This window comes from Pseudoalteromonas sp. APAL1 (genome assembly GCF_021532475.1).
In the GTDB taxonomy this organism is placed as follows: Bacteria; Pseudomonadota; Gammaproteobacteria; order Enterobacterales; family Alteromonadaceae; genus Pseudoalteromonas; species Pseudoalteromonas lipolytica_C.
The window spans coordinates 57672-115342 of sequence record NZ_JAKGAW010000011.1 but is presented as its reverse complement, the minus strand read 5'-3'; the positions used below and the strand labels follow the sequence as shown (position 1 = coordinate 115342).

At 41.5% G+C, this 57671-nt stretch carries 51 protein-coding genes (2 of these 51 cut by a window edge); 17 read left to right on the top strand and 34 right to left on the bottom strand.

The features are described 5' to 3' along the window. Positions 1 to 1643, top strand: partial view of an EAL domain-containing protein gene (locus L1264_RS07880; RefSeq protein WP_199527370.1) — the 3' portion only. It extends 859 nt beyond the left edge of the window; only the last 1643 of its 2502 coding nucleotides appear in the window; its start codon lies beyond the left edge, outside the window; the stop codon is at positions 1641 to 1643. Between the two features lie 47 nt (positions 1644 to 1690). Continuing rightward, on the top strand, positions 1691 to 2500 hold the full coding sequence (locus tag L1264_RS07875; protein ID WP_135926110.1) for a DUF2797 domain-containing protein: 810 nt from the start codon (positions 1691 to 1693) through the stop codon (positions 2498 to 2500). On the opposite strand, the gene L1264_RS07870 is transcribed toward L1264_RS07875, so the two are convergent. Beyond that, positions 2497 to 5001, bottom strand: coding sequence for an EAL domain-containing protein (locus L1264_RS07870; RefSeq protein ID WP_199527369.1), 2505 nt, complete (start codon positions 4999 to 5001; stop codon positions 2497 to 2499). The genes L1264_RS07875 and L1264_RS07870 overlap by 4 nt on opposite strands. Positions 5002 to 5079: 78 nt before the next feature. Here L1264_RS07870 and L1264_RS07865 point away from each other — a divergent pair, with 78 nt between their 5' ends. Continuing rightward, entirely contained in the window at positions 5080 to 5373 is a 294-nt protein-coding gene (locus L1264_RS07865; RefSeq protein WP_199527368.1) for a hypothetical protein, read from the top strand. Here L1264_RS07865 and L1264_RS07860 read toward each other — a convergent pair. From L1264_RS07860 to L1264_RS07835, 6 genes are all read right to left on the bottom strand, one after another. After that, on the bottom strand, positions 5370 to 6290 hold the full coding sequence (locus L1264_RS07860) for a histone deacetylase family protein (RefSeq protein ID WP_135926113.1): 921 nt from the start codon (positions 6288 to 6290) through the stop codon (positions 5370 to 5372). The genes L1264_RS07865 and L1264_RS07860 overlap by 4 nt on opposite strands. 68 nt (positions 6291 to 6358) lie before the next feature. After that, entirely contained in the window at positions 6359 to 7906 is a 1548-nt protein-coding gene (locus tag L1264_RS07855) for a serine hydrolase (protein WP_199527367.1), read from the bottom strand. Beyond that, on the bottom strand, positions 7903 to 8418 hold the full coding sequence (locus tag L1264_RS07850; RefSeq protein ID WP_135926115.1) for a gamma-glutamylcyclotransferase family protein: 516 nt from the start codon (positions 8416 to 8418) through the stop codon (positions 7903 to 7905). The genes L1264_RS07855 and L1264_RS07850 overlap by 4 nt, the downstream gene beginning before the upstream one ends. A 7-nt stretch (positions 8419 to 8425) precedes the next feature. After that, positions 8426 to 9046, bottom strand: coding sequence for a LysE family translocator (locus tag L1264_RS07845; protein ID WP_199527366.1), 621 nt, complete (start codon positions 9044 to 9046; stop codon positions 8426 to 8428). A gap of 6 nt (positions 9047 to 9052) precedes the next feature. Continuing rightward, on the bottom strand, positions 9053 to 9835 hold the full coding sequence (locus tag L1264_RS07840; protein ID WP_135926117.1) for a hypothetical protein: 783 nt from the start codon (positions 9833 to 9835) through the stop codon (positions 9053 to 9055). Positions 9836 to 9838: 3 nt separating this feature from the next. Then, a complete protein-coding gene (locus tag L1264_RS07835) occupies positions 9839 to 10309 on the bottom strand; it encodes a CreA family protein (RefSeq protein WP_135926118.1) in 471 nt (156 codons plus the stop codon). Between the two features lie 103 nt (positions 10310 to 10412). Here L1264_RS07835 and L1264_RS07830 point away from each other — a divergent pair, with 103 nt between their 5' ends. Both L1264_RS07830 and L1264_RS07825 read left to right on the top strand, forming a co-directional pair. Next, on the top strand, positions 10413 to 11000 hold the full coding sequence (locus L1264_RS07830) for an outer membrane beta-barrel protein (protein ID WP_135926119.1): 588 nt from the start codon (positions 10413 to 10415) through the stop codon (positions 10998 to 11000). Positions 11001 to 11010: 10 nt separating this feature from the next. Continuing rightward, entirely contained in the window at positions 11011 to 11340 is a 330-nt protein-coding gene (locus tag L1264_RS07825) for a 5-carboxymethyl-2-hydroxymuconate Delta-isomerase (RefSeq protein WP_054560998.1), read from the top strand. On the opposite strand, the gene L1264_RS07820 is transcribed toward L1264_RS07825, so the two are convergent. Next, a complete protein-coding gene (locus L1264_RS07820) occupies positions 11341 to 13470 on the bottom strand; it encodes a winged helix-turn-helix domain-containing protein (protein ID WP_235403857.1) in 2130 nt (709 codons plus the stop codon). 330 nt (positions 13471 to 13800) lie between these two features. On the opposite strand from L1264_RS07820, the gene L1264_RS07815 reads away from it, so the two are divergent. Next, positions 13801 to 16821 carry a TonB-dependent receptor domain-containing protein gene (locus L1264_RS07815; protein WP_199527363.1) on the top strand — a complete coding sequence of 1007 codons (3021 nt, stop codon included), beginning with the start codon at positions 13801 to 13803 and terminating at the stop codon, positions 16819 to 16821. 60 nt (positions 16822 to 16881) lie between these two features. On the opposite strand, the gene zapE is transcribed toward L1264_RS07815, so the two are convergent. After that, positions 16882 to 17994, bottom strand: a complete 1113-nt coding sequence (gene zapE / locus L1264_RS07810; protein ID WP_199527362.1) for a cell division protein ZapE — start codon at positions 17992 to 17994, stop codon at positions 16882 to 16884. 58 nt (positions 17995 to 18052) lie between these two features. Here zapE and rsuA point away from each other — a divergent pair, with 58 nt between their 5' ends. Continuing rightward, positions 18053 to 18751 (top strand): 16S rRNA pseudouridine(516) synthase RsuA, encoded by a 699-nt coding sequence (rsuA, locus tag L1264_RS07805; RefSeq protein ID WP_199527361.1) that lies wholly within the window; start codon positions 18053 to 18055, stop codon positions 18749 to 18751. 154 nt (positions 18752 to 18905) lie between these two features. Next, entirely contained in the window at positions 18906 to 20480 is a 1575-nt protein-coding gene (locus tag L1264_RS07800) for a methyl-accepting chemotaxis protein (protein ID WP_199527379.1), read from the top strand. A gap of 155 nt (positions 20481 to 20635) precedes the next feature. Here L1264_RS07800 and L1264_RS07795 read toward each other — a convergent pair whose 3' ends face one another. The 5 genes from L1264_RS07795 to rplU all read right to left on the bottom strand — a co-directional run bounded on the left by L1264_RS07795 (position 20636) and on the right by rplU (position 23546). Beyond that, the gene (locus tag L1264_RS07795; protein ID WP_135926124.1) at positions 20636 to 21013 is read right to left on the bottom strand and encodes a DUF3718 domain-containing protein; all 378 of its coding nucleotides are present in this window, start codon (positions 21011 to 21013) and stop codon (positions 20636 to 20638) included. Positions 21014 to 21092: 79 nt separating this feature from the next. Continuing rightward, positions 21093 to 21572, bottom strand: a complete 480-nt coding sequence (gene folA / locus L1264_RS07790) for a type 3 dihydrofolate reductase (RefSeq protein ID WP_135926317.1) — start codon at positions 21570 to 21572, stop codon at positions 21093 to 21095. Positions 21573 to 21651: 79 nt separating this feature from the next. After that, positions 21652 to 22806 (bottom strand): Obg family GTPase CgtA, encoded by a 1155-nt coding sequence (cgtA, locus tag L1264_RS07785; RefSeq protein ID WP_135926125.1) that lies wholly within the window; start codon positions 22804 to 22806, stop codon positions 21652 to 21654. Positions 22807 to 22960: 154 nt separating this feature from the next. Continuing rightward, positions 22961 to 23218, bottom strand: a complete 258-nt coding sequence (gene rpmA / locus L1264_RS07780) for a 50S ribosomal protein L27 (protein ID WP_054551015.1) — start codon at positions 23216 to 23218, stop codon at positions 22961 to 22963. A 16-nt stretch (positions 23219 to 23234) separates the two neighbouring features. Beyond that, entirely contained in the window at positions 23235 to 23546 is a 312-nt protein-coding gene (gene rplU, locus L1264_RS07775; protein ID WP_036965957.1) for a 50S ribosomal protein L21, read from the bottom strand. Positions 23547 to 23956: 410 nt separating this feature from the next. On the opposite strand from rplU, the gene ispB reads away from it, so the two are divergent. Then, positions 23957 to 24928, top strand: a complete 972-nt coding sequence (ispB, locus tag L1264_RS07770) for an octaprenyl diphosphate synthase (RefSeq protein ID WP_235403856.1) — start codon at positions 23957 to 23959, stop codon at positions 24926 to 24928. Positions 24929 to 25033: 105 nt separating this feature from the next. Here ispB and mdh read toward each other — a convergent pair whose 3' ends face one another. Beyond that, on the bottom strand, positions 25034 to 25969 hold the full coding sequence (mdh, locus tag L1264_RS07765; protein WP_138557013.1) for a malate dehydrogenase: 936 nt from the start codon (positions 25967 to 25969) through the stop codon (positions 25034 to 25036). Positions 25970 to 26195: 226 nt separating this feature from the next. Between mdh and argR the strand changes: the two genes are divergently transcribed. Beyond that, positions 26196 to 26663 (top strand): transcriptional regulator ArgR, encoded by a 468-nt coding sequence (gene argR / locus L1264_RS07760; protein WP_138557014.1) that lies wholly within the window; start codon positions 26196 to 26198, stop codon positions 26661 to 26663. On the opposite strand, the gene L1264_RS07755 is transcribed toward argR, so the two are convergent. The 6 genes from L1264_RS07755 to L1264_RS07730 form a co-directional block, all read right to left on the bottom strand. After that, positions 26660 to 27559 carry a Dyp-type peroxidase gene (locus L1264_RS07755; protein ID WP_135926128.1) on the bottom strand — a complete coding sequence of 300 codons (900 nt, stop codon included), beginning with the start codon at positions 27557 to 27559 and terminating at the stop codon, positions 26660 to 26662. The two genes, argR and L1264_RS07755, sit on opposite strands and share 4 nt — an antisense overlap. 61 nt (positions 27560 to 27620) lie before the next feature. Beyond that, positions 27621 to 28664: an ABC transporter ATP-binding protein gene (locus L1264_RS07750; RefSeq protein WP_199527360.1), complete on the bottom strand. Its 1044-nt coding sequence runs from the start codon at positions 28662 to 28664 to the stop codon at positions 27621 to 27623. Further along, positions 28661 to 30295 carry an ABC transporter permease gene (locus tag L1264_RS07745; protein ID WP_199527359.1) on the bottom strand — a complete coding sequence of 545 codons (1635 nt, stop codon included), beginning with the start codon at positions 30293 to 30295 and terminating at the stop codon, positions 28661 to 28663. Before L1264_RS07745 ends, L1264_RS07750 begins: the two co-directional genes overlap by 4 nt. Positions 30296 to 30366: 71 nt before the next feature. Continuing rightward, positions 30367 to 31371: a Fe(3+) ABC transporter substrate-binding protein gene (locus L1264_RS07740; protein WP_138557017.1), complete on the bottom strand. Its 1005-nt coding sequence runs from the start codon at positions 31369 to 31371 to the stop codon at positions 30367 to 30369. Positions 31372 to 32209: 838 nt separating this feature from the next. Continuing rightward, entirely contained in the window at positions 32210 to 32851 is a 642-nt protein-coding gene (locus L1264_RS07735; RefSeq protein ID WP_135926318.1) for a tRNA-uridine aminocarboxypropyltransferase, read from the bottom strand. A gap of 131 nt (positions 32852 to 32982) precedes the next feature. After that, positions 32983 to 33300, bottom strand: a complete 318-nt coding sequence (locus tag L1264_RS07730; protein ID WP_135926132.1) for a hypothetical protein — start codon at positions 33298 to 33300, stop codon at positions 32983 to 32985. 44 nt (positions 33301 to 33344) lie between these two features. Here L1264_RS07730 and L1264_RS07725 point away from each other — a divergent pair, with 44 nt between their 5' ends. The 3 genes from L1264_RS07725 to L1264_RS07715 all read left to right on the top strand — a co-directional run bounded on the left by L1264_RS07725 (position 33345) and on the right by L1264_RS07715 (position 37959). After that, positions 33345 to 33695, top strand: a complete 351-nt coding sequence (locus tag L1264_RS07725) for a DUF5522 domain-containing protein (protein ID WP_135926133.1) — start codon at positions 33345 to 33347, stop codon at positions 33693 to 33695. A 184-nt stretch (positions 33696 to 33879) separates the two neighbouring features. After that, positions 33880 to 36312: a TonB-dependent receptor gene (locus L1264_RS07720; protein ID WP_199527358.1), complete on the top strand. Its 2433-nt coding sequence runs from the start codon at positions 33880 to 33882 to the stop codon at positions 36310 to 36312. 108 nt (positions 36313 to 36420) lie between these two features. After that, positions 36421 to 37959 carry a tetratricopeptide repeat-containing sulfotransferase family protein gene (locus L1264_RS07715; RefSeq protein ID WP_199527357.1) on the top strand — a complete coding sequence of 513 codons (1539 nt, stop codon included), beginning with the start codon at positions 36421 to 36423 and terminating at the stop codon, positions 37957 to 37959. On the opposite strand, the gene L1264_RS07710 is transcribed toward L1264_RS07715, so the two are convergent. From L1264_RS07710 to L1264_RS07670, 9 genes are all read right to left on the bottom strand, one after another. Further along, entirely contained in the window at positions 37934 to 38773 is an 840-nt protein-coding gene (locus L1264_RS07710; protein WP_138557021.1) for a sulfurtransferase, read from the bottom strand. The two genes, L1264_RS07715 and L1264_RS07710, sit on opposite strands and share 26 nt — an antisense overlap. Then, on the bottom strand, positions 38773 to 39936 hold the full coding sequence (locus L1264_RS07705; protein ID WP_199527356.1) for a capsular polysaccharide export protein, LipB/KpsS family: 1164 nt from the start codon (positions 39934 to 39936) through the stop codon (positions 38773 to 38775). Before L1264_RS07705 ends, L1264_RS07710 begins: the two co-directional genes overlap by 1 nt. 77 nt (positions 39937 to 40013) lie before the next feature. After that, entirely contained in the window at positions 40014 to 40406 is a 393-nt protein-coding gene (locus tag L1264_RS07700) for an adenylyltransferase/cytidyltransferase family protein (RefSeq protein ID WP_135926138.1), read from the bottom strand. Continuing rightward, positions 40403 to 41470, bottom strand: coding sequence for a CDP-glycerol glycerophosphotransferase family protein (locus L1264_RS07695; RefSeq protein ID WP_135926139.1), 1068 nt, complete (start codon positions 41468 to 41470; stop codon positions 40403 to 40405). Before L1264_RS07695 ends, L1264_RS07700 begins: the two co-directional genes overlap by 4 nt. Before the next feature lie 86 nt (positions 41471 to 41556). After that, positions 41557 to 41973 (bottom strand): group I truncated hemoglobin, encoded by a 417-nt coding sequence (locus tag L1264_RS07690; protein WP_135926319.1) that lies wholly within the window; start codon positions 41971 to 41973, stop codon positions 41557 to 41559. Positions 41974 to 41975: 2 nt separating this feature from the next. Next, on the bottom strand, positions 41976 to 42809 hold the full coding sequence (locus L1264_RS07685; RefSeq protein WP_138557024.1) for a DUF3034 family protein: 834 nt from the start codon (positions 42807 to 42809) through the stop codon (positions 41976 to 41978). Next, positions 42796 to 45111 (bottom strand): bifunctional diguanylate cyclase/phosphodiesterase, encoded by a 2316-nt coding sequence (locus tag L1264_RS07680; protein WP_135926141.1) that lies wholly within the window; start codon positions 45109 to 45111, stop codon positions 42796 to 42798. Before L1264_RS07680 ends, L1264_RS07685 begins: the two co-directional genes overlap by 14 nt. After that, a complete protein-coding gene (locus L1264_RS07675) occupies positions 45104 to 45751 on the bottom strand; it encodes a methylamine utilization protein (protein WP_135926142.1) in 648 nt (215 codons plus the stop codon). The genes L1264_RS07680 and L1264_RS07675 overlap by 8 nt, the downstream gene beginning before the upstream one ends. Positions 45752 to 45917: 166 nt before the next feature. Further along, complete coding sequence (locus tag L1264_RS07670) at positions 45918 to 47024, bottom strand: phosphoribosylaminoimidazolesuccinocarboxamide synthase (RefSeq protein WP_199527355.1); 1107 nt, start codon at positions 47022 to 47024, stop codon at positions 45918 to 45920. 217 nt (positions 47025 to 47241) lie between these two features. Here L1264_RS07670 and L1264_RS07665 point away from each other — a divergent pair, with 217 nt between their 5' ends. Genes L1264_RS07665 through L1264_RS07650 form a run of 4 tightly spaced genes read left to right on the top strand, consistent with a single transcriptional unit; the run spans position 47242 to position 50836 of the window. Further along, on the top strand, positions 47242 to 48315 hold the full coding sequence (locus tag L1264_RS07665; RefSeq protein WP_235403855.1) for a CDP-glycerol glycerophosphotransferase family protein: 1074 nt from the start codon (positions 47242 to 47244) through the stop codon (positions 48313 to 48315). Positions 48316 to 48331: 16 nt separating this feature from the next. After that, a complete protein-coding gene (locus tag L1264_RS07660; protein WP_199527354.1) occupies positions 48332 to 49030 on the top strand; it encodes an ABC transporter ATP-binding protein in 699 nt (232 codons plus the stop codon). After that, positions 49017 to 50339, top strand: a complete 1323-nt coding sequence (locus L1264_RS07655; RefSeq protein ID WP_235403854.1) for an ABC transporter permease — start codon at positions 49017 to 49019, stop codon at positions 50337 to 50339. The genes L1264_RS07660 and L1264_RS07655 overlap by 14 nt, the downstream gene beginning before the upstream one ends. An 8-nt stretch (positions 50340 to 50347) precedes the next feature. After that, positions 50348 to 50836, top strand: coding sequence for a DUF3299 domain-containing protein (locus L1264_RS07650; RefSeq protein WP_135926146.1), 489 nt, complete (start codon positions 50348 to 50350; stop codon positions 50834 to 50836). A 225-nt stretch (positions 50837 to 51061) separates the two neighbouring features. On the opposite strand, the gene L1264_RS07645 is transcribed toward L1264_RS07650, so the two are convergent. From L1264_RS07645 to mutM, 4 genes are all read right to left on the bottom strand, one after another. Then, complete coding sequence (locus L1264_RS07645) at positions 51062 to 52432, bottom strand: efflux transporter outer membrane subunit (RefSeq protein ID WP_199527352.1); 1371 nt, start codon at positions 52430 to 52432, stop codon at positions 51062 to 51064. Next, positions 52425 to 55562, bottom strand: coding sequence for an efflux RND transporter permease subunit (locus L1264_RS07640; RefSeq protein WP_199527351.1), 3138 nt, complete (start codon positions 55560 to 55562; stop codon positions 52425 to 52427). Before L1264_RS07640 ends, L1264_RS07645 begins: the two co-directional genes overlap by 8 nt. A 2-nt stretch (positions 55563 to 55564) precedes the next feature. Then, positions 55565 to 56791, bottom strand: coding sequence for an efflux RND transporter periplasmic adaptor subunit (locus L1264_RS07635; protein WP_199527350.1), 1227 nt, complete (start codon positions 56789 to 56791; stop codon positions 55565 to 55567). 74 nt (positions 56792 to 56865) lie between these two features. After that, positions 56866 to 57671, bottom strand: the 3' portion of a protein-coding gene (gene mutM / locus L1264_RS07630; RefSeq protein ID WP_199527349.1) for a bifunctional DNA-formamidopyrimidine glycosylase/DNA-(apurinic or apyrimidinic site) lyase. The gene runs 4 nt beyond the window's last position; only the last 806 of its 810 coding nucleotides appear in the window; the start codon falls outside the window, past its right edge — the gene reads right to left on this strand; it ends in the stop codon at positions 56866 to 56868.

Sequence of the window (57671 nt, the reverse complement as noted above, 5' to 3'; positions counted from 1 at the left end):
AACTTAGTCTCAGCTTTTTAGCCCTACTGTTCAGCTTAAGCTTAATTAGCTTTTTTATGCTCGAATACCACTCATCAAAAATTTTCTTTGCCATTATGGTGCCGCTGTACATTTTATGTATTTGCATGATTTATAAAAAATTAGTGAGTGGCTTTCGGTGGGCAAAATTTTATGTGATGTCATGGGTCCCTCTGATTGTTGGCGCAGCAATTCAACCGTTAGAACTTACCGGCTTTATCCCTTATAGCTTTACCGTTAGGCATATATTTTTAGTCGCTATTTTATGCGAGATTGTATTAATGGCTATGGCTCTAGCAGATAGAGTGCGCTATCAAAGAGAGAAAGCTCTCTATCACGCAACTCATACTCAACAAACACAACTTCTAAATCAGGCCATGCTCAAACAAGCTTATATGGTTCTGAAAAAACAACAAAGATCAGCTAATCTGTGCCTTATAAAGATAGAGCAATTCACTGCACTGATGAATATTCTAAATTCAACACAAAGCAGTCATATCATCATCACAGTTGCTGATTCTCTAGAACGTCAAGTAAGTAAACGTAGGCAATTCATTAACCTTGAGTCAGCCCTCGATAACAGCCCTAAAATAGCAGACTTAGGAAACGGAATACTGGCATTTATCTCTACAAAGATTCAGCCACCAGAGGAGCTCTATGCAGAGCTTAACGACTTATTGAAACAGTTGCCAAAACAATACAGCATTTTGGGTCTTGACCTACAACTTAACTATCGCTGCAGTGTCGCAGAACCGATTGCTGACGACGGATTTGATGCCTGGTTACAGCGTGGTTACTTAAGCTTGTCTCAACGACCTCAATATAATATTGAACATGCAAAACCTCATGTAGATATGAATCTAAGTTTAGCTGCTGCACTGCAACACGCTATTCGAAACAATAATTTAGCTATCTACCTGCAACCAATTATCAACTTAAATACAGGCAAAGTGGCAGGCGCAGAAGCTTTATTACGCTGGCCTTGCGCCGATAAAGAGATCCATATTGAGCAGCTGATCCTATTAGCTGAGCGCACAGGGCTAATAAACGAGCTTACCTTATGGGTAATTGATCAAGCCTGTCAAAGTGTTGCAAGCCTTAATCAGCATGGTTATCGTGACCATACAATCAGTGTTAATTTAAGTGCCAAAAATCTCACCATTCCAAAGCTTATTGAAAAAGTTGAAAATACCATCATGAAGCATGGCATTATGGCCAGCCAATTAAAGTTTGAGCTTACCGAGTTCGCGCTAATTAAAAACCATAATGAAATGGTATCTTTCATCAATGAGCTCAATAAACTAGGTAGCCAAGTGGTTTTAGATGACTTTGGTACAGGTTACTCATCGCTCAATTATCTGGTTAATTATTCATTTAGCACTATCAAGGTAGATAAATCATTTACCCTTGATTTAACAACTAACGACAACAACCAAGTTATCGTGAAAACAGCCATTGATATGGCCCATAACCTCGATATGAATATCACCATTGAAGGCATAGAAGATCAAGAAACAGAACAGATGCTTATAAAAATGGGCGCAGATCAAGGCCAAGGCTATTATTACAGCAAAGCGATACCATTAAGTGAGTATCTAACGTTTATTGCCACACAATTTAAATAGACCATGTTACACTTGCCTCTTTTAACATCTTTAGGGGCCAAGTGAAGATGCAAGGTACGCTCAGAAAATTAAAGTCGACCCTCACCTCTCCAGTCGAATATCAATTACCTATTGGTGATGAGCTAGTTTCATTAAATGACTATATTGGTAAGCCACTAACACTTACGTTTACGGGCAATATTTTTTGTTGTAACTGTGGGAAAAAAACCAAAAAGAGTTACTCACAAGGACACTGCTTTGTATGTATGCGCAAATTAGCTAGCTGTGATATGTGTATTATGAAGCCTGAAACCTGCCACTTCGATAAAGGTACCTGCCGCGAGCCACAATGGGGCGAAGAAAACTGTATGATCCCACACTATGTATACTTAGCGAATACATCAGGGTTAAAGGTAGGGATTACTCGCCATACACAAATTCCAACGCGTTGGATTGACCAAGGTGCAACGCAAGCACTGCCTATTTTTAAAGTACAAACTCGCTTGCAATCAGGATTAGTTGAAGTTGCACTAGCCAAGTTTATTGCTGATAAAACGAATTGGCGAAACATGCTAAAAGGCCCATCAGAAGCAATTGATTTGAAAGCCGCTGCCAAAGAGCTTATCCCACAAATTGATGAAAAACTCAGTGAACTCGCTGAGCTATTTGGGGCCACAGCCATTGAAAAACTAGATGAAGATGTTGTTGAGCTAGAGTATCCAGTGAGTGAATACCCTAGCAAAATCAGCTCTTTCAATTTTGATAAAGCGCCAGAAGTATCGGGCATTTTAAAAGGTATTAAAGGCCAGTACTTAATTTTTGATACTGGCGTCATTAATATTCGTAAGTTTACTTCTTACGAAATTAGCCTAGCTTAGGCACTTTTTTCGGTATTGAGGTAAAAGGCATACCATTGCTGCTTCGTAATTGGGCGGCAATAGTAATAACCTTGAATAGTATCGCAGTTAAGTGAACGTAAGTAATTTAACTGCTCTATTTTCTCAACCCCTTCTGCAACCACATGCATATTAAGGCTTTTAGCTAATGTGACGATTGCCGTTACAATTTCACTATTGCCGTATTCATCAGGCACTTTAGCGATAAAACTGGCATCAATTTTTAGTGTGTCGATTGGCAATTTAGTCAAATAGCTAAGCGCAGAGTAACCCGTACCAAAGTCATCAAGAGTTATATGCACACCGAGTTTTTTCAGTGCCATGAGTTCTTGTTTCGCTTCACTAAAGTGACTAATAAAACAGCTTTCGGTGAGCTCTATCTCTAACTGGTAGGGGTTAACCTCATAGTGCTCAAGTAACCGCTCTACATTCGACGCAAGTTGCCCCTGACGTAAATGATTCGCCGAAATATTAATGGCTAAGCGCCCTGCTTCAATGCCTTGTTGCTGCCAATTAACTAACTCTTTGCAAGCCTCTTCTATCACCCACAAGTCTAGCTTTACAATAAGGCCTAACTCTTCAGCCAAGGGAATAAACTTTGCTGGAGAAATCACCCCTAAACTTGGTTCGTGCCAACGTAGGAGTGCTTCTGCCCCTAAAATTTTCCCTGAAGTTAACTGCTGCTTAGGTTGGAAATACAGCTCAAACTCATCACTCTCAATCGCATTTTGTAACCGGCTCATCATTGCAAGTCTCTCTAAAGAGCGCGCATTCATCGCAGGTTTAAATAATTGAAATGAATTACGACCAACTTCTTTAGCACGGTACATCGCAATATCGGCGTGCTTAAGTAAGGTAGCGCTATCTACACCATCATCAGGGTAAACCGCTGCGCCAATCGATGCCGTAATGGCCACAACATGCTCGTTAATAGCCAAAGGCATACTAACTTGTTGAAGTACTTGCTCAGCAAAGTTTAGCAAGTCTTCAATACGATTTACTTCACATAGTAAAACAAACTCATCACCACCTAACCGCGCCAAGGTATCTCCATCCGGAAGGATCGATAAAATTCGCTCAGCAACTTGCTCAAGCAAGTTATCACCAGCATCGTGCCCTAAACTATCATTCACTTCTTTAAAGCGATCTAAGTCAATAAACATCACCGCCAGTAGGTCATGATTTCGTTTTGCAGCACTCAATGCAATTGATAACCTATCATGAAACAAACGCCGATTAGGCAGACCAGTCAGCTCATCGTAATAGGCAAGTTGGGCAATCTTTTCTTCGGCACGTTTGCGCTCTGTAATATCACTAAAAATAGCGGCATAGAGCACTTCGTCAAAATTGGGATCTTTGATCTGAATGATCGTTAGCCACTCAACATACTCTTCGCCATCTTTTCTACGATTACAGATCTCTCCTTGCCAAACCCCTTCGTATTCAATGGCATGCCACATTTTTTGATAAAAGGAACGGCTATGTTTTGCTGAACTTAAAATGTTGGGCCGCTTGCCAATAACTTCATGCTCAGCAAAGCCAGTCAGTTTAGTAAAAGCAGGGTTAACTTGAATAATAGTGCCGTCTTTACGGGTTAACATAATGCCATCGAGTGAGGCATCAATAATTTTATTTGCAAGAAAAAGGTTTCGCTGTGATTTTTGCAAAGCAATGTCACGCTGTTCAATCGCTCGCTCAAGCTCGCAGCAATAAGCCGACTCAATCTCTGTTATTAAATCAGCAAATGAAATCACTCCACAAATAGCGGTGTCTCTGACCACCAAATGACGCACATTGCGTTCTGTCATGACTCGATAAGCATCAAAAAGACTACTTTTATTATCAATTTCAATAAGTGGATAACTCGCGTATTCCCAGCATGGGTTTAACCACTCAGTTTGTAAAATCAACTCAACAATGTCACGCTGGGTAATGATGCCATAAATTTCAAGTGATTGATTATAAACCAATACACTTTCAAGATGTTTCATGCGCATCAGTTCAACCACTTTCTCAATAGGCGTATCGGCATCAACCACTTCTAATTCTGTACAATACTGTTCATGAATGGGCCTAAACTGCAGATAGTGGTCTAAACCTTGGTTGTGAACGATATCAGAAAGGTTCAACATCCCTAAAGGCTGGCTATTATCGTCAATTACCAATAAATGACGAATACCGTGTTGTTGAAAACGTAATGTTGCATCACTTACTGGATACTGACTTGGCACTGAGATAACCGGTGCCGACATCACTTCGTGAATTGCAAGATTCTTGTAAGTGGGATTAGTTATATCTACCTTTAAACAATCAGCTTCAGTCCAGATACCAACAATCGACTTTTCATGTTTAATAAAAATGGCGGTTACACCATGCACATGCATCAACCTTACGGCATCAACCAAAGGCGTATGCGCAGGACATGAAACGAGCTTTTGCGAAAATACATCGCACACCTTTTGATGTCGTCTTGGTTGATTCATAGGTAAATAATCCTAGTTCTTGCATGGACTGACAATTATAATCATTTCATCCTTGGCAACTTTGACGCAGGACAATAAATGCACACATCTTTTCCTAAGATAATTTTTTCATCTAATGAATTAGCATTAGTTGAAGATGAAGCCGATATAGAAAGCTTTATTTATGGTTTAAGTGAAGAGCAGCAACAAGAAGCGAGGATACTTTTAGCAACAGGGCACTATGTCAACTTGCAGGGAGAAAGTGTTAAAGCGTTAACTGACGTGGAGCTTGCTAATAAAGTGACTGAGCATCTAGCACAAGAAGGTGTGTGCTGTTTAAGTAAAATAACTAGGCTTACTGCAACGCAAGCCTTTGCGATGCTGGAAGATTAAGGTGCATCCACCAGCGCTTTAATATGCGCCACGGCACTTCGACCAAGGGCTGATAAGGCATAGCCCCCCTCTAAAAACGAGACAATCCCCTTGCATTCTTGCTGCTGACAAAACTCAGCAAGTTGCGTAGTTAGCCATGCGTAATCGTCTTCAACAAATTTGAGGCTTGCCATGTCATCTTCTAAGTGAGCATCAAAACCGGCGCTAATAAACAACAGTTCAGGTTTAAAATCATTAAGTTTTGGTAGCCACTGCTCAAGGTAAACAGCTTTAAGATCATTACCATCACTGGCTATCGGCAGCGGCGAATTAACTAAAGTCGCGTTATTTTCAACGGCAGTATTAGGATAAAACGGATGTTGAAACAAAGAGCAAAACAACACATTGTCGTCATCTAAAAAGATATCTTGGGTACCATTACCGTGGTGTACATCAAAATCCAAAATAGCAATGCGCTTAACGCCTTTGCTTTGCGCGTATTTCACCGCAATGGCTAGATTATTAAAAACGCAAAACCCTGCAGAGGTGCTGCGGTTTGCATGATGGCCTGGCGGTCTAACGGAGCAAAAAGCCGCGTCGAGATTATCAGCAAGAATTTCGTCAACCGCTAATAATCCAGCGCCTACAGCGCGTTCAATTGCTTTCATTGAATCTGGGCATAACCAAGTATCGCCGTCTAATTCAGCGAGCCCTTCATCAGGAATAGTCTGCTCGACGTGGTTAACGAGAGATTCGTCATGAGCACGTAAAAAATCGTCTCGGGTAGCTTTAGGAGCTTGTAAGTGAGTAATTGCAACATCAACACCACTGGCGAGTAAACGGTCTGTGATCACATCTAAGCGTGCTGGACATTCAGGGTGATCGTCAATCATTTTATGCTTACGGCAAAATGGGTGAGTTATTACAGCCGTTCTCATAATACACTCCTTGGATTATTTTCCCCCAGTATAACAAAGCCACCTGATGGTGGCTTTGCGACTTTTGTTTACTTTTTAGCGTGTAAATCTAGATTTCTAAAATCAAAACTAAAGTCAGTTACTTCAGTAGAGACAGCCCGCATTTTCGCACTACTCACACGGTTATCTGGGCTCATTTGAAACTCAATAAAGGCATCGGCCTCAAGTAACTTTTCATCCCACTTAACAATAAAGGTATTGCCGGTGTAATGCTCAAGCTGGCCTTTCAAACGCTTTGTATGAGTAAAATCAATACGTAACTGACCATTTAATTCTTCAATGACCACATCACCGTACCAGTTGTCATGTAGTGTGCCTGTGTAGTTGATGTTTGGCAGTTTTGGTTGATAATCTGCTGGCGTTTCTGGTTTTGCATTTGCGTACGCTTTTTCTTTGTTTTCGAAATGCTTTTTAGCCAACTCTTCGACCCAATCTTTGTCTTCAAGATCTAACGCATCTTCAAGCACTTCATAGGTCACCGCAGATAGCGCACTAAATGCTTGCTGGTTACTTAGAATAACAATACCAAGGTTTTTCTCTGGTAGTAGCGTCACTTGAGACACCATGCCTAAGATGCCGCCACCGTGACCCAGTTTTTTAATACCGTGAAAGTCTTCAATGCTCCAGCCTAAACCATAACCTCTAAATTGTTGATGATAAGCTTCGTAAGCGCTTTTTGATGCCAGTGAGGTAATGTGCGGGTGCCACATTTGTTGTTGCTGCTTTTCAGTGAATAACTGCTGACCATTTGGCATTTTACCATGCGCAAGCTGCGTGCGTAGCCATTGGCTCATATCGCTCACACTAGAAGCGATTGCACCTGCACCACGGAAATCTTCAAGGTAGTTCACAAAAAATGGATGTAATTGACCATCCATTGGAATATGGCCCGTCGCCCAGTTTTTATTACTACTAGGAATGCGTGAAAACCCTGCACGTGAGTTTTTCATATCGAGTGGCTCGAGAATATTTTTCTCAATGTAATCATTCCAGCTCATACCAGACACACGCGCAACCACTTCACCTGCGGTTACAAACATCAGGTTGTTATACGCGTATTTACTACGAAAACTACTCGCCGGTTTTAAATACTTAAGGCCCGCAATAATTTCATCAATTGATTTGTCAGTATCAGGCCAAATCATTAAATCGCCTTGCCCTAAACCTAATCCGCTGCGATGGCTTAATAAATCGCGAATGGTCATTTCACGGGTTACATAAGGGTCATATAAACGAAACTCAGGTAAGTGATCGATTACTTTGTCATCCCAACTGAGCTTACCTTCATCAATCAATTTAGCTAACGCTGCGGCAGTAAATGCTTTGGTGTTTGACGCGATACCAAATAAAGTGTCTTTATTCACTTTTTTACCAGTATCAAGGTTTGCGATACCAAAGCCTTTTGCTAACACGACTTTATCATTTTCAACAATCGCCACTGCCATACCCGGCACATCAAAACGCGCCATTGAGGTTTCGATAACGTCTTCTATTTTTTTAGTATCAATGTCGGCATAACTGTAAAATGAACAGCTTGATAACAATGCCGCTGCAACGGCTAATTTACGGAATATCATAATGTCCCTTGGTGATTTTTATTGTTGTGAATAGCGAATTCTCTCGCTGCCCGGGTTTTATCTGGATCATCGCAACTTTGTCTTGCGAGTATTGCTTCACTGTAATGATTTGGTACGCCCGCTTCAAGCGCTCCGCGATGAACGTGCTGAAGATACCAGTCGAATGGTAAAAGTGAGTCATCAACGGTATTGGCAATGTAGCAATGAGCTGATACACGCTCGCCATCAATAAGCTCAACGGTGATATCTACACAGTCATAACGCGGGCCTTCAATTTCATCAAGAATCGACTTTTCCATCTCATTGAGCTGATATACCACGCCATACACCAAGGCATCAGTATTATCTGTTTCGCGAATACTACACTTTGCAGAGCCGTCGGTACTGACCATATCAAACGTAAGCTCATAGCCTTTTAAAATAGCTGTGCCAATACGCTTTGCTTCTGGAAGCCTTGCAAGCAAACGGCTCGAAGACATATTTGACCCAAATGAAAAGTTATAAATAGTCATAGTCACCTCACACAACAACGCGAATAGCTAACGCAATAAGCACAATACCTATGCCTCTATCAAACCAGTACCCGCTTTTTAAGAAAAATGAACGAACCGATGCTTTTGATAGCACCAAAGATAAAAATGAAAACCATAGCCAAGTTGCAATAGCCATATATAAGCCATAACCAGCTTGAACTAAAACGGGTGTCTCAGGGCTAATTACGAGGGTAAATAACGACATAAAAAACAGGGTTGCTTTAGGGTTAAGTGCATTGGTAAAAAACCCGCGTCGAAATGCTTTATACACCGATTCTGGCTCAGCCTGAGCAAGGGGTTGCTGTTTACTATCGCTCGGCTTGGCACTGCGTAAAGCTTGCACGCCTAAGTAAGCCAGATAAGCCCCCGCTATGTATTTTAAAGCCATAAATAAGCTAGGCGACTGCGATAAAATTAACGCTACACCTAATACACAATAGGCAATATGCAACAAAATAGCTGCGCCAACACCAGCGCTAGTCCAAAGTGCATTTTTACGTCCTTGCTGAATACTTTGCTTAAGCACTATCGCAAAGTCAGGTCCAGGACTGGCTACCGCAAAAAAATGGGCAATGGCAATCAATAAAAACTCATCTAGATACTGCACAACTACTTACCCTATCGCTTTTTGATCTAATGCCAATAACATAGGATTAGCACTGTCATGCATGAGAGCTTTAATTTGTTTTTGCGCTTTTTTATATTGGCTGCGAAGATGTGGCTTTAAAAACGTCTTCGACTGACTGTCCCCTTTAAAGTGTGTAACCAGCGCATGCATAAACAGCGTTTGTGGCTCAGTCAGCGCCGCTTGACGATTAGCATATGGGTTATAACCGCAGCCACAACCTCCTTTAAATTGATACACCGTATTGCTCATCATCACCCCAAAGCCTAAATAACATGCCAACGCATCACTTGCCTGCGGTAAATACTCTTTACCGCCAGGTGGTAACACACCCACATGGTGAATCAAAATCGTCGCTAATGTCCCTGCAAAACTGGCGACTAAATCTTGTGGCTGATTTATTTGGTTCGGGTTATATGAAATATTCACGTGATGATTTGCAGGAACGATTAACTGTACATTTTCGCCGCGTATTGCGTCTAAAAATTCGAAGTGTGGAAACACCTGAGGTGTCAGCCCAGAAGGTGCAACCAAGTTAATTGGCCACGCCTGCATACCCGCATAATCAACCACCCGACTAAATACCTTTTCAGCCATTTCGGCTACACTCGATACCCTATCAGGAAAGAACTGTCCATTAGGTAAAATGATTTTCGTATGCTTTAAAAAATAATCACTATCAAAGTGCTCAACAGCCCACAAAAAGGTATCAATTAGCCACTGCTGCTCTTGCTCATCAATAAGGGGACTTGATTTAAATAACGCTAACATAAATTACTCTTGTGATTGTGCCCATTGCCATGCATCAGTGTTATACAAAGGCACTGTTGATAAAGCGTGATGATGACTGCCACTTGATTCTTTTGTTGAATACGACAAATATAAAAGTGTACGTGTTGGCGCATCATAAATACGGCGCACTTTTAACGACTTAAATAAAATACTTTTTGATGATTTAAAAACCACCTCACCCGATTTACTACGATCTATTTTTTGTAATTGTTCCGCTGTAATAGGCCCTGTTTGACGACAGGCAATAGACATATCAGAAGGATCAGCAAAGTCTAGGTTGGCTTCAATGTGGCTGATGTGACAGGTTACACCGCTAATAATTGGGTCTTGTTGTGATACTACTTTAATGTCTTTTGTAGTAAATAACCCTAAACTTACCGAAGCAGCATCATCCGAGCAGCCACTCAACAAAATAAGTGACGCAGTAAGTCCAGCTAATTTTAGTAACTTCATCCTAGTGTTCCTTATTAAAAAGCGATAGTTGTCCGTTTACAACGATTTGCTTGCTATGTTTCAATACTATCTCAAAATATCTTCAACAACGAGCACCTAAACAATGAAAAAATCGCTTGGTTTACTGTGTTTCATGTTCTTAAGTAGTACAGCTCAAGCTGGCTACTCAATTAGCGCCGGTTTCGGCAAAAACTTTACTAACTCGGTGCAAACCGAAGAAAATCTAAAGATTGAGCTTGAGGATGACAGCCATTTTACTGTCAGCTTCGATAGAACCATTGATAATGCTCGCTATGGCTTCTTCTATTCGGCAACCGAGCTTGATATGAAAGACCAAACCAACAAGCAAGTCGAGATGCAATACCTGCTATTTCAAAGTGCCATAGAAGTGCCACTGGCTAATCGTGTGGTTAGCTTTGTTGGCGCCCAAATTGGCGCAAACCACGTCAGCACTGACTTTGCCGACTCAGATACGTATTTTACCTCGGGCCTTTATGCAGGCGTCGATTATTTATTTACTGAACAAGCACGGGTTTATGTTGAAACTCGCTGGCTGGCAACTATTGTAAATAATGCAAGTAACGTATCGTGCACTTTACCAACATCAGAAGACAATCAATGTCTATGGCACTTTGATGGTGATGTGTTAAACCAATTTCAGACAAACATCGGTTTTAGTTACCGCTTTTAAGGAAGACCCCATGCCGCACATTGTTATAGAACACTCAGAAGATTTGCCAATTCTGCCACAAGTGTTAGTTGAAAAAGTTCACCAAGCCGTTTTTGACTCTGGCTTATTTGAGCTTTCGACCATAAAGACTCGTGCAATTGCTTATCAGCATTACGAATTAGGTGAAGGCAAAGATGGCTTTATTCACATCGGCGCATCAATCATGGCAGGAAGAACCATAGAGCAAAAGCAAATGCTCAGTGAGCAATTACTAAGTTGCTTAAGAACATACTGTCGCCGCTCGTATAGCCTAAGCGTTAATATTTACGATATGGATGCTGATATCTACCGAAAGTGTTAATTACTTTGGTAAATAGGCTGCGGGTAAGCGTTTGATTTCTATCTCAGGCGATAAATACGCAGTGTAAACCAGCCAACGCTCATTGGGTATGTAGGTCAGGCCCGATGAGCGACTATAAGCACGCTCTGGTAAAGCAATTAAATCATGATGCTGCTTACTTGCTAAGTCATAGTAGCTAATACGGTAATCACCTAAGCGTTCTTTATAGTAATAAATACGTCCCTCATGATAAGCATTCTTTGCCACTAGCAACCATGCATAGCTGCGCGCTAATTTAATATCATTCACCAGCATTTCTTCTACACCCGTATCATGATGTTTAATCCAAATAGCATGGCGCGAGTTAGTAAATAAAATATCACCTGTTTGTGTTTCAACACCATACTGCGCTGGCACTTCAACTGCTTTACCGAAGCTTTTTGCTGTTAAGTCATAACGGTAAAGATAGTCTCCATCAGAGACTAAAATATGCTGGCTATCAGCACTAAACTTGGGTTTAACAGCATGGCTAAATGGCAGTTTGATTTGTTGGCTTTGCTCTACTTTGAAATCATAAAAATATAAGCGGGTACTGCCATTGTCATACAATGAAAACAAAATATAGCGTCCATCGGCTGACCAAGTTGGGTCACGAATTTCCCCGGTGTTATGTGCAAAGTCAGTAAGCTGCTTTCGCGAGCTGCTATCGGGGTTAACAATCCAAAGCTGTGAACTGCCCGATTCATTCGACACATACAGCAGTTTGTTTTGCTGCTGATTATATTCTGGGAATAGCGAGCTAAAATTGGTCGATAACATAGAAAACGGTGAACTGGCCACTTGTTCGTCTATTTTCAGACGCGTGATCACCTTATCTAAATCCCACTGATGATAATAAACACTGCCATCGCTACTGTAGTTAGGAGAGCTCATGCCAGCGATTTGCGTGTTGATTAGGGTTTGATTATCAATATCGTAGAAGTAGCCATAACGTTTGCCACCCTCAACTGCACTAAACGCCAATTGCGCTTTAGATGGATGCCAATCTACACCATGAATATCAACAAAATCATGAGTTAGGCGTTGGCTTTGCCCTGTTTTTACATCAATTAAAAACAGCGCTTTTTGGTTGTTTTTAACATTACGCGTAACCACAACTCGCTGTGCATCTGGTGAAAACGACACAGACTCATACACAGTTTCGCAGTCATCATTACAAGGAATAAACGTTTCATTTGTTTGTTTTGCCTGTAAATCGAGCAGTTTGATACGAGTGACATAGTCACCTGATTGCGTGGTGTGATCAGCAATATAGACTAAGGTTTTACCATCACTACTAATATCGAGATCAGTCGGATATTTATTACTACACTCCCCTAATACGACACTGGTGGCATTAATCAAAGACAACTTAACAATTTCACAGACATCAGACCCCATGCGGTAATAGTACAAAGTATTTGCATCTGGGCTGAACACAGAGCGCCCTTCTGTATAAGGAGAGTCAGTTAGTTGCTTGGCTGGATGCTCAGGAAAATGTAAATCGCGTAAATATAAGTTATTTGGTTTACCGAGCTGTCGCCATGAATACACCAAATAGTGCTGATCATTAGAAATTGAAGGGTAAATCTCGCGACCTGGGCTTGCAGTAACACTTTCGATGCTATTAAGCGGTAACACAAAGCTTGACTTTATTTGTTCCGAAGGCGAAGAGAACAGCCAATACATTACCACAAGACTAATTACACACATTGCCACAAACAGCTGACGAATTTGCGCAGTAGTGATGCTAATACCCACTGACTTTTCTTTATCAGCTGTATCTATTGGCTCAGGCTTTAACAAAACACGATAGCCCGTTTTACGTAGTGTCTCTATGTAAGTTTTTTCTGGGTCGAGTTCTTTAAATGCTTTTCGTAGATGCCAAATAGCATTTGTTAAGGCTTTTTCACCAACATAAAAGTTACCATCCCACACATGATTAATGAGCTCTTCGCGTGTGATGGGCTCAGGATACCGTGCGACTAAACACCCTAATAGTTCAACAAACTTAGGCTGTAGTATCTGTTCAGTACCATTACAGTTAAGTTTGTTTTCGAGTGGGTTAATAACACAAGAACCCAGCCGATACGCGCGATTAGATGTTTCCATTAACTCTAAATAAAACCCCATTTTAGAAGTACAGCAGTATAAAGCCCTATCAATTTATCTTAAAAGCGTTTCTTTCACCAGCTTTAACGTTGCAAAACAGTTAACAATGAACATTTCTTAACTCGCTGATTTTAAATAAATAGATATTCAGTAGATATAAAATAGAGACATAAACGAGCCACCTAAGATTGTAGTTAAGTTCACATTTCTATAAATATTTTTACGTCAATACCGACCAGCCAGAGTGTTGCTCACTGTAAATTTTAACTGCCCTTAAAAAGAGCATCACTCTGGTTCTAAAAATTAAAAATAAAACAACTAGGAACACCTGTGAGAAATCTACTAACCAAACCCTGTGCTATTGCACTTGCTGTTGCCAGTGGTTTTAGCCAACATGCATTTGCCAATGAAGCTGAGATTGCCCGCACCGCCAACACCACCCCAACAGCTAATGAACAAACTGAAGAGCCTGAAAAAATTGTTGTAACGGGTTCGCGTATTAAGCGTGATAGCTTTTCAATTCCTACACCGCTGGTCACAATGGACCGTGAAGCCATTGCCGATACCGGTTTAACCAATTTATCAGATATTCTTGTTGATAACATGCCAGCTCTAAGTGAGAGCATAGGTAACACCACCAGCCAATCAAGTGTTTCAGCAACGGGGTTATCTACCGTCCAACTACGAGATTTAGGTGCTAACCGCACTCTAACACTGATTGATGGCCGTCGTGTTGTATCAAATAGCTACAGCGGCAACTATGTTAGTTTAAATACCATTCCAAGCGGCATGGTAGAGCGCGTGGAGATAATCAGTGGCGGTGCATCGGCGACCTATGGCGCTGATGCCGTAGCAGGTGTGGTGAATATTATCACCCAATCAAAAAAAGAAGGCTTTGATTTTAAAGCGAACACAGGTGAAACCACTGATGGCGGCGGTAAAGAATTTACCCTTGATTTAAACTACGGTACCTCGTTTGCTAATGAGCGTGGCTACGCTTATTTCAGTGCCAACTGGGACCGTGATTTTGGTATGACTTTTTACGATCGTAAACGCGCACAAATTGAAGATAGTTACGATTACGATCCAGATCGCATGTGTAATGTAATGCAAACAGCAGATGGCGATCAATGTATGCGTGACATCACGCAAGCTGACTGGGTTAGCAAAAGTGATGGTATTCCGGGCGGTGTATTTTTAGAAAACAGCCGCAACGACACGCAGTTTTGGTATGACGGTCAAACTCTACGTGATGACTGGAAAGGCAATGAAGAAATTTACGGTATTAACTCAAATCAATACGTAATGCTTGATGTTCCAAGCGATAACGTGTCTGCGGCAGTTAAAATTGATTATGACTTAACTGACGATGTGATGTTTTACGCACAAGTTCAATACAGCGAAAGTGGCTCGTTTAACAATAAGTCGCCTGAAGATGAATACGAAGGTGCGTATGTACCACGTTACGACCCTACTACTGGCGAGCCCCTTGCAGATGTAGCACCGGGTTATATCCCAATCGACAACCCGTATGTGCCGCAAGAAATCCTCGATGCCAACCCATACAAAGATCGCATTTATTGGGATCGCCGCTTCAGCGAAGTCGGTAATATCAGCACAGATAATACCCGTAAAACGATTCGTAGCTGGGCAGGTCTTCAAGGCACGTTATTTAACGATGAGTGGGACTGGGATCTATCTGCAAGTTATGGTCGTTTTACCCAGCACCAAATTCGCAGCAATGAATTAAATACCGTAAAACTTAATCAAGCTTTGCAAGCTGAACAGTTAGCGGATGGCACCATTCAATGTATTGATGAAGCAGCTCGCGCTGAAGGCTGTGTACCAATTAACTTATTTGGTGAAGGCTCTATCACCGAAGAGATGGCGGCTTGGATCCGCACTAACCCAATTATTGATACCGAAATAAAGCAATACGGTGTGGTTGGCTACATAACGGGTGATTTATTTGAATTACCAGCAGGCTCAGTATCCGCAGTATTTGGTGGTGAATACCGTAAAGACAGCCAAGACCTATCAACCAGCGACGACATGAAAGCTGGCGGTATTACCTTTAACTATGTACCAAATTTTTATGGTGAAGCTGAAGTCTACGAAGCCTTTGCAGAGCTTGCGATCCCGCTGTTAAAAGATGCTCCTTTAGCAAAAAGCTTAAGCGCAGAAACTTCATTACGTTTAGCTAACTACAGCATGGAAAACGTCAACACCGTTGCCAGCTACAAGCTAGGTGTATTTTGGGAGCCAATCGAGGGCTATGCATTTAGAGCAAACTACGCCCGAGCTCAACGTGCGCCAACGATCACCGAGCTTATGTCACCACCACGTGGCGATTACGACAGCTATGACGATATTTGTGACGGTTTAACGGCAACATCGACTAAACCAGGTCACGATAACTGCCGTAAGGAGCCTACATTAGCAGCACAACTTGCTGCTGATCCTAACTTTGAGTTTAGCGATGAGAACAACAGCTATTCACCGGGTACTGGTAACGAAAACCTAAAAGAAGAAACCGCTGATACCTATACCTTTGGGGTTACAGTGGCTCCAACCTTTTTAGAAAACTTTAATCTTGCCGTTGATTACTATGATATCGCCATTGTTGATGCGATTTCGCAGATCAGTAATGAAAACATCATGCGTGAGTGCTACAACTCAGAAGCAGCATGGGGCGAAGACAACGTATTTTGTAATGACATTACCCGTAACAGCGAAGGTAATATTATTAAAATCTTGCAACGTCAATATAACCTCGATGAGCTAACAGCGCGCGGTTATGACGTGGTTGCACAGTACAAATTAGACTTAGATAACCTGGGTCAGTTGTCGTTTAAACTAGATTACAACCATGTAATCGAAAACTCGCAAACTTATGAAGGCCTTGATGGCAGCTTGGTAACCAGTCACTACGCAGGTTATGGCAGCAGCAAAGATAAAGCATCAATGTCAGTTACATGGCGTAACGATAACTTACGTATTCGCTGGCGCACAAATTACTTAGGCTCGTTTAAAGCAAGCCAGAGTCTTGAAGAAGACTATCAAGAGTATATTGCCGAAAACGATGCCCGCTGTGAGGCTGGTGAAGATACCTGTATCAGTAACCCAGAAAAACTTGCCTACCAAGATTATGGCTCGTTCTTAAAGCACAGCCTTTCAGCGTCTTACACCATGTCACTTGGTGAACAGAGCCAACTGCGCGTATTCGGTGGTGTAAATAACGTGTTTGATAATAAAGGTGACTTCTATCCATATGGCCGTGGTAACTACTATAGCGCATACGGCGGTGGTGCTGGTCGCTACGTATATGTAGGTGCTCAATATAGCTTTTAACCGTTTCATATGAAGATCCCCAGCTAGGCTGACAACAAAGGCGCATTTAAAATGCGCCTTTTATCTTTTCCAGCTTTGCATCTCAACTAGTCGAGACTCGGTACGCGCATACTCAAATGCCAGCTTTTGCCCTTGATATAAATCGCTTATACCGACCTCGGCCGAGATCACCAGTAATCGGTTGCGATCATAAAACTCATCAACCAAAGCAATAAAGCGCCGTGCTTCATCATCTAAAAAGTGTTCTTGTAAATCCTGTTTTTCTCGCTGATAACTATCTTCAATGCCATGCACAATTTGTTTTCCCGTTGCTCCACGCCCCATTACTGGCACATTGAGTAAATAAACACGCTGAAAACACTCTGCCAAATAAATATAATCCGCGGTGCTTCTGGGTCCTGAGCAAAGTGTCATAAAATCAAACATAATGGCGTCTTGAGCTTGCATTACACAGCTAAGCTCGCGGTGGCAAACCTCTATCGTTGTTTGCTTTTGTATAGCTTGCTCGTGCTCTAAAAAGCGCTCTGTTAGCGCCTCTTTGTTATTAATAAAATAATATGCGGTTTGTTTGCCAAAGCGAAAGCGATGATCTGTGTCGCCTTCAACACTTAAAACATGGCAATGCTCATTTAATAAATCGATAGTGGGTATAAATCGTGCTCGCTGTAAACCGTTGCGATATAACTGCTCCGGTTGGCAGTTTGAGGTCGCGACTAACACTACTTGCTGCTCAAACAAGGCTTTAAATAAGCCTCCTAAGATCATGGCATCGCCAATATCAGACACAAAAAACTCATCAAAACAAATCAAGCGAATGTGCTCTGCCCATTCTTTAGCAATCACATTTAGCGGATTTTTCTGCCCTTGCAGCTGAGTTAAGCGCTCATGCACTTGCTTCATAAAATGGTGAAAATGCAAACGGATTTTACCCTCAATGCTAACTCGTTGATAAAATATATCCATTAGCATTGATTTACCGCGACCAACAGGGCCATACAAATACACACCTTTAATCGGCTTTGCTCTTTGCCACCAATGACTTGGCGTAGTTAGCAATTGTGATAACTGATCCAGTGCGATTATAGCTGCTCTTTGAGCGACATCCTCAGTTAAGTTGCCATTCGCTATCTCTGTTTGGTAGTGCTGTAATATTTGTCCTTGCTGTACTGTCATAGGTAACTAGTATCCGCTATACTCGCCGCCATTGTAGCTGACTAAAAATGTGATCCCAATGAAATTTCCATGCCGTTTAGATAAATTTATTAGCCATATTGCTGAGTTACCGCGCAGTAAGACCAGAGCTGGTATTAAACGCAAATACGCCACTGTTAATGGTGAGGTGATTACCTCATTCGATTTGTCTGTAACACAAGATGATGATATTCGCTGGCAAGGTGAGCCACTAGTATTTTTAGGTAAACGCTACTACATGCTACATAAGCCTGCAGGTTATGTATGCGCTAATAAAGATGACCTTCACCCTACTGTATTTGATTTAATCAATGAGCCAAACATGAGCGACTTTCATGTTGCAGGTCGATTAGATATCGATACCACAGGTTTAGTGCTGATCACTAATGACGGTGACTGGTCGCATAAAATTACCGCACCAAAGCATAACAAATTCAAAACGTATTTAGTTGAAACTCAAGAACCTATTGAAGACGAGGCAATTGCAGCGTTAGAGCAAGGGGTGCAATTGCACAACGAGAAAGAGCTAACTCGCCCTGCTATTGTTGAAAAACTTGCAAGCTACAGCTTACGCCTTTCTATTTGCGAAGGTAAATACCATCAAGTTAAGCGAATGCTTGCCGCTGTAGGTAATAAAGTTGTTGAATTACATCGTGAAAAAATAGCTGACATCACCCTCGACGAAAGCCTTGCAAGCGGTGAATATCGAGCGCTTACAGAAGCCGAACTGAAGCTCTAAATAGGTACTTGAGCAAATATCATGATAACGCTGTCATTTTTACTTAATAAAATAATACAAACGTGGTAGAAGTAATAAGGGGAAATAATAAAGGAGGCTGACTGTGTTATCAGGATTAGCTTTAAAAACAAAAATCACCTTATTTGCTATCGCTATGTTTATTGCGTTATCTGCGATAGCTTTACTTGGCTTACAATCTTTACGCCATGCCAGCGAAAGCGACAACATCGCGCGTATCAACCAGCTCATGAAGAGCACCACCAATATTGTTGAGCAATTTGAGTTGATGGTTAAAAACAATCAACTCGAAGAAGCACAAGCAAAACAACTCGCTATTCAGGTGCTTCGTGAAAATAAATACCACGAATCAGAATATGTTTATGTTGTCGACAACAACTTAGATTTTGTTGCGACTCCTCACGACCCTGAACTGCACGGCACCAGCTTTAACGATTTTAAAGATGCCAGTGGCAACAGCATCGGCCGTATGGTCGAAAACCTCGTGGGTAATACAACCAATAAAATCATCACCTATCACTGGGATTCAGTGCGAGATGGAGAAACCGTTGATTTAACCTCTGTAGTACAAAAAACACCGCTGTTTGGCTGGTATGTTGGTACAGGTATTAGCGCCAAGGAAGTTGATGAACGTTATTGGAATACCGCAAAGTGGTTGCTGGGTTTATCAATGCTCATCACTATTGCACTTACTTTTGCTATTGCTCGCTTTGGCTCATCACTCACCAATGCCTTAGGCGGCGAAATTGACGAAGTAATCGGTATTGTTAAAAACGTTTCTCGCGGCAACTTAAACTCACATATTCGCCAAGATGCCCCACCTGAAAGCATTATTGCTGCTATGCATTACATGCAGCAAGGCTTACGTGGCGTTGTGGACGGTATAAAAGGCGTTACAGATAGCCTAAAGAACCAAAGTGTTGATAACGAATCACGCTCTGTTGAGCTCGATAAACTTACTCGTAGCCTCAACGAAGAAACTCAAATGGTTGCTTCTGCTATCACTGAGTTAACAGCTTCGGCGCAAACAGTTGTTGAACATGCAGAACAAGCGGCCTACTCAGTGCAAGAGGCGGAGCAACAAGGTCAAAGTGCCAGCCACTTAACCAGCGAGGCTGCTGACACTATCGCGCTTTTAGAGCAACAAATTGACAGCGCTGGTAATAATATTCAAGTGCTTGATGATGAAGTAAATAACATCGCAAATGTGCTCAGCGTTATTCAAGGTATTGCTGAGCAAACTAACTTACTTGCGCTTAATGCGGCAATAGAAGCTGCGCGCGCCGGCGAACAAGGGCGAGGCTTTGCTGTGGTTGCCGACGAAGTTCGCGGACTTGCTCAGCGCACACAAACCAGCACAGAAGAAATACGTAATATGATTGGCAAGTTACAAGCAGCAACTCAGGATGCCAAATCTGCTGTCTCGCTAAGTATTTCAACCAGTGAACAAACCGTGCAAAAATCCACAAAAGCCAATGATGAGTTAAAGCGTGTTGCCAGCTCACTAAGTGCCATAGCACAAATGAGCGACCAAATCGCAATTGCCGCTAAAGAACAGCTCGATGCAGGCGAAGACACTGCCAAACGTATCGTTATCATCTCTGATACAGCATCACAAACGGCAGATGTTTCTAATCAAGCGCACACAGCAACTGATCTAATTAAAGGTCTAACAACTGATTTAGAAAAGGAAACTGATAAGTTTAGTTAACAATTAAAAACACGAATGTTGACTAAAGCCTAGCCTATCGCTGGGCTTACTCTTTTTATTGTCTCAGCATGATTAAGCATTATTACGTATTGGCATAATACAAATAAAAAAACCGCACTCTGTGCGGTTTTTTCAAAATCTGTTTACTTTTAGTATTAAAGACCTGCGCGGTCCTTAATAACAGCGATTAGTGGTGAACCACCATGGCCATTTGCTTCAGCCCATGCGATGTCAGCACCATCTTCTAAAGAGCTTTTTGATAAGTTCTTAACAATGTACTCACCAGTATCAGCAGCACCGCTCTCGATAGCATGACGAAGCATATTATTACCATTACATTTTACAGCGTCAAAAATGTTACGAATTTTAACACGTGAGCTCTTAAGCTTATCACGTAAACGGTTTTTATCATCTGCCGCGATATATTCACAGATAGATACAGCTAATTGGTCATCAGCTTTCGCTGGTGCGGTATACGCAACCGAAGCCGAAACAACTGCCGCCACGAGTAATAAGTTAGATAACTTCATCATATTTTGCCCTTATGCAATACTTTCTTCGTAGAAATATCGGGCATTATTATACCAACCAATTAGTTTTACCGCAATAATGTTACGAATTTTTATACAGGGTTACAAAGGTATACGAATAAGGGTTTTTGTTATCAGGCTGATGCTGTTCTTGCTCAGCAACCGTCCAATTAGCAACACTTTCGTAATCTGGAAACTGAGTGTCACCTTCAACTTCAAGATCGATGAACGTTAAATATAATCGCTCAGCCTGAGGTAAAAACTGTTCGTAGATATTTCCGCCACCAATAATCATGACTTCTTCAACATCAGCGACTAATGCCAACGCTGCCTCAGGCGAAGTGACTACCTCAATGCCTTGTGCACTGTAATCTGCATTACGAGTAATAATAATATTTTGACGGCCAGGTAATGGACGACCAATTGATTCAAACGTTTTACGCCCCATGATCACCGGCTTTGCCATGGTTACTTTTTTAAAGTGTTGCAGATCGGCAGGTAAATGCCATGGCATTTGGTTGTCTTGACCTATTACTCGGTTATTTGCCATAGCAGCAATCATTGAAATTTTCACACTAAACCTTAATACTTTTTTCTTATTAATAAAAAAGGAGCGCATGGCTCCTTTTCAGTTTCAAATTTTATCGTTGGTAGATAACTTCTACATCGTAGTCATCATCGTCCCAGTCGTCATCCCAATCATCATCGTCTTGAGATGTTGCTTTCTGATGGTAAGTATCCCACTTAAATTCAACTTCTTCTTTCTCTTCTTCAGCAAATTTTTCTTTCGGCATACTATCAAGCAGCGCCATGATGTCATGACATAATGCTTGGGTATTTTGCTTATTTGCTGCAGAGATGCGGTAAACATTAGTTTCTTCACCTAGCTCTTGAGCAATCTCATTACATAGCGCTTCGGCTTCATCTTCCGGCAATAAATCAATCTTATTGAAAACTAACCAACGCGGCTTTTCTGCAAGTTTAGGGCTGTATTGGTGCAGCTCGTTAATAATTGCAAAGGCATTATCAACAGGGTTGGTGCCATCAACTGGCATAATATCAATAATGTGTAGTAATACACGACAACGCTCTAAGTGCTTTAAGAAGCGAATACCAAGCCCTGCACCTTCTGAAGCCCCTTCAATAAGACCTGGAATATCAGCAATCACAAATGATTTATTTGCATCAGGACGAACCACGCCTAAGTTAGGAATTAGCGTCGTAAACGGATAATCCGCCACTTTTGGTTTCGCTGCTGAAACACTGCGAATAAACGTTGATTTTCCGGCATTTGGTAAGCCAAGTAAGCCAACATCTGCAAGTAACATTAACTCTAAACGTAGGCTGCGAACTTCACCAGGTGTACCTAGTGTCTTTTGACGTGGTGCACGGTTAGTACTTGATTTAAAACGTGCATTTCCCAAGCCATGGAAACCACCTTTCGCAACTACAATTTTTTGACCATGTTTAGTTAAATCACCTAGTGACTCTTCAGTGTCAACGTCAGTGATACGCGTACCTACAGGTACTTTAAGCGTCAAATCAGCGCCCTTTTTACCTGTCATGTTACGGCTTTGGCCATTTGTGCCGCGCTCTGCTTTATGAAAACGCTCAAATTGATAGTCAATTAAGGTATTTAAGTTTTCATCGGCTTGTAGATAAACGCTGCCGCCATCGCCGCCATCGCCGCCATCAGGACCGCCGTCTGGTACATATTTTTCACGTCGGAAAGATACGACACCGCTGCCGCCATCACCCGCGTCACAACGAATTTCTACTTCATCTACAAACTTCATGATTACTCACTTTAAGATTGGCTTGTTAATAACTCTATTATATACCTAAGCCCTTCTGATTGCAGGCTTAGCTTAGATATATATTTACACGCCTTATTATTTGCCTTAAAACAAAAAACCCCGCAAAGGCGGGGTTTTTCAAATATCGAGATGATTACTCAGCTACGATATTTACGTATTTACGGTTTAAAGGACCTTTCTGTTCGAATTGAACTTTACCATCTGCTTTTGCGAAGATAGTGTGGTCTTTACCGATACCTACGTTTGCGCCAGCGTGGAAACGAGTACCACGTTGACGAACAATGATGCTACCCGCTAGAACTGATTCGCCACCAAAACGCTTAACACCTAGGCGTTTGCTTTCTGAATCGCGACCGTTACGAGTACTACCAGCTGCTTTTTTATGTGCCATTTCTCAGTACCTCTAATTAAGCGCTAATGCCAGTGATTTTAACTTCAGTGAACCATTGACGATGGCCCATTTGCTTACGAGAATGCTTACGACGTCTAAATTTAACAATCTTCACTTTCTCACCGCGACCGTGTGAAACAACCTCAGCTGTTACTTTACCACCGTTTACGAACGGTACACCGATCTCGATTTTCTCACCATCAGCAACTAAAAGTACTGAATCAAATTCAACTGCTGCACCAGTTTCAACGTCTAATTTTTCAAGACGAATTGTTTGACCTTCAGTCACACGGTGCTGTTTACCACCACTTTGGAAAACCGCGTACATAATTAACTCCGTCTGTGCGCCCTCAAATCGACGCAACTAAAATATTCTTCAATAGGGCGCGAAGTTTACGCTAATGCGCAAAAACTAGCAAGCCTCTTTTGCTATAAAATGAATAAAAAATAGCTGCATTGAGAGCAATTCAATATTTTTCCTTATTCTATCCTAAAAACACCGTATGCCAAGCGGTTTTTACGATCTCATGACAATTAAATTAACACGTCAAAAGCGCCGTTAAATAAATGCAAGCATGTTTACTATTCAACCAAACAACTACAATTAACTGTTCAAATTTGATTTAAAATAAAAAACTTTACAGTGTTTTTTTACTGAATCAGCACAAAATATCGAGCAAGTGCTTTTTTTGTTGTACAATCAGCCTCGTATACCCATAAATATTGGCTCGGAGATCAATGGATATAAAAGCTATCCAGACGTTAATCGATCATGAGATGAATGACGTCAATCAACTTATACATGCCCAAATGCGCTCAGATGTCGCATTGGTCAAGCAACTCGGTTTATATATAGTAAACAGCGGTGGTAAGCGTGTTCGCCCTATGTTGGCCATTTTAGCAGCAAAAGCTTTAGGCTATGAAGGTAAAGACCACATTACACTGGCCACTATCATCGAATTTATTCACACTGCAACTTTACTGCATGATGATGTTGTTGATGAGTCACATTTACGTCGTGGTACGCCTACAGCAAATGCTGAGTTTGGCAATGCCGCTAGCGTGCTAGTTGGTGATTTTATTTACACACGCTCATTTCAGTTGATGGTTGGTCTTGGTAAAATGCCAATCATGGAAATTTTAGCTGATGCAACGAATGTCATTGCTGAAGGTGAAGTATTACAGCTAATGAACTGTAACGATCCTGACACCACAGAACAAAGCTATATGCAGGTCATTTACAGCAAAACAGCTAAGTTATTTGAAGCAGCAACTGGCCTTGCAGCAATTATCACTGAACAAGATGATAAAACGCTTGAGGCATTAAACCTTTATGGCATGCATTTAGGAACAGCCTTTCAGCTTGTTGATGATGTGCTTGATTACAACGCCGATGCTGAGCAACTTGGTAAAAATATTGGTGATGATTTAGCCGAGGGTAAACCTACCTTACCGCTTATTTATGCCATGCAAAAAGGCACGCCAGAGCAAATCAAGCTCGTTCGTGAAGCAATTGAACTTGGCAATGGTATGGATCACCTAGACAGTATTCTTGAGGCGTTAGCTGATACCAAAGCACTTGAGTTTACAATGCAAAAGGCAGAGCAAGAGGCAGATAAAGCCATCGCCTGTATTGCATTTTTACCAGAAACGCCATACAAGCAAGCATTAGAGAGCTTGGCACGCATCGCCGTTGCCCGCGATCATTAAACTCTATTTATTCGAGCCATTAAAAAAGCCTGCATATGCAGGCTTTTTTGTTTTAGGTGCTTTATTTGTTTTAGGTGCTTTAATAGCACCTATCATCTATCGGAATTAACCGTTGATGAAATCAACACCTTCTTGGATGTCTTTATTAAGCGTTTCAAGCATGTCGTTTTTAGCTTGCTCTTCGAAAGCGCTTAATTCACCGTAAGAAAGAATTTCTTCAACACCGTTCTTACCTAAACGTACTGGGTGTGCAAAGTATGCTGCGTCACCGTTTTCAACTGCAACGTATGCGTAATCAACCACTTCTTCACCTTGTAAGCCTTTAACTAAAGACATACAGAAACGTGCTGCTGCTGCACCCATTGAAAGAGTCGCTGAACCGCCACCCGCTTTAGCGTTAACAACTTCAGTACCTGCGTTTTGGATACGTGGAGTTAATGCTGCCACTTCTTCGTCAGTGAAAGTAACACCTTCAACTTGAGATAGAAGAGGAAGGATTGTTGTGCCTGAGTGACCACCGATCACTGGAACTTTAACGTCAGTAGCGCTTAAACCTTTAAGTTCAGCAACAAATGCTTCTGAACGGATCACGTCAAGTGTTGTGATACCGAATACACGGCCAGCATCGTAAGTACCCGCTTTTTTGAATACTTCAGCAACGATTGGCACAGTGCCGTTTACTGGGTTAGTAATGATACCAACTAACGCTTTAGGACAGTTTTTAACGATGCCTTCAGCTAATGTTTTGATGATACCTGCGTTTACGTTGAAAAGGTCCGCACGGTCCATACCCGGCTTACGCGGCATACCCGCTGGGATAAGAACGATATCACAACCAACTAAAGCATCGTCTAGGTTATCAGCACCGAAACCTTCAACTTTAACGTCTGTTGGGATGTGAGAAAGATCAACCGCTACACCAGGAACAACAGGGGCAACATCGTATAATGATAATTCAGAACCTGCAGGTAAACTTGTTTTTAATAATAAAGACAATGCTTGGCCGATACCGCCAGCTGCGCCTAAAACAGCAACTTTCATTGGAATTCTCCGTAATTTGAGGTAGGAAATATTTGTGGCCCTAAAGATAATGAAATTAGCGACTAAAAACAAATTTATCCTGCTTATTTCGCGTATAATTTCGACCATAGTTGTAAACTATACTGTAAACACACAGCATTTAGGGCGAGAAATGTAAACTAGTACTGCATAAGTATGCAGAGTTGTGTAGAATTACTTCACGTTTTATGACTACAGATACGGCAACATGCAACCACAAGACAAACAAGAAGCACTAATCAAAGCGTTCAAAGCGCTATTAAAAGAAGAAAACTTCGGCTCACAAGGTGAGATTGTCGAAGCATTAAAAGATCAAGGCTTCGACAACATAAGCCAAAGTAAAGTCTCTCGCATGTTAAGTAAGTTTGGCGCGGTACGCACCCGTAATGCAAAACAAGAAATGGTGTATTGCTTACCCGCTGAAATGGGAGTACCAACAGCGAAAAGCCCATTGCGTCAACTCGTTATCGATATTATGCATAACGAAATGATGATTATTATTCGTACCAGCCCAGGTGCAGCACAACTTATCGCGCGCTTACTAGACTCATTAGGTAAAGCTGATGGGGTACTTGGTACAATTGCAGGTGACGACACAATTTTTATCGCTCCTGCAAAGATTTCTGAAATAGATGTCACGCTTGATCGCGTGCGCACTTTATTCGATACAGTTTAAAGCTGCTTCAAAAAGTTTACTGACGGGGCGAAAAACGCCGACCCCATATCGGCTTGAGTAAAATCAAGCCAATGGTCGTAGCAATCGCCCTGCCCCAAGCGACTCTTTAATACCTGCTCAAACGCATCACCTTGCGCGGCACATGACACCATTAAAATACCCTGCTTATGAACATCACCAAACGGCATGCTCTGATTAAGTATCAACGGCTGGCCATTTTCATCTTTTAGTTCACTACGAACTGCATGACTAGTTTCGAGTGCAGGCATAATTAAGGTGTTATCAAGCCGAGTACGCCCCATAATTTGCTCTTGCTCTGATAACGACAAATGTTGCCAAACACTTAAATCGTGCACAAAGCGCTGAACATGAATGTAGCTGCCTTGATCTTCAAAATGCCCCGGTCTGTCTATCAATGCCGTACTGCGTTTTTGTCTACCATGAGGGGTGTCACCCGCATAAATAAAGCCGTTAAAGTCGCGGCCATCTAAAAAACGAAAGTTACGCACTTGCTCCACAAGCTCTACATCTGGCGTAAATAATTTCAGGATCTGTAGGGCAAAAAGATGATTAACATCTTCACGGTCTGAACGAATTTGAACAAATAAATCAAATGGCTGTGCACTCATAACATGTTCACTATGAGTCACATTAGGAAAGCTTTGTAATTGACTTGGAATAAACTCAGGCAAAATATGCGGCCAATATTGCGCACCAAGCGCAACCACGCACGACAGCATGGCTTCTGAGAACTGATCCGCAAACTCATCTTGAATGACGCTCACGCGTTTTAGCTTTTTACGTAATGACTCGTCATGGCCATCATAAACATTAAAAAACAGGTGCAAACCATGTAAGTTTGCTTCAGCACAAATCCCAGATTGCGCTTGCGCCATAGTGAATCCTTAGCTTCTCGTTATTTGCACCTAGCCAAGAATTCAAGATTGTTAAGCAGTACTAATCATGAAAAAAATTGACTGTGTGCGGCATTATTTTTATTTTTACAGGCTGCTCAACTGCAAACACGCGGTCTTGCTCTGCAGCGACTTCACACTCCTGCCCCGCTATATTCACACGATAAACATAACGTGTGCCTATAAAGCGTCTGTGCAAAATTGTCAGGCTATTTTCATCACTCTGATCAGCTTCACATAACTGAATATAATGAGGCCGTACATAAACTTGCCCTTGTTTGTGAGCACTGTTATTTACTGTGAGTGAATGTATTACACCAAACGCCGTTTCGTATTCAGTTGGCGTTAAGACTTTCGCCGTTAAGTATATGCCTGTACCAAGAAACTCTGCAACCTCCTTTGAGTTAGGTTGGCTAAATAACTGTTCTGATGAGCCTTGTTGGGCTATTTTTCCACCATGCATTACAGCCAAGGTGTCAGCAAACGCAAACGCCTCTTCCTTCGAATGGGTAACAAACACTGCTGATACTTGCTGAGCTTTAATGATACGGCGGATGTCGGCAATTAACTCAAAGCGAACCTGCGTATCGATATTAGAAAATGGCTCATCAAGTAATAACAAGCTGGGTTTATAAGCAAGCGCACGAGCAATTGCAACACGCTGTTGTTGACCACCTGATAATTGATGCGGATAACGTTCTGCACAGCCAGTTAACTTAACTAAGCTCAGCATTTCATCCACGCGCTCACGCTTTTGCGACTTACTCATATTGGTTAAACCAAATGCAATATTGTCGCTCACCGATAAGTGAGGAAATAACGCGTAATCTTGAAACATCATGCCAATATTACGTTTTTCTGGTGCAACAAAATGCTTGTCGTCATTAACGACAAGCGAATCAATGCTCATAAAACCTTGTGAGGGCTCTATAATTCCGGCAATCGCTTTTAAAGTCGTTGTTTTACCGCAACCACTTGCCCCAAGCAGGCAAACGATTTCGTCTTGTTCAACATTCAAATTAAGCGCATCCAATACCTTAGTGCCATTGTATTGATAAGCTAAATTTTTAATTATCAAATGACTCATGAATGATTTTGCTCCATCGAACGATTAACGAAATACAAAGGAATAAGCCCGACTAACACAATAAACAGGGCTGAGATAGACGCTAACTCTAACTGCTCATCACTAACATATTGAAAAACATGAGTTGCAAGAGTTTCAAAATTAAACGGTCGTAATAACAAGGCCGCGGGTAGCTCTTTCATACATTCAATAAATACCAGAAGCCCAGCGGTTAAAATGCCGCGTTTAAGTAAAGGCAGATGTACTTTATACAAGGTTTGAAATGCACTTTTACCCATAGATTGACTTGCCATATCAAGAGAAGGGCTAATACGTAAAAAGCTGCTTTCAAGGGCGCCATGTGCAATCGCGTAAAAGCGCACAATATACGCAAAAATCATCGCAAATAATGTCCCACTCAGAAGTAAACCCGGCGATAAACCTATTGGTTCAAGCCATTGATTAAGTGCATCATCAATTTGTGTTAGTGGTAACAATACCGCAATCGCCAGTACCGTACCCGGTAGCGCATAACCCGTACTTGCTAAACGCCCCGGAATGAGTGGATACGCTTGTTTAGCAATACGCTGATAAAACAGTACCAACAAGCTAAGAAGGATTGTCACTAGGCTGACAGCAATGGCGACTTTAAAGCTCTGCCAAGCATAATTAAAAAATGCCCCATTCCATGCTTCATCCGCATAAACAATGGCGTATTTAACAAGCACTCCAACTGGCAAGACAAAAGCAAGTACCAACACAACTGTGCAGACTAAACTTGCAGCCCATGCTGTGCTACCTTTAAAGCGATATAAAGTTGCGCTGTTAATGCTCGACTGGCGTTCATACACAGCTTGATTACGACGACTAAAGCGCTCAACCATAATAGTGAGAAACAAAATAAGCAGCATAATGCCTGATATTTTTGCCGCAGCGGTTAATGAATAATAGCCAAGCCAGGTATCGTAAACAGCGGTCGTTAGTGTGCTCACTGCAAAGTAATTAACAGTGGCAAAATCAGCCATAGCTTCCATACTGATTAACGTAACTCCTGCCACAATCGCCCCTCGACCAAGCGGTAAACTTACCCGTAAAAAGCTTTGTAATGGCGATAACCCCATTAACTGACTAGCTTGCACTAATTTAAAAGATTGCTCTCTTAAGGCCGTTTTAAAAATAAGATAAAGATACGGATACAGCACTAATGCAATCATAATAATTGCACCCGGCAAAGTTCGAATATCAAAAAACCAATAATCATCGGGTGACTGCCAATCAAACCAGTCCCTGAGCGCAATTTGCACAGGCCCAGCATAATCAAGTAAGTCCGTATAAACATAAGCAATGAGATAAGTTGGCATTGCCAAAGGCAGCATCAGTGCCCATTCAAAGTGTTTTCGACCAGGAAATTCACAGTACGCAGTCAACCACGCAAGCGGCAGCGCAATAACACAGCTCAATAGCCCAACCCCAGCTATGAGTACAAGGGTATTACGCGTGTAGTCCCACAAAACAGTATCGAATAAATGCTGAAAGACATCCGAACCACCTTGCAGAGATTCAAACAATAAAAAACCTAGCGGCGTAACAAGTAGCAAACCGATTAGCCAAGCCAATACTTGCCAACGCGACAACGAAAACTTCACATGCATAAGTGGATTAATACCAGATAAAATAAAAGCTGTTAAAAAACAGCTTTTATAAAAGACGAGGAAAAACCTCGTTATAAGTCAAACTTTACTTCGTCAATAAGCTTTAACGCAACAGGACGGTATTTACTTATTTCATCAAGAGCAAGACTATCTTCTTTAAACTCACCCCATGACGCAACCATCTCAGACAATGCAACCCCTTGCTTTACAGGGTATTCCATATTGACCGAAGCATACATATTTTGCGCTTTATTGTCGGTCATATACTCAATCAGTTTCAAGGCATTTTCCGGATTTTTAGCGTATCGCGTCATAACAACACCCGAAACATTAATATGTGAGCCACGATTGGTTTGGTTTGGAAAGTTAATATTAACCGCTTCAGCCCATGACTTTTGCTGCTCATCTTGCATCATTTTACCAAAATAGTAGCTGTTGCCTAATGCCAGATCACATAATCCTTCTTTCACAGCTTTGACTTGCGCTCTGTCGTTACCTTGTGGCTTACGTGCTAAATTGGCTTTAACGCCCTCTAACCATTGTTTAGTTTTTGTTTCGCCATGGTGCGCAACCATAGAAGCAACTAAACCTAAATTGTATGGATGCTTACCTGAGCGAGTACAGATTTTGCCTTTATATTTGGGATCAGCCAAGTCTTCATAACTTAAATCAGCGAGTGCGCCAACACGCTCTTTTGAAGAGTAAACATTACGAACTCGTTTCGTTAAAGCGATCCATTGGCCATCAGCATCACGAAATGTGCTAGGAACATTTGCATCTATAACATCGCTTTTTATTGATTGAGTTAAGCCAAGATCTTCTAATTGAATAAGTGCGCTAAAGTTTGAAGTAAGCACCAAATCAGCTTTGCTGTGCTTACCTTCACGTTTCACACGTTCAATTAAGCCTTTTTTCGCAAACACCACATTGGTTTTAATACCAGTCTGCTTGGTGAAGTCATCTAAAATTGGCTGAATTAAGAATGGTTGACGAAACGAATAAATATTAACCACATCGGCAGAAAGTGCTGACGTACTCATTAAAGTAGTCAAAATCAGTAAGGCTGTTTTTTTCATTGTTGGCACCTAAATAATAACAATTATCAAAATATTTTACCTATACTCTGCTAAAAGTGCACCCGTTTATATTCCCCCTATAACTTTATGTACTGCCATTTGAGAACTTACTTGTAAGATATATCTCACCTAAATGGCAGTTATTGAGTAAAAAAACTCGAAAAACTGCCCCTAAAAAAGCTTAAAACATTGATAAATAGTGATTTATTATTAATTACAATAATGTAACCGTTATTTTAATTGCGATTTTGACCTATTCGATGCTCACTAATTCCCTATACTTATATACAACAACTAAGCAAGAAGCTTAATGAGTAAACGGATATGGAAGTATTACTCATAAAACCGCGGAATAAGGTTCATTAGGATAAAAAGGAACTAAGGACAGGCTTAGGAAGAGTAACGCAATGGAATGACACACTAAGGACAACATCAGGATGATGTGAAATGGCATAACAACAGGACGTTGTTATACAGGATGTTTCAAAAGTGGATTAAAGGACAGGCCGAAAGGTATCGCAATGGAATTGCTAACATATGGATAGTGTCAGGACGACGCGTAAAGGATAGGTAAAGAAATTACCCGCATGGATGTAAAGGAGTGACAAGGAAACAAGGCTGGAAAGCCTTACATTGCATAGAACCAAAAAGTAAAGTGCAATCGCATGGATAGGCAAAGTTTAGGGAGTTGATTAGATTCAATTGCAGGATGCAAAAAATTAAGAAGATTCCGCAAGCGCGACTAGCAATAGTTCGCGCTTTTCTTTTGCCTGAAAATAGTTATTCCAATCCGCAACAATACTTAATCATTTTGAGGGATTAATTAAGCAAATTAGTATTACTCTGGGCGTCCTTTATTTCGCTTTCCTAGTAAATATGCATCCCTAAACTTTATAAAGTGCGTTTCGAGCTTTTGTGTAGCATCTACTTCACCAGCAAGCGCAAGCACCATTATCGCGACCTCAGCTGTACCAAGTTGATGCTCATGTGGAGCAACTCGTAAACGATAATCTGAAAGCTTTTCTGGGGTAATAGACAATACAGGTAAGTTATCTAAATAAGGGCTTTTGCGAATCATCTTTTTTGCTTCACGCCAAGTACCATCTAAAAAGATAAACAATGGGCGCTTACCTTGCTGTGGCGATACTTCATCGATTACTCGCGTTTCATCTTCAACATCACTCGCCGGAAAAATCACCATTGGCTGATATTGTGGGTCTTGTAATAAGGCTAATAATGCGTGATCAGGTTCTGTTCTGTCCCACTTAAAGGCATAGTTTTCAGGAATAATTTCAGCAATCAAACGCCCTGTATTCGATGGTTTAAAGCTTTCATTATGATACATCAGTAAACACACTGCGGCATTACACTGCGCTTGTTCAACACCTTCACAAATGCAATAGTTTTCAGCTAATAAACAACGCTCACAACGCGTAAGCTTTGCACCTCGTGCTTTAAATTCGCGCCTTGATTCGCTCATTTGCTGTGCGCGAAGCGCTAAAACTGCGTTATTAAAAATATTAGCCACTGTGATTACCGAAAAATTAAACGGCGCACATTGTAGCTAAAATTAATGGTAATAGAAATCTACCATCTAATGATGAGTTATTTTTATACCAAGGCTAACAACCTTACTAATGTCATCTTTGTAAGTTCACCCATTTGTTCATGATTACTTAAAGCATACACAGCACCTTCAACGGCACTCTCATCTATATCTTGTCGAGACTCTAAAACACTGGCCCAAAGCACCAGATCATCAAAATCAATTTCACCATTAATGGCCCGCTCTAGAACTTGGCGAAATACTGTCTTGGTCAATATATATTCACCCTCTTGGCTATCTGGGCAGGCAGCAATTACAGTGATAGCCTCATCCCAAAACTCCCCAAAACAAGCGAACTGACTTAATGCGTGTAATTTATCCATTTGCTATGCTTACCTTTTAAACTGACCGGTTAATCCTTGACTCAATGACAACCCTTACCTGCTCACACTGCGGTGCCTCATTAACATGTCGTGCTGATGATATAAATGCCTGCTGGTGTAACGAACTGCCTGCAATCTTACCTATTAATAATGCAACATCCTGCTTATGTCGTGAGTGTACTATAAAACAGATAAATATCTTTTTATCAAAACTATATGAACAGCCCCTGGCTGAGCAAATAGCCTTTGCGAAACCCTTTTACCAGCATGGTAATTTGATTGAAAACCTCGATTACACATTAGAAAACAACTATATGGTGTTTAGCCGCTGGTTCTTTTTAAAGCGTGGTAAGTGCTGCACCAACGGGTGTACTCATTGTCCCTTCAATGACTAACGACTCCTCACTAGAGTATTTATTCAAATAACGTGAATTTTTTTGCAAATAAGACATGACGAAAAGAATAAAAATACATTATAATTGGATATAAATTCACTAATTCACTCTAGAATTACGCTTAAATTATTAACTTTGTTTAATTTTTGAGCATAAATTTACTACAACATAATCGGAATCAATCATGAACACCTTTAAGCCTGCTCTACTTGCAAGTGCAATTTCTGCGGTTTTAATCAATAGCAATATGGCGTTTGCAGCTGAAGATGCAATAGAAGTTGATAAATCAATTGAAACTATTCAAATCACTGCAACACGACGTGCAGGTTCAGTGCAAGATGCACCGCTTAATATCACAGCCCTAAATGGCGATGTAATTAGCGACCAAAACATTGGTGATCTTGAAGATGTCGCGCGCTGGGTACCAGGCTTAACAATTTCTGATCAAGGTGGCCGTGAAGGTTCTCCGATAATCGTTCGTGGTTTAAACACAAATACCTCTGATCGTATTTCTGATAGTGGCACAGTGGCCACTTATGTTGGTGAAATTCCACTTAGCATCGACTTACGTTTAACTGATGTTGACCGTGTAGAGGTGTTAATTGGTCCACAAGGTACACTTTATGGCGCGGGAACTTTAGGCGGTGCGATCCGTTACTTACTTAAGCAGCCCGATCTAGATCTAACAGAAGGTCAGGTTACAGGCGATGTATTTAGTATCAACGAAAGCGACGGCACCGGCGGTGAGTTTGGCGTGGTATTCAACACTCCGCTTATTGAAGAAAAACTCGCATTTCGTGCCAGCTTAAACTATTACGATAACCCTGGTTACATTGACTATACGCACGTTGTTCAAGAGCCTGGAGTGTCAAACCCGAACCCTGACTTTTCAGACAGCAGCGATGTAAACGCCAACTTAAAAAGCGTAAGCGATGTTAACGACGAGCAAATTACCACAGCACGTTTATCACTGCGTTGGCTTGCAACCGAAGATGTTGATGCAACACTTAACTACTTTTATCAAAAGCAAGAAAATGGCGGTAACTCAACATCGCAATACGGCTCACTTGCTGATAGCAGTGCGCTACAAGGCATCCCAGGAAAGTACGAAAACGTAGCTCGTGTACTTGAGCCTGGCGAAGAAGAAAACGATTTATTAAGCTTAGAAGTAAAAGCAGATCTTGGTTTTGCTGAGCTGGTATCTGCATCTGGTTGGTCTAGCTATGAACAGTCTGGTCAGCGCGATCAAACTGATCTTCTTTACGATATTTGGTCAGGTTATGCCGACTTCCCTTCTTTTGTTGGCTATACACACGACACCTCAGACCGTGATACGTTTACGCAAGAACTTCGTTTAGTTTCAAATAGCAGTAGTGCTTTTAACTGGATTGTAGGTGGCTTCTATAACAAAGTAGAAAGCTACTCAGATGATCGTGAGTACACGCCGGGTCTGACTGAGTACTGGGGTGGCGGCATTCCAAATGTTGAACAAGACCTTGAGTACATTCTAATTTCAGATAGTGAAACCACTGAAAAAGCACTTTTTGGTGAAATCGGCTACAGCATCACAGATCAGTTTGATGTAACTTTGGGTGCTCGTTTTTACGAATACGATGTATCAACAACATCAGGTTCTGCAACACCACTTTACTCAGGGGATTTTGATTCACTCGATAATCTAGTTATGGAAAATGTAAGCGCCAGCGATAACGGAAACTTATTCAAGTTTAATGCTAACTATACATTCGATAATGGTGTGCTTGCTTACTTTACCGTGAGTGAGGGTTTCCGTATTGGTGGTGGTAACGGTATTGCCCCGTGCCCTGATGTACTACCTGAGCAACAAATTGTTTGTGCTCTACCAAACGAAGAAGATTACAAGCCAGATACAACAGTCAACTACGAGCTAGGCTTTAAGTCGTCATGGTTACGTAACCGCCTACACTTCAATGCAGCGCTATTTAATGTTGATTGGAAAGATGCGCAAGTTGGTAGCAGCACTGTAAATGGCCAAGAATTAATTACCTCGAACGCAGGCTCTGCTAATTCTAAAGGTGTTGAACTTTCTACTCGCGCAATGATTGGTGATAACTGGGCAGCGTATGCAACATATGCGTATGCAAAGGCTGAATTAACCGAAGATGCGCCTTACTTATTTGGTGTATTAGGCGACGACCTAGCGCAATACCAAAGCTACTATGATGGTGCTAAAGGCGACCGTTTACCGGGCGCTCCTGAGCATCAATTCTCGTTTGGTCTTCGTTACGAGCAAGATGTCTTAGGTGATAAGTTATTAAGTGTAAACTACGGTATCACAGCGCAAAGCGATGTGATCACCAAAGTAGGCCTAAAAGCAGACGGCGAAGTATTACCTGGTTATGCACTAAGTAACTTATCTGCCAAAATTACTGGTGATATGTGGTCTGCAACGCTTTACGTAGACAACTTATTCGATAAGTACGCATTCACTTCTGTACGTCGTGATAAGTCTTGGGCTGGTATGTCGCAATATGCTGAGCTTAATAAAGAGCTACCTGAGCTACAGCGTGTTTATGGCCACTACACCACCGCGCCTCGTACTATCGGTATGAAGTTTAGCTACAACTTTGAGCTGTAATTAAACATACCCATAAAAGCCTTGCCACTTTTAGGCAGGGCTTTTATTGGGATTGGTATAAGCCTTAAAATAATTAAGTATTATGGCGAATTGGTATACAATGCGCTTATGCTAAATGATACCCAACAAGCGCTTCGCGCTCATATCCAACAGTTGTTAAGCAACAAGCAACTGAACGATGCACATCACCTACTTGTGCAGCGCCTAAAGCAAAATCCTGAAGACCACGTTTGTTACTTTTTACTCAGCGAAGTTAACACCGCAGCTGGTGATATCAACAAAGCGATTAAACTCCTTGAAAAAGCGCTAAGCCTAGCCTCTTTTGCGATTTACCATTTAGCCCTTGCCAAGTTATACGTACTGTTAGGCAAAGTAAGTAATGCAGCTGTGCACTATCAAAGCGCGTTGCAAACAGCTGACTTTAGCGCCGCTGACTTTGATACATTAGCTAATATTGCCACCCGTTTAGGGCATTATGACGACGCTCTTAACTTGCAAAAAGCAGCCTACCAACGCAACAAGGATAACCTACAAATTAGCTATAATTTGGCGGTGTGTTATAAAATTCACGGACTGTTCGATGAAGCTAAAAGCTTGTTACAGCAACTAACTACAAAGCAACCTCGCTTTTATCAAGCCCACTATTCGCAGGCTGAACTCAATACTGATGTAGATGCAGAGCAACATATTCAAAAACTACAAACTTTGGCGGATAAAGAAAAAAGCATTGTTGAACAACAAGTGTATTTTCATAGTCTTGCTCTTAATTATGAGCACCTCAATGACTACAAAAATGCATTTAAGTACTTTGCACTAAGTAAGCAAGCCATAGCGAGTAAACTTAATTATCAAGCAACCCAACACCACCGCTTTTGTCAAAAACTCATTACGCAAAGTAAGCAGCAAGTACTTGCAAGTAGTGACTCTGAGTTCTCACCAGTTTTTGTTGTTGGCATGCCCCGCTCTGGCACAACCTTAGTAGAAAAAATCCTTAATCAAAGTACACAGCTACGAGGTAATGGGGAATTAAATGATATTGCGCAATTGATACAACACGCCACGCAATCAGCTCGTGTGATTGATAGCGAAATGCTTGATAAAGCTTATTCATCAACCGCTGTAACTAAAGCACTCGCTAGCTATCAGCAAAGAGCAAAGCTGCTGAGTGATGGCCTTATAAGTTGTGATAAACAGCCATTTAACTTTTACTATATTGATTTTATTTTAGCGGCATTTCCTAATGCTAAAATCGTTTGTATGCAACGAGAGTGGCGTGATTGCAGCATTGCCAATTTTAGGCAGATGTATAGCCCGCAAAGTGTGTTTCATCACTACAGCTTTACACTTGAAGATATAGCCTCATTCCATCAAGATTACTTGGCTTTAGTCAGTCATTTTGCCAACAAGTATCCTGAAAACGTTTTTTTACAAAGCTATGAGCAATTAGTGGCCGAGCCTGCCCAACAAACTCAGAAGCTCTATGCTTTTTGTGATTTAAGCTGGCAAGAAAACTGTCTAAATTTTTATAACAACAATGCAGCATCAGCCACCGCGAGTAAAAAGCAAATTCGCCAGCCACTGAATAAAAACAGTATCGGCAGCTGGCAAAATTACGCTGAGTTTATTGATGCGGGCCTGTTTCAATAGGTAGGTCGTGACGAGCGCCCCATTCACTCCAAGAACCATCATAAACACGTAAGTTAGCGTAACCGCATTCATCGGCACACAATGCTATTGCACAAGCGGTCACACCCGAACCACAGCTAAATTGCAACTGGGTATGATGCGGCGCTATATGTTGCTCAAATAATGCCTGCAACTCGCTAAGCGGTTTAAGCTCACCATCATTCAATACGGTTGACAGCGATAAACAACGACTATTAGGAATATGACCACTGCGCATACCTTCACGCGGCTCAGCTTGCTCTCCTGTAAATCGAGCATAAGGGCGTGCATCGAGTGTTAGTGTACTTTGCTCATCAAGTGAGTTAAGCACTTGCTCAGCACTAATAAAGTAATCAGCGCGCGGGCTTGCAACAAAATTGCCTTGCCCAGAAGCAGCTGAATAGCTTGCTTGTGTTGCAAAGCCAAGTGCCTGCCACTTAGCTAAACCGCCACTTAAAACTTTTACGTTATCAAACCCCATGGCTTTAAACATCCACCATGCACGCGCTGAACTGAATAAGCCTTGGTCTTCATAAATTACAACCAGTGAATCTTGGTTAACCCCCGCAAGCTGCATTTGCTCTTCAAATTGCTCGCTACTGCACATCATACTTGGTACAGGGTTAGTGCTATCTGCCAGCGTATTTTTAAAATCAAAACGCTGTGCATTAGGTAGCATTGCTTTAGGCGCATATTCCCCAGACAGGCCAGGACGCACCATTCCGGCATCAAAAATAACCAAATTATCGTTGTTTAAATGCTCGTTAAGCCATTCTGGCGAGACAATGTTTTTCATTAACTTTCCTTTTGCGATAGCTGTGCAAATGTATCTTGCTGAGTTAAGCGCTTTTCGACCGCTTCAACATGCTCAGTTGTACATTCTTTCCAAACACCGGGCAAGCAATACACATGCTTTAAGTAAGTAAAAAATTTATCTCTTACAATACTATTTGCTTGCCAGCCATTTTGTAGTTTTTCTAAGCACTTAATCAAAGTAGCTTGATCACTGGCGTGTAGTACAAGCTCATCAATGTTGTAACAAGCAAGCCCCAAGGCAATCACTTGTTTATCAAGTAATAAGGACTCTAAGCCAACTGTCGAGTTAATTGTAATCACTGCTTCAGCGCCATTAATGAGTTCTCGAGTACAGTTGCCATTTGCAAAAATTGCAACGTCGTCTTTGTCGTACAAGTGCGCATAATGCTTATGCCAAGATGGGTGTTCTTTAAATACAACTTTAAGGTTTGGATCTGCTAATTCTCTCACTGAGGCCACAACTGCATCATATAACGCTTCCATTGATTTTAACCAAGGTGAATAACATGCTATCTGTGTATCATGAGGCACTTGAAAAGGCACAAAAAGATACCTTTCAGGCAGCTCAATAGCATCAAATTGACAACGCTTTTTATGATTTATACGAGGGATTAACTCAGGAGCTGAAAATGGTAGCTGGTTAGCTTTGTCGAAATTCAAATAAAACTGACTGTTTCTTGGCAAAGATGCAGCATAGTTAATACCACTCGGATCTAAACTAGTCGTGCCCGGTAGCAGCCCATTTTCATAAAAATAAGTAGTCAGTCCTAGCTGTTTAGCAGCCATACATACTGTGATATTTGGCAGCTTATTACCATTCCAAATCACCAGTGCTTCGGGTGACTCTGATTTAAGTAAATCATAGTACTTAGCAAAGCGGCAGCGCTCTACACATAACATAAACATCGTATAAACTTTTATGATTACTGCATTACTCCACAAGCTATTTCGTGCCTGCTTGCGTAATAGTTGATTTGCAATAACTTTATTAAAGTCAACTTGCGACGCTATTTTTAGGTATTTTAAAGCGCCTAATCGCGGTACGCCCATAATATGCAGTGTGCAATTGAAGGATAGTTGTTTAATTAATTTTTTATAATAGCGTGCATGTACATTGCTGCGAGAGATAAAAATAAAAGCCATATGAGAAAATCTTAAAACCTAAATTAGAAAGAAGATAAATGTGCATATAGCTATTATGTTAATTTTAGATGACAGTATTATGGCTGCCTTACGACCTCAATTATTTCTGTAGTCGATATAGAAGGGGTTCGCGTTAAATAAGTCACATCGCATAGATGTTTAAATTGATCGAAGCGTCCTGCCCAATCATCGCCCATAACAAGTAGGTGAGCTTGATGATTTTTAATATATTCGCCTTTTAGTTCAAGAGAGTGTTCGACAAACACTTCATCAACACACTTTAGAGAACTAATAATTTTCAGTCTGTCTGATTCACTATATACAGGCTTACGACCCTTTTTAGTTTGATTTAGTTCATCAGAAGATACTCCAACGATTAAATAATCGCCCAAAGCTTTTGCCCGTTCCAAAATATTAATATGACCCACATGGAAAATATCAAATGTTCCAAACGTTATTACACGTTTCATTTATGCTCCTCTAAATAAGATACTATTCTTTTAGCTGAGCGACCGTCCGTTTTACCCGCTAGTTTATTAATAATGTGTTTTCTTGACTCTTTAAACTCTGCTGTCTCACAAAAATCGGAGTTAAGTATAGTTTGCAACTCGTTATAGTCTCCTGCCCGTGAGCAAAGCTTGTTGAAGTATTTAATATCTTCATCTAATCGAGATTTAAGTCGGAATGAAAAAATACCACGATATGACCAGCGTAACTTATAAAAATCACACCATACGACAGGCTTTTCAAGTGCTGCAAATTCAAATATGGCTGATGAAGCATCAGATACCATAATATCAGCGATTGCTAAAAAAGGCGTTAGATCAAAGTCATGCTCGTTCGCTACATAAACATTTTTAAACTCTGACCATCGCTGAAGTTTTGTTCGCTGCTTTTTGTACTTTTGTTTAAACAAGCTAAAGAAGTGCGGCTTAATGATGATATTAAACTTCTCACAGTGTGCAGGAAAACTGTCACTCATACACTCTATCGAGCTTGGATAAAAAGTAGGGGCATATAAAAGTGTTTTTTTACTAGGGTCTAACCCTAAGCGACTGAGATCAATATGACTCATTGTTTGGTTGAAAATAGGATCTAATTTGGCGTAGCCACTATCAACAAAGTTACCGTCTGGGTATAACGCTTGGAGGCGCTGCAACCTGTGCTCTCCCTCAACAAAACGTACCGTTGTTTTATTATGCGATACATCATAATAACACTGCTTGGGGCCAATACCATGTTGCATCAACGCCGTTTTCTTATTGAGCTGCTCAGCCCCGGCAAAGGTATTACCAAAAATAACCCAATCTGCGTCTGAGTTTTGATAGAAAGAGAAGGTTTCCTCTTTATTTGTTAACCAAAACGCATTAATACCCTGTTCTTCTATAAACCTTTTACATGCAGCCAAACTGCGTGCATCTTGATTTTCATAGAAAACCATCGACACTTGGTGACCATTTGATAACAACTCCTTTAATACAGGGGTGTACTGCGGAATGTAATAAAGATGTTGAACATCAAAGTATAGTTGCATTTTTTACAGCTTTATAGTTGATAATGCCGGCCATTGTACATAAATTACATTTTTGTTTCAGCCATCAATAAAAAGTTTGTTAAAAGCTAAATATTAATGACTTCAGGGCGAAGGGGTGCTAAACGGCTTAAAATCTTGTTTTGCACTGTTTGCGGGATCTGTTGCTCATCCATCGCGTTTATTAATAGTTCAACAACTCGATTAAAGTCTTTTTCAGTGATATGCATGCCAGTATGGATATCGACCATGCTATCACCTTGATACTCACATGGGCCATTGGTAACACTGCACAAGTGGATAATGAATCCTTGACGAAAGTGTGCAACATTCGTTTGCTTAAAATAAGGCAAAATATCAGCATCACGGCCTATTTGATTGATAAAACTATCGACCAGACTTTCAATACCTTGTTGGCCGCCTATCTGCTGATAAACGGTGTTATTACTTTTGCCTGCACAACCAAGAAAAGTAATACAACACACTAGAATAAAAAGACGTTTCATCATTACCAATACCCTGTTACAGAAAGATACCAACCAGTTTGGTCGTCAGCACCAGCTATACGCCCTAAATCGAGCCACGCAGCTGTTACACTTACATGTTTATTAGGAAACCAGGCAATAAACACATCCTGCCAATCTTGCTCCCCTAAGCCAAGGTTGTTGGATTTTTCACGATACTCAACCCCTACAGCTAATTGGTGCGTTAAAAACACCGCTGTCGATGCTTCAAATAATACCTCTTTATCGCTATCAGCACCGCCAAAGCCTAACAAACCTAGTTGATTCGCATCGCTGTAGCGAAAGGTGGTATTCCAAAACCAGTTGTAACCTGCAAGAGCGCCCAAGTGCAACTTGCTGGCAGCTAAGTAGATATCAGTACCGCTGGTGTCTTTTGCACCTAATAGGTTTGCAATACTCCCATCATCCAATGATTTATGTTGTACACCCACGCTCAACTGTGGCCATTTACTGTAAACAATATCGCCATAGACACGTACTTTTGCGCTAGTAATTGATTGCTCAATATCGGTATTTAATGCTGGAACTTCAAAGCGCTGCTCCGCGTAGCTAAGCTCCACACGATCATAAAAGTTAACTTGTGCACCACATACATCTAAGCTGTAATCACTCACATCTGCACGGCTACAAAAACCATTGATGGCTATTTCGTTATCGCTTGCATAGCCCGCAAGTTGCGCCCAAGGTACGATACCGCCGCCAGCGCTGCCTTCAACTTGCGATACGCCTGGTGTTGCTAATAATTTTCCTGAAGCTGCGTGTCCCGTACTTGCAAAGGCTAAAAGAACTAAGCTAAAAAACCCATTAAGATGCTTCATTGTATACCTCTAACCACTGCAAAAATTGCTCTGATTTTAGTGGTCTACTCAAATAGTAACCTTGTGCATAATCACACTTCATGTCTATCAATAAGTCTAGCGATGGTTTATTTTCAACACCTTCAGCTACAACAGAAAAACCTAACTGGTGGCCTAAGTTCACCGTTGACTCAACAATAAATTGATCTTGCTTCGATTGATCGAGTTGTAAAATAAAACACTTATCCAGCTTTAACTCATCAATAGGTAGTAGCTTCAAGCGCCCCAATGAGGTTTGCCCAACGCCATAGTCATCAAGTGATATTTTTACACCTAATGTTTTTAAGTTTTCTAGCGCTTTAATGCCTTGCTCTTCATTTTCGATCATGTCGCGCTCTGTTAGCTCTATCGTGATCAAATGGCCACTTAAATTATGTTGTTCTAGCTGTTTTGCTAGGTGCGAATAAAAGTGAGGATAGGCAATATCTTGTGCAGAAACATTAATAGCAGCTTGCATCGTAATCCCTTGCTGTTGCCACTGTGCAACTTGCGAAACCACGGTCTTCACAACCCATGATGTCAGCTCAACAATAACACCCGACTGTTCTGCTAAGTCGATAAACAACTCTGGAGACACCCATTGACCGTCTTTTCGCTGCCAACGGATCAGCGATTCAACTTTATCAATACGCTGTGTTTTAATATTTAGCTTAGGTTGATAAGTCATAAACAACTGACCGTCATCATCCAATAATGCCTGCTTTAATTCATCAATAATCGCTAAACGCTCAAGGTGTTCTTCATCTTCGCCTTCTTGGTAATAATGAATGGCTTTGTGCTCACAAGAAGCGGTGTCTACCGCAATCAATGCTCGTCTCATTAGATCTTCAGGACTGACACTTTGTGAAAAGCAATGCACAACTCCTACACTAAAGCGTAACGTGATGTTTAAGCTTTGAATTAAATAACCCGCTTGTAATTGTGCAAGCATCTTCATGACAGCATCTTTAAACTGCCCGGTATCTCTTGCTGGTAGAATGGTTAAAAACTCATCCCCCCCAATACGTGCGTTCATTCCTTTTGAGTGCGCTGCAAATTCGGCAATACGTTGTGCAACCGCTTTTAAACAATCATCGCCAATACGTGGTCCTAACTTATCATTGATATGACGTAAGCCACGTATATCGATTGCAACCAGCGTGTATTCTGCACCTTCTTCAAATAATGACTCCATTGCTTCTAACATCGCAGAGCGGGTTAAAAAGCCCGTTAAAGAGTCATGACTTGCTTGAAAACTTATTTGCCGCTCACGCTCTTTTATGTCATTACCCATGTTATTAAATGCATCAACTAAGGTAATGATTTCTGTACTTTGCTTATTACCTACAAACTCAGCTTTATAGTTTCCAAGCGCAAATTGTTGTGCCAGTGAGGTGAGCTTTGATAAGGGAGTGGTAAGGTTTTTTGCTAATATGCCACTAGTAAGCACACCTATTACAACCGTTATGGCAGCAAGAATAATAATAGTAAAAAACAGCTGCTCAAATTCTCGGTAACTATGAGTAAGATCTGCACTTAACAATACAGAAACTAAATGTCCTGGTAGAGAAGGTAACTGCACAAGTCGATTACGATAAACGGGCTTTTCACCAAAAATACGTTGTGTTGTTTGCGTATTAAAATGCGCTAATACTGAGTTATTTTTTGGCTGCTCTGCCAGTGATGTTTCAACCACACCATCATCTTCGCCAATAAAACTAACATCCATCGTGGTGAGATTTTTTAGCTCTTCAGCCACAAGGTCCGTGATTTCAAATCCCACTAAACTATATGCCACAGTACGAGGAGCTCGAACTGGCAATAAAATGACCTGATAAAGCGTTTTATCTAACACAATGAAGTTCGATTGATCAGCATTGACCATAAGCTGATTCATTAATGGGGTAAATTCACTAGGCGTATGATTAAAATCAGTATTTGCGGAAATTAATTGCCCAGATAAATCAATTAGCATCATCACATCAGCATTTATGCGACGACTGTGATTATTCAACACACTACTAATTGTGTCTGCGTCTTGAGTAGCAACCGCTTGCTTAAACCCAAAATCAGCGGTCAACACTTTTGCAGCTGTAAGTAATAAACTTTCTTTAGCACTTAGATACTGTTTAAAAACATTTTCAGCAACATTAATGTCTTCAAGTAACTTTTGATCATTAAAGCGATTCGCTGACCACCAGGAACTTACCAAGCTAACTAAGCTAGTCAAAAGGACTAGGCTCACACACAATGCAATGATGCGCCCTCTTAAACTATTAATCATTGTTGCCCTTAAACATTTCACCAAATGTGTTTCGTGGTGCAGGTTCTTGAACGTTAATGCTTACATCTTTGCCTTGCTCAGATAAGGTGACTGATTGCTTTTTAGTGAGCGGTGTTAATTGATTAGGATGCCACACAGTAAAGGTAGTAGGTAAAGTCACGCCGTTAAGAGTCACTTTGCCATCAGCTGTGGTTTTTATGACTTTGTTCGAATTTGCCACATAGATATACCCCACCATTGAGTCATGAATATTACAACCCAGCACAACAACACCTGGGTCTTCAAAGCGCTCCGGCTGCTCTGGACGGTCTGAATATAATTTAATATCAAATACTTTACTGTGCTTGAATGAATATACATGGTGGCGAATGTTATCACTGTTAGGAAAGTCCACAGACTGCCCTGGTTGGATCACTAAAACTGACGGTGAGAATTGTTTATCTACCTGATCCATTATCGCTACTGGCAAAGATTGCGGTGAAGAATGTGCTGAACTTTCAAGCTCAATAACGGCGTTAGCTAAAGGCTCTCCAGATTGATCACGCACAACAAACGAAAGATCTGCAGCGAATAAGTTTATAGAGCTGAAAAATATTGCAAGACCACACACAGCGCGAGCACAATGCGCAAAAATCGACATAATTAGATCCTTGCTTAGCTTAGTTAGCTAATTAGTATAGGTTAATCTTAGTTTAAGTTAATGACTAGAAGCGTTAAAAGCAAGAAAAAGCCAAGCTGTTTTCTTAGAAAAAAGCTTGGCTTTAGTATTATTGACCTAGCAAATTACTAAATCTGATTGATAAAAGTTAACCGTGCTTAATTAAGCCGTACTCTTTATCTAATATCGCAATGACCTCACTACGAGGATCAGCTGGAATCGTAATTTCTTGCCCAATTATTTTGCTGGCAATGCCAACATAAGTATTAGACACTTCAAGCATCACAGATTCTGGCAATGTGTAATCTTTTGCTAACTGCTCGCGCTCATCCATGCGGTCTTTATTTAATAACACGTCGCTGTCTGGTACGTTATTAATTAATAACTGACGGAAACCCTCTTTTGAGTTTTCAATAATTTTACCGTCACGATAAGCAGGGCCATCCCAAATGCGTGATGAATCAGGTGTACCCACTTCATCGATGTAAATAAGCTTATCTGAGCCATCAATGTCTTCAACATAACCAAATTCAAACTTAGTATCGACAAAGATTTGGTCTAGCTGTGCAAGTTCATCACTGATCAGCTTAAAGCCCTCAACAAGTAATTGCTCGTATTTAGCGACATCGTCTTCAGACTTGAAGTTGAAAACAGATAAGTTATTCGTGATGTTTTCACGGGTAATGTTCACATCATCAACTTCTGGAATATCAGCAACACCGGTGATAATGCCTTTCGTTGATGGCGTAATTAACACTTCATCTAGCTTTTGGTTCGCTGCTAGTCCCTCAGGTAAATCAATACCACAGAAATTACGCGTACCTTTAGCGTAATCACGCCACATGCTACCCGTAATATACTGACGAGCAATCGCTTCTACTTTAACCGTACTCGCTTTACGGACAATCCACACATATGGATGAGGAATATCAACAATGTGATTACCTGCAAGGCCTGCTTTATCAAATAACTTAAACCAATGAGATGCCACTGAGTTCAGTGCAATCCCTTTACCTGGCACGCCATTTAAGCCGTTTTCACCTTGCCAAATACAATCAAACGCTGAAATGCGGTCAGAAATAACCATAATAGCCAGCTCAGTACCTTTTGGAACTTGGTACCCTTTTTCACTAATTAAACGAGCGCTGTCTTCATCAGTTAACCAATAAACTGAACGCACTTTACCACTATGAACCGCACCTTTTGTACGGATCGGTAAATCATCGTTTACGTCTAAAACTTTATAGCTAGTCATGCTATCTCCGATAGTATTTGGCATGCTCCTGTGAGCACATGTATGGGATTGGGGTTATGGCCGCCTATAATAATCCAGACGTGCTTAAAGCTCAATCATTGCCCGGTTATCTGCGCATAATCAAGAACGCTAAATACAATAAATAATTCACGATTCTGTAATTTTGCTGTCATAAGCGCGATTTCGTTATAATATTGTCTCGCAATAGGAGGTGTTCTTGGATTATTTAGCAGCTACAGCAGACAAAAAATACTTAATGTATATTTCTCAAAACTACTCTTACGCTATTTTGCGTCCTTTACAGAAAGAGATTCTAGCGCGCGGAGGCGAAGTAAAATGGTTTTTAGAGGGTGATGAAGTTAATCCTGACTTTTTGCACTCTGATGAATCTTGTCTCACTTCAATTGAATCGGTAATAGATTGGAATCCAGATATTTCTTTTATACCTGGCAATATTATTCCAAACTTTATACCCGGTAAAAAAGTAGCTGTTTTTCATGGCTTTAACTCAGGAAAGTTAAACCGAAGAGGATATGAAGATCACTTCAATATAAGAGGTTGTTTTGACTTATATTGCACTCAAGGCCCAAATACGAGTAAAAGATTTTCAGAGTTAGCTAAAGCACATGGCTTTTTTATAACCAAAGAAACAGGTTGGCCAACTCTTGATCCGTTATTTTCGAAAATGGCGAACAATCCATACATAGATGAGAGCGATCAAAGGCAAACGCTTTTAATTTGTTCAACATTTTCTCGCAACCTCTCTCTTGCCCCTAAATTATACGAGCAGATAAAAGCGTACAGTGAGCAAGGAAAGTGGCGAATTTTAATGCAGTTTCACCCGAAAATGCCAAGCGAGCTTGTTGCGAAATACAAAGCGCTTCAAAATGAGAATCTTACCTTTGTCGAGACCGATAATGTATTACCGCTATTACAAGCGGCAGATGTCATGCTATGTGATACATCGTCTATTTTGTTGATGTTTATCTTACAAAGAAAGCCTGTTGTCACTTTCTGTAACCAAGCACCCGGCGAACACCTAATAGATATCACTGATGCCGATAAGCTAACTGAGGCGATAGATTATGCCTTTACACGACCAGCTGAATTAATGGAAAAAATTGAGCAGTTTTGTCAACAGCTTCACCCATATCAAGACGGCTTATCGAGTCAACGTGTACTTGCTGCAAGCAATGAATTACTATTGAGCAATCCAGCACTTAAGCCAAAACCACGTAACTTTATTCGTAACTTTAAGATGCGCAAAAAATTAAATTACTGGCGATGGTAACAATTGATAGGTCGTTATGATCACGCTTGCAAACGTGCTATTCAAGTGGCACACAAAACAACCTGAGCCGACGATCAATATTTCTAAATTAGATATTGATCAAGGCGAACATGTTTTTCTTCATGGTCCAAGCGGCTGTGGTAAATCAACCTTATTATCACTGCTCGCTGGTGTTACTATTCCTAATCAAGGTCGTATCGAATTACTTAATAAGGCGATAAACGAGCTTAGCAACAGTCAACGTGACCGTTTTCGTGCCGACCACATAGGGTATATTTTTCAAAACTTTAATCTATTACCTTATTTATCCCCTATTGAAAACGTAACTTTGGGATGCCAGTTTTCAAAACAAAGGCAAACAAACGCATTAAAAAATAGTGCAACATTAGCAGCAGAGGCAAGCCGCTTACTCAGTGCTTTAGGGCTAAATGATAACTTGCAACATCAAGCCGTTGCGCAGCTTAGTATTGGTCAACAACAAAGAGTGGCTGCTGCGCGTGCTTTTATAGGCAGTCCTGAAATTATCATTGCTGACGAACCTACCTCAGCACTCGATACACAAAACCGCCAAGCCTTCGTAAAATTATTATTTGAGCAAGCAAGCGCGGCAAATAGCACGCTGGTGTTTGTCAGCCATGATGAAACACTACAAACATTATTTACTCGTAGTATCAGCCTTGTCGAGTTACAAGGAGGCACACATGCTACTCGTTAAACTCGCCGCGAAAAGTTTATTAAACCGTAAAGCCAGTGCCCTACTCACGTTATTTACGATAGCAATTAGCGTTATGCTACTGATGTCGATTGAGCGCGTTCGAGTCGATGCCAAAAGTAGCTTTAGCAATACAATTTCAGGCACTGATTTAATTGTTGGCGCACGTACCGGTGACATCCAACTACTGCTGTCTTCAGTATTTCGTATTGGTCATGCTAACAATGGCGTGAGCTGGAAAAGTTACCAATACATCACAGGGCAACGCGGCGTAAAATGGGCTATTCCTATGTCGCTTGGCGACAGCCACAAAGGCTTAGCTGTGCTTGGCACAAATAAAGACTATTTTGAGCACTATCGCTTTGCTAAAAAGCAACCGTTAAGCTTTTCACAAGGTCATGAATTTAATCACTTGTTTGAGGTTGTGTTAGGTGCTGAGGTTGCCAACACCTTAGGCTATCAGCTTGGCGATGAAGTGGTGATTGCACACGGCATGGGCAATACCAGCTTTCATAACCATGACGATAACCCATTTAAAGTGGTTGGTATTTTAAAAGCAACGGGGACGCCTGTTGATAAAACCCTACATATTCCACTGGCAGCAATTGATGAGATTCATGGCGGCCATGCTCATCAACATCAACCCGCTCAGGCTGATGCAAATGACCACGACCACGACCACGACCACGACCACGACCACGACCACGACCACGACCACGACCACGACCAGCATGATGATGTTGATTTAGTGGGTGCACCAAAACAAATAACCGCTTTTTTACTTGGTTTTGACTCTCCGCTTTATACCTTACAAGTGCGTCGTAATATCAACCAATACAAAGATGAAGCACTGCTTGCCATTATGCCGGGCGTTACCTTGCGTGAACTTTGGGAAATGCTTTCTATCGTGGAAAAAATCTTGCTGTTATTTTCTATTGTCGTGGTACTGATCAGTTTACTTGGCATGTTAACGAGCCTGCTTTCAAGCTTAAATCAACGCCGCAGAGAGCTTGCTATTTTACGCTCTGTTGGCGCACGGCCTTGGCATATTTTCACCTTGATCAGTGTCGAATCGTTACTCATTACAGGGCTTGGCTGCATTGTTGGCACCGCATTGTTCTATGCTTTAATGCTACTCGGCGCAGATTACTTGCAAAGCCATGCCGGAATAAGCCTAAATATAGCTTTATTGTCATCCTATGAACTTATGCTCTTAGCTGCGATAATGGTCGCAGGCTTTATTGTTGGGTTAATTCCTGCAACCCGTGCGTATTTCTACTCTCTTGCTGATGGTATGAGTATTAAAATTTAAGGAATGTTATGCCGTTTTTTCGAAAACTCGTCGCTTTAGTCACATTATTTGTGTGCGCTACAGCCAATGCTGGCGCACCAAAAGAAATTTTCTGGGAAGATTTAATTCCCAAAGGTCATGTCCAAATCGACACCCAAGCACAAGCAAACCATGAAGGTAGCGAGCAAAACTGGGTGCAACCAGACCTTGATGCGCCTGTGGTAAAGGAGCTTGATGGAAAATCAGTGAGTTTGCCTGGTTTTGTGGTACCACTAGAAGGCGATAGCGAAGTGATCACCGAGTTTTTACTAGTGCCTTATTTTGGAGCGTGTATTCACGTACCACCACCGCCACCAAACCAAATTGTGCATGTTACTATTAAAGGCGGTGTGCCAATCGAAAGCCTGTACGATGCGATCGTAGTGACAGGCGTTATCAGCACAGAAACCTGGTCTGGTGAAATTGCTCAAGTAGGCTACAAGATGAAAGCCGTTGGCGTAGCACCATTTGAGTTATAAGTGTTTAAAGAGCATGCTTTTGCATGCTCTTTAAATTAATCCACTACTTTTTCTTTTTCTAATTCCTGTTCGCTCAATTCATACCAATTCGCTTAATTAAGTGATCTATTTTGAGGCAATTAAACCTCGTTGATAGCAAGGCAAAAATTTCGTTATTTAGTTGTTCTAAATCAGAAATTTTTAACGTAGATAGCGACAGGTTTAATCCCTCAAAATGATTAAGTATTATTGCGGATTGGTATCATACCATCCGCCACCAAGGGCTTTATAGAGTGTTGCTAAGCTTTGCAGACGGTCATTCTTTGCCTGCGATAAGGCTATTTCTGCCGAAAATAACTGCCGCTGGGCATCCATTAAGTCAAGTGAACTGGCAACACCATTGCTATACCTAAGGCGTGCTAAGCGGTAGTAATCTTGACTACTGAGCACCAAGCTTCTTTGCGCATCATAGCTTTGCTCTGCCGACTGGTAGTTCGATAACTGATTGCTCACTTCTTGCAGTGCCACCAGCACTGTTTTTTGGTATTTGATACTTGCCTGATAAGCCCGTTGTTCCGCAACCGTTAAATTTGCCTGATTGCGGCCCATATTAAATATTGGCATTAACAGCTCTGAGCCCAGCAACCAAACCTGCGAATTACTGGCAAGCAAATCACTAAAATCAGTACTTTCACTACCAAGCTCAGCATACAAATTAAGTTTTGGAAATAACGCCGCTTTTGCGACCCCAATCTCAGCCATTGCTGCTTGCCATTGATACATGGCTTGTTGCACATCTGGCCTACGCTTTAACAGTTCGCTAGGTAACCCTGTTGGTAGTTGCTTAGGAAGGGTTTGCACAGATAACTCATTACCCCCTTGCACATCAGCATTGGCATCACCAATTAAAAACTTTAACTGATTAATAATCCGCCTTTCACTGTGCTGTAATGGCGGGATCTTCACCTTTGCTGATTCTAACTCTACTTCAGCTTGGCGTTGTTCTAGCCCTGAAATAATACCGCCTTTTTTGCGAATACGCGCAATTTCAAGCTCTTTCTCACGAAGCTTAATTGTACTTAGGCTAATTTTTAATTGCTCTTCTACTTCTTTAAGGGCAAAAAACTGCTGCGCCACATCAGCAATCAAGGCGAGCTGCAAGGCATTTCGGGCTTGCTCTTGGCTATAATAATTTGCCAGTGCGGCTTCGCTTGCGCGCCGATTGCTGCCAAATAAGTCTAGCTCCCAACTTAAGTAACCTTTTAAATCAAATGAGTTTTCAGGGCCACTATTAAGCTCTTCTTCTCGTTCTGAGGTAAGCCCTACGCTTACATCAGGCCATAAAGCGGCATCGGTAATCCGATATCGAGCTCGCGCTTCGATAATTTTCGATTGCGCAATTAACATATCTTGATTATTAACCAGCGCTTGGCTAATCAGTTTTTGCAAATGTGGGTCGCTATATATTTGCTTCCAGCCAGCTAATGCTTCAGACTGTGGCGTTGCTGCGGCCCCCATAAAGTTAGTGACTTTGCTATGCTCAGGCACTTCAAAATCAGGGCCAACAGCACAGCCTTGTAAGCAAGCAAAACAAAACAATGGCAACAATTTATGCATCAACTTGCTCCTTTTCTAACACTTTAGAGACGGGTGCTTGCTGTTTTTTCACAAAGCGTGCTGCGGTAATAAAAAACAACGGCACTAAAATGATGCCAATAGAGCTTGCCAGTAACATCCCCCCTAAAATAGGCATAGAAACCGACTGCCGACCAACTGCTCCGGGGCCAGAGGCAAGTACTAACGGCAAAACGCCAAGCACAAAAGAGGCTGCGGTCATTAAGATGGGTCGAAAACGAGAACGGGCGGCTTCTATTGCAGCATCAACGGCATTCATACCTTCTTGGTAAAGCTGATTAGCCACTTCAACAATCAATATAGAGTTTTTCGCTGCAAGGCCTATCAATGCAATAAATGCGACTTGAAAAAATAAGTTGTTTTCATGCCCCGTCACCAAGGTCAATATAGAGGCCCCTAACATGGCAATAGGGCTGATAAGTAATACCGCAAATGGTAATGCCCAACTTTCATAAAGCGCTGCTAAAAACAAAAAAACAAACACAATCGCCAAACTCACCGCAATACCTAGTTGACCGGATGAGCGAATTTCTTGATAAGTTAAGCCTGTCCATTCATAACCAATATTTGTTGGTAATTTAGCCACTTCCTCTTTAATTACTTTAATCACGTCACCCGATGCATAGCCAGCAGCTGGTGACACATTCACCATGGCACTGGTAAACATATTAAAGCGATTTATCGCAGACGGACCGGTTGTTAGATTAAGCTTAGCAAGCACATTTGATGGCACCATAGCGCCATTTTTAGAACGCACATAAAATTCGTTGAGGTTTTCAGGGCGTGCTCTAAATTCATCTTCAGCTTGAACTTTAACCCGATAAACTCGGCCAAATAAGTTAAAGTCGTTAATTGTTGATGAGCCAGTAAGCACTTTCATTGTGCTGTAGACATCGGCAATCGGCACCTCTAATGCCATGGCTTTTTCTCTATCTAACTCTAAAAACAGCTGAGGTACTGAGCCACGCAGTGAACTACTTGCTTTAGCAACTTCAGGGCGGTTATTTAAATTTGCCAGTAAAACCTCAAGCGATTCAACTAGGCTTGTTAAGTTGCCTCCTGTTTTTTCTTGTAGTGCAAACTCAACGCCAGAGCCCGAACCAAGCCCTGCCACAGCTGATGGTTGAAACACATTAAACTCAGCATCGGGAATGGCATACAGCTGCTTACGTATATCATTCATCACACTTGTGACCGTAAATCCTTGCTCCGCACGCACTTGCCAAGGTTGTAAAATCACCTCCATTTGACCATGCGATTGCGCACTACCAGCACGGCGGTTTTCACCCGCTAGAGTGAATGAATAAGCCACCCCCGCATGGCTCATAACAAATTGGTTTGCTTTGCTTATTACTTCATTGGTACGTGAAACCGTTGCCGCATCTGGCAAGGTAATATCAACAAAAAAGCGCCCTTGATCTTCTTGCGGCATAAAGCTGCTTGGTAGTTGGCTAAACATAAAATAGCCTCCTACTAACATAATAAAAAAGGCAATGTAGCTGCGCTTTGCTTTTGCACAGCTAGCCTTTACAAGCCAGGTGTATTTTTCGCCAATACCTTCAAGCCAGCTATTAAACTTAACAAAAACCTTATTCTTTGAGGGGGTACTAGGTTTTAAGAAAATCGCACATAAAGCGGGGCTCAAGGTTAACGCAACTAGGGTCGAAATGAGTACCGCAACGGTAATTGAAATCGCAAATTCTCGGTACATAATGCCCGTAATACCGGCTAAAAATGACACCGGCACAAACACCGCTGCCAGTACTAAAGAGGTTGCCACTATGGCGCCAGAAAGCTCTGTCATCGCTTGCTTAGTAGCAGCAACTACCTCCATATTTTGCTCATTGATCAGTCGCTCAACACTTTCGACTACAACAATCGCATCATCAACGACGATGCCGATTGCCAATACCATAGCCAATAAACTGACATTGTTAATGGTAAATCCAAATGCAGCCAAGGCGATAAAGGTACCCACTATTGACACCGGCACAGCTAAAGCGGGTATTAAAGTTGTTCGCCAGTTTTGCAAAAATAAATACACCACTAAAATCACTAAGATCAGCGCTTGAATAAGGGTATTGATCACCTCATTAATCGACAGCTTGATAAACTCAGATGCATCATAAAATAACTGCCATTTCACTCCCTTTGGAAAAGCCGCGCTCAGGCGTTCCATCTCAGCCTTAACACGTTCAGTAACCGCTAATGCATTAGAGCCTGGTAACATATAAACCTGCAAAATAGTGGCGGGCTGTTCATTTAGTTTTGAATTTAAAGTGTACGCAGACGATGCCAGCTCAACCCTTGCAACATCTCGCAAACGGATCATCGAGCCATCACTGTTAACTCGCAGCATAATGTTATTAAATTCATCAACCTTATTAAGCCGTCCTTGTGCCCGCACCGGAAAATTAAGCTTAATTGCATCGCTCATTGGCTGAGCCCCGATCTCCCCAGCAGCGGCCTCTTTATTTTGTGCTTTGATTGCTGCGGTCACATCATTCACGGTTAATTCATAGCCCGCTAAAATGTCAGGTTTTAACCAGACCCGCATAGCATAAGAACGCGAGCCGGTATTACGAACTCGCCCAACCCCCGGAACACGCTTTAAAGCCGCCTCAACATTGATGCTAGCGTAGTTACTCAAATAGATTTCATCATAGCGAGGGTCATCAGATGTCAGCGCTAGCTTCAAAAGCTCGACTGAGCTTTCATTAGACACTGTCACCCCTTCAGTTTGCACATCAACAGGTAAATTACTGCCAGCTTGGCTTGCTGTATTTTGCACATCTACAAGGGCAAGATCAGGGTCAGTGCCAACATCAAAGGTGAGTGTGATCCCAACACTCCCCGAGTTAGTGGCCTTTGACTCCATATACAACATGTTTGGCGTGCCATTTAATTCTTGCTCAAGTGGAATAGCTACAGATTCAGATGCGGTTTCGGCGGTTGATCCCGGAAATGAAGCCGACACTTTAACCGATGGCGGAGCGATATCGGGGTATTGATCAATTGGCAAAGTAAAAAGCGAGACCAAGCCAGTGAGTAAAATAACTAGCGAAATAACAATGGCAAACACCGGGCGCTTAATAAAAAAATGCGAAAACATAATTAAACTCCCTGCGCTTTATTTTTATCTTCCTGTTTTGCAGGTTTATCTGGGGCGAGCAGTTGATGATCGGCGTTTGGGGTTAGTTGATGCTTTTCAAACTCCTCGAGTGAAATCGCTTTCACTTGTTGGCCATGACGAATACGATGCAAGCCTTTAACCACGACTAGTTCACCCGCACTCAAGCCACCGCTGACCACAATACCTTGCTCACCATAATGCTCAACAACAATAAAGCGCCGCTCTATCACACCTGAATCAAGCACCACCATCACATAAATACCACCTTGCTCAACTTGCGTAGCCTCTTCAGGTACTACAATAGCGTTACTGATCTGCGACAACTTTATACGCGCTTTAGTATATTGGCCAGGTAATAACTCACTGTCGGGATTGGGTAATTGTGCCCGTACTTTAAAGGTGCCTGTTTTCGGGCTAATCTTAGGGTCAGTAAAGCTCACATCACCCCAGTAGCGATATTCGCTGCCATCTGGCAAAGAAATACGCACGAATCCTTCAAGCGCTTTACCTTTTTGTTCGGCTTGTAGCTGATCCATCAAACTACTCATACGGCGTTTTGCGTTTAAGTAATCCAGTGCCGACATATTAAAATTAACGTAGATAGGATCTATTTGCTGAATAGTGGTTAGCAAAGAAATACCGTTAGTGCCGACTAGCGCACCTAAATCAGCTTCAGAGCTACCTACCATGCCACTAATTGGCGCTGTAATGCGGGTATATTCGAGTTCGAGCTTCGTTTCTTCAAGCTCTGCTTGGGTTGCTGATAATGACGCTTGCGCTTGCTCTTGAATAGAAATAGCGTTGTCGTAGTCGAGCTGGCTTGCTGCATCTTGCTCGTAAAGGGGTTTTAAACGAGTTACATCCCGTTTGGCTTTAGCCAACGCTGCTTGGTCTTTTTGCAGCGCCGCTTTAACGCGATTAAGCTTGGCTCGGTAAGGTCTATCGTCAATGGTATAGAGTAAATCCCCTTCATCAACCCAGCTTCCTTCGACAAACTCAACACTTTCTACAAAGCCTGTGATCCGCGCGCGTACTTCAACATCCAGCGACGCATCTGTGCGTGCCACGTAGTTTCCGTATAAAGGCACATCAAACTGTTTGACCTTAGCAGTAACAACTTCTTCAATTACCTCGTTTGGTTGCTCTTTTGAGCAACCAACAAGCACCATTACCAACACATATCCTATGAGGTATTTGTTTAATAGCATACAACCTTCTCATTCCTTAAGCCTGTCTCTATCTTGCTATCTGTTGCAATACTACATAGATGAGGGATTCGTTGTTATTTTTGACAATTAGAGCAGTACACTGTGCTTCTTTGTCCTAATCTAATTTCTTTTAATGGCTCCTCGCAATTAACACATGGCTCACCTTTGCGGCCATACACCAGTAATTGCTGGGCAAAATAACCTGGCTTACCATCACTTTGAGCAAAATCTTTTAACGTTGTGCCGCCTTGCGTGATGGCTGCAGCGAGTGTCTCTTTAATAATAGGCACTAATTGCTGATAACGCTGCAAAGAAACCTTGCCAGCTTCTCGCTTTGGATGGATCCCCGCTTTAAATAACGATTCGTTAGCGTAGATATTACCTACACCAACTACCACCGCGTTATCCATAATAAACTGTTTAATCGGTACTTTTTTGTTTCTCGACTGTTCGTAAACACGCTGTGCCACAAACTCATCTGTTAATGGCTCTGGCCCAAGCTTGCTCAGCAAAGTATGGCACTCACCTGGCGCTTGCCATAAACAAGCACCAAAGCGACGAGCATCGTTAAGCCGCAACGCTTTACCTGAGACCAAAATAAACTCAATATGATCGTGTTTTTTCAATGGTTCATCTGCATTAACAACACGCAAATTACCCGACATACCCAAGTGCAAAATAACACTACCGAGCTCACAGCCGAGTAGTAAATATTTTGCTCTGCGCTCAATTGATGTCACTTTAAGGCCTTGTAATTGATAGACATCATCCGGCACTGGCCAACGCATGCTCGCATTGTGAATATTTACTTTAGCAACAGTTTGACCCAGTACATGTGGGGTGATCCCCAACCGACTCACTTCAACTTCAGGTAATTCAG

Coding starts and splice junctions, on each gene's coding strand:
- L1264_RS07875 (WP_135926110.1), top strand. CDS start 1,691: ATGCAAGGTACGCTCAGAAAATTAAAGTCGACCCTCACCTCTCCAGTC.
- L1264_RS07870 (WP_199527369.1), bottom strand. CDS start 5,001: ATGAATCAACCAAGACGACATCAAAAGGTGTGCGATGTATTTTCGCAA.
- L1264_RS07865 (WP_199527368.1), top strand. CDS start 5,080: ATGCACACATCTTTTCCTAAGATAATTTTTTCATCTAATGAATTAGCA.
- L1264_RS07860 (WP_135926113.1), bottom strand. CDS start 6,290: ATGAGAACGGCTGTAATAACTCACCCATTTTGCCGTAAGCATAAAATG.
- L1264_RS07855 (WP_199527367.1), bottom strand. CDS start 7,906: ATGATATTCCGTAAATTAGCCGTTGCAGCGGCATTGTTATCAAGCTGT.
- L1264_RS07850 (WP_135926115.1), bottom strand. CDS start 8,418: ATGACTATTTATAACTTTTCATTTGGGTCAAATATGTCTTCGAGCCGT.
- L1264_RS07840 (WP_135926117.1), bottom strand. CDS start 9,835: ATGTTAGCGTTATTTAAATCAAGTCCCCTTATTGATGAGCAAGAGCAG.
- L1264_RS07835 (WP_135926118.1), bottom strand. CDS start 10,309: ATGAAGTTACTAAAATTAGCTGGACTTACTGCGTCACTTATTTTGTTG.
- L1264_RS07830 (WP_135926119.1), top strand. CDS start 10,413: ATGAAAAAATCGCTTGGTTTACTGTGTTTCATGTTCTTAAGTAGTACA.
- L1264_RS07825 (WP_054560998.1), top strand. CDS start 11,011: ATGCCGCACATTGTTATAGAACACTCAGAAGATTTGCCAATTCTGCCA.
- L1264_RS07820 (WP_235403857.1), bottom strand. CDS start 13,470: ATGGAAACATCTAATCGCGCGTATCGGCTGGGTTCTTGTGTTATTAAC.
- zapE (WP_199527362.1), bottom strand. CDS start 17,994: ATGACAGTACAGCAAGGACAAATATTACAGCACTACCAAACAGAGATA.
- rsuA (WP_199527361.1), top strand. CDS start 18,053: ATGAAATTTCCATGCCGTTTAGATAAATTTATTAGCCATATTGCTGAG.
- L1264_RS07800 (WP_199527379.1), top strand. CDS start 18,906: ATGTTTATTGCGTTATCTGCGATAGCTTTACTTGGCTTACAATCTTTA.
- L1264_RS07795 (WP_135926124.1), bottom strand. CDS start 21,013: ATGATGAAGTTATCTAACTTATTACTCGTGGCGGCAGTTGTTTCGGCT.
- folA (WP_135926317.1), bottom strand. CDS start 21,572: ATGATTGCTGCTATGGCAAATAACCGAGTAATAGGTCAAGACAACCAA.
- cgtA (WP_135926125.1), bottom strand. CDS start 22,806: ATGAAGTTTGTAGATGAAGTAGAAATTCGTTGTGACGCGGGTGATGGC.
- rpmA (WP_054551015.1), bottom strand. CDS start 23,218: ATGGCACATAAAAAAGCAGCTGGTAGTACTCGTAACGGTCGCGATTCA.
- rplU (WP_036965957.1), bottom strand. CDS start 23,546: ATGTACGCGGTTTTCCAAAGTGGTGGTAAACAGCACCGTGTGACTGAA.
- ispB (WP_235403856.1), top strand. CDS start 23,957: ATGGATATAAAAGCTATCCAGACGTTAATCGATCATGAGATGAATGAC.
- mdh (WP_138557013.1), bottom strand. CDS start 25,969: ATGAAAGTTGCTGTTTTAGGCGCAGCTGGCGGTATCGGCCAAGCATTG.
- argR (WP_138557014.1), top strand. CDS start 26,196: ATGCAACCACAAGACAAACAAGAAGCACTAATCAAAGCGTTCAAAGCG.
- L1264_RS07755 (WP_135926128.1), bottom strand. CDS start 27,559: ATGGCGCAAGCGCAATCTGGGATTTGTGCTGAAGCAAACTTACATGGT.
- L1264_RS07750 (WP_199527360.1), bottom strand. CDS start 28,664: ATGAGTCATTTGATAATTAAAAATTTAGCTTATCAATACAATGGCACT.
- L1264_RS07745 (WP_199527359.1), bottom strand. CDS start 30,295: ATGCATGTGAAGTTTTCGTTGTCGCGTTGGCAAGTATTGGCTTGGCTA.
- L1264_RS07740 (WP_138557017.1), bottom strand. CDS start 31,371: ATGAAAAAAACAGCCTTACTGATTTTGACTACTTTAATGAGTACGTCA.
- L1264_RS07735 (WP_135926318.1), bottom strand. CDS start 32,851: ATGAGCGAATCAAGGCGCGAATTTAAAGCACGAGGTGCAAAGCTTACG.
- L1264_RS07730 (WP_135926132.1), bottom strand. CDS start 33,300: ATGGATAAATTACACGCATTAAGTCAGTTCGCTTGTTTTGGGGAGTTT.
- L1264_RS07725 (WP_135926133.1), top strand. CDS start 33,345: ATGACAACCCTTACCTGCTCACACTGCGGTGCCTCATTAACATGTCGT.
- L1264_RS07720 (WP_199527358.1), top strand. CDS start 33,880: ATGAACACCTTTAAGCCTGCTCTACTTGCAAGTGCAATTTCTGCGGTT.
- L1264_RS07715 (WP_199527357.1), top strand. CDS start 36,421: ATGCTAAATGATACCCAACAAGCGCTTCGCGCTCATATCCAACAGTTG.
- L1264_RS07710 (WP_138557021.1), bottom strand. CDS start 38,773: ATGAAAAACATTGTCTCGCCAGAATGGCTTAACGAGCATTTAAACAAC.
- L1264_RS07705 (WP_199527356.1), bottom strand. CDS start 39,936: ATGGCTTTTATTTTTATCTCTCGCAGCAATGTACATGCACGCTATTAT.
- L1264_RS07700 (WP_135926138.1), bottom strand. CDS start 40,406: ATGAAACGTGTAATAACGTTTGGAACATTTGATATTTTCCATGTGGGT.
- L1264_RS07695 (WP_135926139.1), bottom strand. CDS start 41,470: ATGCAACTATACTTTGATGTTCAACATCTTTATTACATTCCGCAGTAC.
- L1264_RS07690 (WP_135926319.1), bottom strand. CDS start 41,973: ATGAAACGTCTTTTTATTCTAGTGTGTTGTATTACTTTTCTTGGTTGT.
- L1264_RS07685 (WP_138557024.1), bottom strand. CDS start 42,809: ATGAAGCATCTTAATGGGTTTTTTAGCTTAGTTCTTTTAGCCTTTGCA.
- L1264_RS07680 (WP_135926141.1), bottom strand. CDS start 45,111: ATGATTAATAGTTTAAGAGGGCGCATCATTGCATTGTGTGTGAGCCTA.
- L1264_RS07675 (WP_135926142.1), bottom strand. CDS start 45,751: ATGTCGATTTTTGCGCATTGTGCTCGCGCTGTGTGTGGTCTTGCAATA.
- L1264_RS07670 (WP_199527355.1), bottom strand. CDS start 47,024: ATGACTAGCTATAAAGTTTTAGACGTAAACGATGATTTACCGATCCGT.
- L1264_RS07660 (WP_199527354.1), top strand. CDS start 48,332: ATGATCACGCTTGCAAACGTGCTATTCAAGTGGCACACAAAACAACCT.
- L1264_RS07655 (WP_235403854.1), top strand. CDS start 49,017: ATGCTACTCGTTAAACTCGCCGCGAAAAGTTTATTAAACCGTAAAGCC.
- L1264_RS07650 (WP_135926146.1), top strand. CDS start 50,348: ATGCCGTTTTTTCGAAAACTCGTCGCTTTAGTCACATTATTTGTGTGC.
- L1264_RS07645 (WP_199527352.1), bottom strand. CDS start 52,432: ATGCATAAATTGTTGCCATTGTTTTGTTTTGCTTGCTTACAAGGCTGT.
- L1264_RS07640 (WP_199527351.1), bottom strand. CDS start 55,562: ATGTTTTCGCATTTTTTTATTAAGCGCCCGGTGTTTGCCATTGTTATT.
- L1264_RS07635 (WP_199527350.1), bottom strand. CDS start 56,791: ATGCTATTAAACAAATACCTCATAGGATATGTGTTGGTAATGGTGCTT.